Consider the following 54639-nt stretch of genomic DNA (forward strand, 5'->3'; position numbering starts at 1 on the left):
CTTCAGTCGGATGGTTCGCATCGCCAACGGCTGCGCGCTACAGACCGCTCGACATGAAAACGCCTTCGCCGGGGGCGGACCGGCCGAGGCGAAAGATTGAAACCGTTAGCGCGTCGGCTGGCGGGCGATCGGCGAGATGTCCGCGCGGGCGATGCGGAGATCGGCGAATTCCCGCTGCGAGAGACGGTTCAGTTCGTTGGCCGTGCGGCGATACTGGCGCCAAATGCGCAGGGAGCGAGCGAGGCGCATGAGGGCTTCTTTGCGGGTCCGCACTCTCGTTGTCGTAGCCGGGGCGTTCAAGGCTCTTTGATACCCGGCCCTACGCTTCGATAGCATCTGGCAACGCCGCACCGCCGCGATCGAGCCGATCCGGGCGCAGATCGAAAGCCGCGAGCAGACCCTCAACGAGCCTTTGAGGGCCCTGGGGAACCGGCGGGCCATAAAGGCGGCCTTCGACGAAATCGGCCCGTCGCGGCAGGCTCGCTCCCTACTCTATCTCGATCTCGACGGCTTCAAACAAGTGAACGACCGGCTGGGGAATGGAGCGGGCGACACGCTTCTGCAGACCGTCGGCCAGCGCTTGCGGGAGACAGTGGGGCCGGCAGGCACGATCTGCGGCCTCGGCGGAGACGAGGTTCTGGTTCTCGTGCGGCACGCCGACTTTGACGAGGTCAGAAACCTCGGCGCCTGGATCATCGTCGCGCCTTCGAAGCCCGTCGAGATCGACATGGGCAGTCTGGCGCATGTCGGCGTCAGCGTGGGCGCAGCGCTCGATCGCGACGGGACAGCCCTTCTGAGCGATCTGATGAGGCAATCGAACCGGGCGCTCTACGTGGTCAAGACCTACGGCAAAGGAGCGTCCTCGTCTGGCGTGGGAGCGATCCCGCACAAAGCAGCAACGTGGCCTGAGGTCGGATCGACCGTCGCCGGAAGATGGCGTCGATCAAGGTCCGGCGGCTCCGCTCGGGTGTCCGGGTCGAAGCCGTGGGTCGTGAGACTTGCCTTCTTGCCCGACATGCTCCCAACGTGTCTCAAGAATTTGAGGACGGACACGACATGGCAAGGCTGCGCAGCGGTTCACGGATGGCAGGCGGCCCGATGGGCTTTCTGGTGTCGATCGACACCAAGATCGCAGGCGACATCACCCTGCCGCCGGATCGGTATCTTGGAACGGTCGCCTGGAAGGAAACCGCGACCCGCACGGGCTTCGAGCGATCCAAGAAGCGCTACAAGATCGAACTCGCGGCCGAAGACGTGCTGCGCTGGGGCGGCGCTCCTGTAACCGGTGGGCCTTCCTGCCTCATCGACATAACCGCCGAGGTGGCAGCGGGCGAAATCCAGACGCTGTGACGGCCGGAGGACTTGGTAGGGGAGGCTGCTTGGAATCTGCGATTGTTCCCCAAACGAGCTTTTTCCCAAGCGACGTGTCTTCTGGCTGATCTCGATGCAGCCGGGCTCGGCCATGCCGCTTATGGCGCTCTCCAATGGCCGCTCATGGCCACCATGCCGAGCAGTTTCAGCGTGTTGCCGAAATAGTCCTCGTCCGCGAGATCCGTCTCGACCGTATCGGACCAGATCGCGTCGAGCCAGGCTTGATCGCCCGGCTCGAGCATGGCGGCGACGCCGAGCATCGGCACGAAGGCCATCGAATTCGTCCCGTGCCCGGAATAGGGCGAGCCGTCGAGCTTGTAGGTATCGGCAAAAGCGCTCGGCCTGCCTCTTGTGGCCGAACGCGCCCAGGCCGTCAGCGGCGCGAGGGCGGCCTTGGCGCGAGGCTCGGCGTAGAGCAGATAGTCCAGCGCGATGCGCCAGGGATAGCGGCCCGAGTTCCAGGCGTAGTCGCCGTCGTTGTCGCCCTCCAGAAAGCCGGACGGCGCTGGCTTGGGGCGGCTCGGCATGTCCACGATGAAGTCGGGCATCAGCCCCGTGCGCGGCGCGTAGCGCGAACCGACCGTTCGGATCGTGTCGTAGATCCGGTCGCGGATGCGCAGCCAGCGCCGCTCGCCGGTGGCGTCGGCGAAGGCCTTGAAGTGCGAAACCATGAAGTCCGAGGCACGCGTCGTGGCCGAATAGGCACCGTCCTCCCCCGTCTTGGCCCAGTCGCCGATCAGGAGCACGTCGCCCTTCACCTCGTGAGCCAGAATGGCGGCCAGGACCTTGCGCGCCTCCGCCCCATAGTCGAACGCCCCGCCGCGCCCCCATTTCTTCTCCGCCAGAAGCAGGGCATAGGCGATGTCGAGATCGCCATCGGTGGCCGAATTGCCGCCGCCCACTTTCGACGCGTCGGAGCAGTCGGCCACTTGGTTCCAGGCCATCAGGCCCGGGTCGGAGGTTGCGGGATGATCATGGAAATATCGCACCATGCCGTCGAAGACGACTCTCGCCTCTGGGTCCACGTCGGCCATCATGACGGTCAGGAGCATGCCGTAGCCATGCGCTTCCGAAACGGTGATCGTTCCTGCCTGCGTTCCGCCGCCGACGCGTTTGCCATCGGCGTCGACCTTGACGAGATAACGCCCCTCGCCGCAGGCCTGCACGACATAGAGGTTCTTCCACGCCCGGTAGAAGTCGCGAAGCGCCTCGTCCCGATCACTCGCCGAGGGGAAGATCGCCGCACCGCGATAGGGCGCGGCAGCGGCCGGAAGCGGGGCCGAGGCAACGAGGCCGACGGCCAGCGCCCAAGCGATCGTGATGGGAGTGCGGACCATTTCACCCTCTGCCTGCCTGCGCCGATCAGAGCACAATGGCCCGCCCTTCCATAGAGTGCGACCCGCCTTTACCTCTTGCGACAACTGAGGCTGCCTCGACGTATAGCCAGCAAATGGTCATTCTCCGAGGGCGGCGCGGCCGATAAACTGGCACCGGCACGCATACCGACTAGAGCACCCGATGTCCCTTCTGCGGCTCGATCATGTTCAACTGGCGATGCCAGCGGGCGGAGAGGATCGGGCCGCCGCCTTCTACGCTGATACGCTCGGCATCTCTCAGGTTCCGAAGCCTGCGCACTTGGCGGCAAGGGGCGGATGCTGGTTCGAGAAGGACGATCTCAAAATCCACCTGGGCGTCGAGACGCCGTTTCACCCCGCACGAAAAGCCCACCCGGCCTTTCTCGTTTCTGATCTGGCGGCGCTTTGCGCGCGACTCGAAGCGCGGGGCTACCGTGTGGTCGAAGACCAACCCTTGGAAGGCTATGAACGCCGTTACGTCGACGATCCGTTCGGAAATCGGATCGAACTGATGGAAGAGCACGCTGTGTAGGCGCAGCCGACCGTTCAATTCATTCGAGAGTCCGTGGGCACCGTTCGATGACGAACACCTCTCCCTTCGTTAACAATTGACATGAGGTATATACGTTCCATATATGTTTCGTATATCATCAAGGAGTGGACATGGGTCTCGTGAAAATCGATGACGACCTGCATGAGCAGGTCAGGCGCGCCAGCACCGTGATGTGCCGTTCCATCAATGCGCAGGCCGAGTTCTGGATGAAGATCGGGATGCTGGCGCAAGCCAATCCCACTTTGGCCTTCAACGACATCGTCAAGGCGCAGCTCAATGCGGCGGATGTGCGCCTCGCGCCCGCTGCGGCGGCCTGACGGTTTCATGGACAGCGGATCATCAGGCAAAGCGATCGTGAGCTTTCAGGACGAGATCGCGGCCTTCTTCGCCAGCTATGTCGATGCGTTCGCCCGCCGCGACGCCGATGCGTTGAGCGAGCTTTGGGAGCCGGTGGGACTGTTCCCGTCGCCGGGCGGCAACTTCGCGATGCCGAGGGAAGCGTTTCGTGATCATTGCGTGACGTTGATGGACTTCTATCGCCAACAGGGCGTCGTGCGGCCGGTGGGCGAACTCTTGTCCGCGAGCGAACTTTTCCCGAACGTCGCGCAGGCGCGCATGGCGTACCGGATGGAAGGCGAAGCCGGCGCGCTTATCGCCGAGTGGGAGCATGTCTACATCCTGCGCCGGAGCGACCGCTGGCGGATCTCGCTGACGATCGCCGACGGTGAAATGGCGGCATGGACCGCGCGAGGCGTGCAACTCTGAAATCGCGACCTCGGCGACGGGTGGGAGGCAGCCCGCATTATCGCGGCTCCGCTCGCTCGATCTTTCCCATCAGCGAACAGCCGAGCAAGATCGACTAACGAACGCCTGTTTCCGACGCGAAGAAGTCGAGCGCCACGCGCATTCCGGCGGGGATCGAGCCCATGTGGTCACCCGCAACCACGCGGTGTTCGGCGCGAAGACCGGCGGCGCGAGCCCGAGCGACCGCGAGGTCGATCGATCGGCTCGAGCGCGTTTCCCCGTCGCCATGCGACATCAGGACCGGGCAGCGGAAACCGGAGGCGAAGCACACGGCCGAGCGCATCTCCAACTCCCTTGGGTCGGACAGGTCGAACGGCGCCTCGTCGGCAAAACGCTGGAAGAAGACGCGTGTGTCGGGCGAGGGGGAGAGCGCCGCCGCGCCTCGAAAGTCGCCGCTGAGCGCGGCGAGAAGCGTCAGCGTGCCGCCGACGCTGTGGCCGCTGACGAAGACGCGCTCGGGGTCGACGCCCGGTCGGGCGCGCAGCGCCTCGGCTGCGGCGAGCACGTCGTCGGTCTCGTCGTAGAAGGCCGAGAAGTCGCCGGGCTGCCCGTTCTCGCCGCGCAGGGTCGGCATCAGGGCGTGGAAGCCCGCCGCAACATAGGGCGCGACCAGATCCTGCCAGTGGCCGTGCCAGATCGCGTTGCCGCCATGGAGCACGAGGACGGCGGGCTTCAGGGCGGCGGCGTCGCCCGGGGGGCTTGCCCAGGCGACGAGGTCGCGCCCCCCTGAGCGGTAGCGCAGCGCCTCCGCCCCCTCCGGCGCGGTCAAAGGATCGCCCTGGTCGGGCGCGGGTCCGCGCCGCAGAAGGTTGGTTCGGAAGGCCGCCCGCGCCGCACGGTAGTCGCTGCCGAGAAGCGGCGGCTCGGGCAGGGGCGCGGATTCCGGTGTCTGGGCCAGGATGGGGCGCGCGGCGAAGGGCGCGACGGCGAGCGCTGCAAGAACGGCGCGGCGGTGGAGAAGCATGGGCGGACTCCGCTGAACGGCTACATCTCCCACCGCGCGCTCGGCTCGCGGCGGTTTCGTGGCGGGACGCCGGAAGGCGGGACAAAACCGGCAGGGCATGGCTGGCGCGTTCCTGCTCGATCAAGGCGCCGCTAATGGTCAACCCATGCCGCCGACATCCCGTCAGCTTCGCGGCGTGCGAACCAAGCAGATCACCCCCTATTCTTTGCACGCTCCGATCCGCCCCCATCGCTTTTCCGCTGCCCGAAGGCGAGACGCGTGGCGCCGGCGCGTTGTATGTCTCTTCGACTGGCCGATTCCTCCGAAGGCGTTCCGACGAATGGCATCCTCCCCCTCTCCCGCCGATCTTCTCGCCTTCGCCGAAAGCTTGGCCGATGCCGCGCGCCCGATCGCGCTCGCCCATTTTCGAACGGCGCTCGATATCGTCTCCAAAGCCGACGAAACCCCGGTGACCGTCGCCGACCGGGCGATCGAAGCCGAGCTTCGCGCGCGGATCGAGGCGCGCTTTCCCGAGCACGGCATTTTCGGCGAGGAGATGGGCGTCAAGCGGGGAAGCGGCCCGACCTGGGTGATCGACCCGATCGACGGCACCAAGAGCTTCGTCACCGGCCTGCCCTTGTTCGGCACGCTGATCGCGATGTTGGAGGGGGGCCGCCCCGTGCTGGGGCTCATCGACATGCCGGCGCTGGGCGAGCGCTGGACCGGCAGCGCCGCCGGCGCTTTCCTGAACGGGCGACCGGCGCGGACCAGCGCCTGCCGCGCCGTGAAGGACGCCCGCTTCTTCACGACCTCGCCCGAGCCGTTCCGGGGCGCGGACGAGGCGATCTATCGGCGGTTCGTGGAGGGAACGGCGATCCGGCGTTTCGGCGGCGACTGCTACGCCTATGGTTTGCTGGCGTCCGGCCATTGCGACCTGATTGCCGAATGCGGGCTGCAGCCCTACGACTACATGGCGCTGGTACCGGTGATCGAGGCGGCGGGCGGGGTCGTGACCGACTGGTCGGGCGCGGCGCTGACGCTCGGCTCGGACGGGCGCGTTCTGGCGGCCGCGACGCCCGCGCTTCATGCCGAGGCGCTGTGTCTCGTCGCGGGTTGAGGTGAGGGAGACGGCGCGGGCATGGCCTATTCGACCACGATCGGGGGAACGCGCTTCGGCTTCGAGGACCTTCGCACGCTGATGGCGCGTGCGACGCCCGAGCGCTCCGGCGACCAGCTGGCCGGCATCGCCGCCTCCGGCCCGGTGGAGCGCATCGCGGCGCAGATGGCGCTGGCCGACCTGCCTCTGAAGACTTTCCTCGAACAGGAGCTCATCCCGTCCGAAACGGACGAGGTGTCGGATCTCATCGCCCGGCAGCACGATGCGGCGGCCTTCGCGCCGGTCTCGTCGCTGACGGTCGGCGCGTTTCGCGAATGGCTCCTGTCGCCGGCGGCCGATGCGGCGGCGCTGGAAACGCTGACCTATGGGCTGACGCCCGAAATGGTGGCGGCGGTGTCGAAGATCTGCCGGATGCAGGATCTCGTCGCGATCGCGGCCAAGCGGCCGGTAGTCACGCGCTTTCGCTCCACGATCGGCCTGCCCGGCCACCTGTCGACCCGCAACCAGCCCAACCACCCGACCGACGCGACGGACGGCATTCTCGTCTCGGCGCTGGACGGGTTGCTGATGGGATCGGGCGACGCGGTGATCGGCGTCAACCCGGCCACCGACACGCTTCCGGACTACGTCCGCATCGTGGAGCTCCTGGAGACGCTGCGCCTCAAGCTTGGCGTGCCGACGCAGCATTGCTGCCTCGGCCATGTCACCGTAGCGATCGAGGCCATGGCGCGCGGCGCGCCGGTGGATCTCGTGTTCCAGTCCGTCGCCGGCTCGCAGAAGGCCAACCAGGGCTTCGGCGTCGATCTGGCCCTGCTGCGCGAGGCCTATGATGTGGGACGCGCGCTCGGCCGCTGCCCGGCCGGCGGGCAGTTCATGTATTTCGAAACCGGCCAGGGCTCGGCCCTGTCGGCCGAGGCGCATTTCGGCGTCGATCAGCAGACCATGGAAACGCGGGCCTATGCCGTCGCGCGCGAATTCGACCCGCTTCTGGTCAACACCGTGGTCGGTTTCATCGGGCCGGAATATCTGTTCAACGGCAAGCAGATCATCCGCGCCGGGCTAGAGGATCATTTCTGCGGCAAGCTGCTCGGCCTGCCGATGGGCGTCGACGTCTGCTACACCAACCATGCCGATGCCGACGGCGAGGACATGGACATGCTGCTGACGATGCTTTGCGCGGCGGGCGTCAACTTCGTCATCACCGTGCCGGGCGCCGACGACATCATGCTGAACTACCAGTCGCTCAGCCACCACGACGCGGTCTATGCGCGCGAGACCTTGAAGCGCCCTCCGGCGCCCGAGTTCGAGCGCTGGCTGCGCGAGACCCGCATTCTGAATGCCGAGGGGCGCCTCGCCTCGGATGGCACCGGCGCCCTGCCCGCGCCCTTTCTCGACGCCTCCCGGCTTCTGGAAGGGCGAGCGGCATGAGCGGGCGGGACGGGGACGCCCCCAAGCCTTTGCCAACACAGGACACAAGGCCGCGCTCGCTGCGCGATCTGGCGGGGCTGACGCAGGCGCGCATCGCGCTCGGCGCGCATGGCTCGGGCGTTCCGACCGGAGCGGCCTTGCGCTTCAATCTCGACCACGCCCGGGCGCGCGAGGCGGTCTGGACGGCGATGGACGCCGGGGCACTGGCCGCCGCAATGGCGGCGCAGGGGCTCGCCTCGCTGGAAGTATGGTCCAACGCCGCTAATCGCGCCGACTATCTGCGACGCCCCGATCTCGGCCGCACGCTCTCGTCCGGGTCGGCCGATGCGCTGCGGGCCGCGCGGGGCGAGGCGCCGGGCTTCGATCTGGCAATCGTCGTGGCCGACGGGCTTTCGGCCACCGCCGTCGCGCTCAACGCCGCGCCGCTGGCCGGGGCGCTGGCTGAGCGCGCGGCGCGCCTCGGCTGGCGCTTGGCGCCGGTCGTCATCGCCCATCAGGGCCGCGTCGCCTTGGGCGATCCCGTGGGCGCGATGCTGGGCGCGCGCTGCGTCGCGCTTCTGGTGGGCGAGCGGCCGGGCCTTTCGGCGGCCGATAGTCTGGGCTGCTATCTCACCTTCGCGCCCGAACCGGGCCTGCCGGACTCGCGGCGCAACTGCCTGTCCAACATCCGCGAGGGCGGGCTGGGCATCGACGCGGCGGCCGACCAGATCATGGCGTTGCTCGCCCTGATGCGGGCGCAGACGACAAGCGGCGTCGCACTGCGCCGCACGGACGAGGCGGCCGCGATCGAGCGGCGCGGCGGCGAACTCGCCTGACAGCCCGGCAGGCTGCCATCTCGAAGAAGGGACGAGGAGGTGGCAATGGGTCATCTCTTTGAGCGCGCAATCGGCCGAAAGAGGTCAGGTCAACGGAGCCGACGGCGCGCGCCTTCGCCGGTCATCCCCATCGGGGCCACAGGCATCTTTCGTACGCGCGCTTCAGGCAAACGGCGGCACATCCGCTTCCGGCGATGAATCCTGAATGCGGAACGCACGTCAGTTCCCGCGTCCGTGCCATCAAGCCGGCGCATAACTTGACAAGTTTGATCCAGATTTCGTAGCCACGCCCGATCCCTCGCCTCCAATCCCGGGCCCGCTTCATGACCAGACTTTGCACCAGCCTGATCCTGTCCGCCTGTCTGGCGCTCGCGATGGGAGGATTCGGCGCGTCCGTCTGGGCGGCCCCCATCACCGTTCCGCACGCGCAGGGCGAGACGGTGCTGCCCGGTGTGCCGGCAAAGGTCATGGTGACGGACTGGGCGGCGTTCGACAATCTCGAGGCGCTGGGCGTCCCGGTCTCCGGCGTGCCGGCCGCCGCGACCCCGCCCTATCTCGCCAGGCGGATCGGCGCCGACGCCCAGCGCATCGGGTCGTTGCAGGAGCCCGACATGGAGGCCATTGCCGCCGCCGAGCCGGATCTCGTGATCGTCGCCTCGCGCTCGCGCACGGCCTTGCCCACCCTTTCCCAGATCGCGCCCACCCTCGACATGAGCGTCGACAATGCCGATCTCGCCGGCGGCGTGAAGGCGAGTTTGCAGACCTATGGCCGCGTCTTCGGCCGCGAGGCGCGGGCGGGCGAGCTGGTGGCGGCGCTGGACGAGAGGATCGCGCAGGCGCGCGCGGCCATGGCGGGCAAGGGAACCGGCCTCGTCCTCGTGGTGAATGGCGGGCGGCTCGGCGTCTACGGGCCGGGTTCGCGGGTCGCCTGGATCTACGATGCGCTGGGCGTTCCCTCCGTGCTCGGAGACGTCAGTGATCGCGACCATGGCGGCGACGCGGTGTCCTTCGAATATCTCCTGGAGCGCAATCCCGACTGGCTCTTCGTGGTGGATCGGGACGCCGGCATCGGCAACGAGGGAACCGCGCGCCAGGTGCTGGACAACGAGTTGATCCATGGCACGAAATTCTGGGGCAAGAACCAGATCGTCTTTCTCGACCCGGCCGCCGCCTATGTCACCATGCATGGCTATTCCGGGCTGATGCTGATGCTCGACCAGATCATCGCGCGTGCCCGCGACGCGTCCTGAACCCCTCGTGCCGCCGTCCGATCCGTCGCGGCGATGGCTTGGGGGCGCGCCGCGCCTTTGGCTCGCCTGCGCCCTTCTTCTGACGCTCGCGCTGGCGATCCTCAGCCTGTTCGTCGGCGTCGGCACGGTGACGCCGAGCCGTCTTTGGTCCGGCGGCGAGGGGGACCAGGCGCTGCAACTGCTTCTCGTCAGTCGCATTCCGCGCACGCTCGCCATTCTGCTGGCCGGGGCTTCGCTCGCCATCGCCGGGCTGGTGATGCAGACCATCGTGCGAAACCGCTTCGTGGAGCCGTCCACCGCAGGCACGACGGAATCCGCCTCGCTCGGCTTTCTCGCGGTCACGCTGCTGGCGCCGGGCTGGCCGGTCATGGCCAAGATGGGCGTCGGCGCCCTCTTCGCCTTTGCCGGCACGGCGCTGTTTCTTCGCATCCTGCGTTTCGTGCCGCTGCGCGACGCCATGCTGGTGCCACTCGTCGGCCTCATGCTGGGCGGGGTCATCGGCGCGGTGACGAGTTTCCTCGCCTATCGCTTCGGCCTCCTCCCTTCTCTTCTCGCCTGGACGATGGGGGATTTTTCCGGCGTCCTGCGCGGGCGCTACGAGCTGCTCTGGCTGGGCCTCGTCGCCGCGCTTCTGGCCTATGGCATGGCCGACCGCTTCACCGTCGCCGGAATGGGGCGGGATGTCGCGACAAGTCTCGGCCTGTCGCATGAAAGCGTGGTGACGCTCGGCCTCGCGCTGGTCTCCACCATCGCCGCCGTCACGCTGGTTTCGGTGGGCGCGATCCCGTTTCTTGGCCTCGTCGTGCCCAATCTCGTCAGCCTTCTCGTGGGCGACAACATGCGCGTCACCGTGCCCTGGGTGGCCGTGCTCGGCGCGCTTTTCGTCTTGGTCTGCGACATTCTCGGGCGCGTCCTTCGCTACCCCTACGAGATCCCGATCGGCACCATGGTCGGGCTGGTGGGCAGCGCGGTGTTTCTCGTCCTGATCCTGCGCGGGCGCCATGCGTGAGAAGGCGATGCGTGAAAGCGCGGTGATGAACCGGCCGCGCTGGGTGCTTCTCGTGCTCGTGCTCCTCGCGCTTGGTAGCGCCACCCTGTTCCTGACGCTCGGCGCGCGCGGCGGCTGGGGCTTCGTTCTCGCCTTTCGCGGCGGTCGCCTCCTGGCGCTGGCCACCGTCGCCTTTGCCGTCGCCGTGTCCACCATCCTGTTTCAGACGGTCACCGAGAACCGCATCCTCACCCCATCCGTCATGGGGTTCGACGCGCTTTTCGTGCTGGTGCAGACCGCGCTCGTCTTCGCGCTCGGCCAGGGCGCGCTGGTTTCGCTGGGTCCGATCCCGCGCTTCGCGGTGAACGTCGCGGTCATGACCGGCTTCTCACTGCTTCTGTTCCGATGGCTCTTCCTCAGAGAGACGCACAGCCTGCACCGGCTGGTGCTGGTCGGCATCGTTCTCGGCATCCTGTTCCGATCGCTGTCGAACTTCCTTCAGCGCATTCTCGATCCGAATGCCTTCCAAGTGCTGCAGGACACGCTGTTCGCCAGCTTCTCGCGCGCCGACGTCGGCCTTCTCGGCGTCTCGCTCGTGCTCATCGCGGCGGCTTCGCTCGTGCTCCTGCGCATCGGCCATCGCTTCGACGTGCTGACGCTCGGGCGCTCGCACGCGATCAGCCTGGGGCTCGACCATCACCGCACGGTGATGACCATCCTCCTTTGCGTGTCCGTTCTGGTGGCGGTCTCGACCGCCCTTGTCGGCCCCGTCACGTTCTTCGGGCTCTTGGTGGCGAGCCTCGCGCGGGCGTTGGTGGGCGACAGCCGGCATCGCTTCGTGCTGCCCGCCGCCGTGCTTCTGGCGATCGTGACGCTGGTCGGCGGCCAGACGATCCTGGAGCGCGTCTTCCGCTTCGACACCGCGCTTTCCATCATCGTGGAGTTTTTGGGCGGCCTCGTCTTTCTCGTTCTCGTGCTGCGGGGAGCCGCCCGATGATCCAAACGCTCGGCGTGACCAAGCGCTATGGCGAGACGCTGGTGGTGGACGACGTGACGCTCACCATCCCCAAGGGCGGCCTCACCTCCATCATCGGGCCGAACGGCGCGGGCAAGTCGACGCTTCTGTCGATGATCGCCCGGCTGGTCGGGCTCGACGCGGGCGAGATCCATGTCGGCGGGCTGGACGTCGCGACGACACCCGGCTCAGTCATGGCGCGCCATCTCGCCATCCTGCGGCAGGACAACCACCTGACCGCGCGGCTCACGGTGCGCGATCTCGTCGCCTTCGGGCGCTATCCCTATTCGCGCGGGCGTCCGACGCCGGAGGATCGGGCGCATGTCGATCGCGCGCTCGGCTATCTCAATCTCGGCGATCTCGCCCATCGCTTTCTGGACGAGTTGTCCGGCGGCCAGCGCCAGCGCGCCTTCGTCGCCATGGCGCTCTGCCAGGACACGGACTACGTCCTTCTGGACGAGCCCCTGAACAATCTCGACATGCGCCATGCCGCCGGCATGATGGGCCTTTGGCGGCGGGCCTGCGACGAGCTCGGAAAGACCGTGGTGATCGTGCTCCACGACATCAACTTCGCCTCCTGGCATTCCGACCACATCGTCGCGATGCGAGGCGGGCGCGTCTGCCGGCAGGGCAGGCCGGAGACGATCATCCAGGCGGCCGCCTTGCGCGAGATCTACGACATGGACATCGCCGTCCACGAGATCGCCGGGCGCCGGGTCTGCCTTTTCTACGAATAGAAGAGCGTACCGAACCGTGTTGCGGTTCTGCCGAGCACCCTCGCCGAGCCTCGGCGTGTCTTGCATAAGCTGTGGCGACAGACGACATCCGTCCCATTACTAAGGTCGACTTAAGTACATCGATAACCCGATTGTGATTTGCTGTGGCACATCTGCAAAACATGAGTATGATTCTCATGTTTTAGAGACGTTCTTCGTTGAGGCCGGGCACTTGGGATCGCTAGACCCGACGCGATCCTGTTTCGTGGGCATGCCAGCCCACCCGTCCCGGAGACCCCAGTATGCCACCGCGCTCGTTCGCCCCGTCCTCCCTCGTCCTCGTGAGCGTCTCGCTCCTCGCGCTCATGGCAGGTCCCGCTTCCGCTCAGGAAGCGCGGCGCGCGGCCGGCAACGGCGCGGCAAACACCGTGACGCTCGACACGGTCGTGGTGGAGAGCTCGGGCGCCTCGGGTCAGCCGCCCGCCACCGGCACGCTCGGCCAGCCGCCCGCGCCCTATGCCGGCGGGCAGGTGGCGACCGGCGCTCGGCTCGGCGCGCTCGGCAATCGCGACGTTCTCACAACGCCCTTCAGCGTCACCAGCTTCACCGAGAAGCTGATCCGCGACCAGCAGGCCCGCACCATCGCGGACGTCGTGTCGAACGACCCGTCCGTGCGCAACGACGCGCCGGCCTTCAGCGAGCGTGACAGCTTCTTCATTCGCGGCTTCTCGGTGGTCAATCTCGACACCGCCTATGACGGGCTCTTCTATCTCGCCAATCCGCGCCGCTCGTTCCTGGAAGGCATCGAGCGCGTCGAAGTCCTCAAAGGCCCGTCGGCGCTTCTGAACGGCGGCGTCGGCCGCGTCGGCGGCACGATCAACCTCGTGCCCAAGCGCGCCACGGATCAGCCCATCACAAGGCTGACCACGACCTATGTCGGCGACAGCCAGGTCTGGCCGCAGTTCGACCTCGGCCGCCGCTACGGGCCGAACGGCGAATGGGGTGTGCGCGTCAACGGCTCCTATCGCGCCGGCGACACGCCGCTGGACGGCAACGAGAACGAGGTCACCGTCGGCGCGCTGGGTGCGGACTATCGCGGCGAGCGCGTGCGCGCCTCGATCGATCTCAACCATTCCGACCAGAAGATCGACGCGCCGACCTCGCTCTTCAACGCCGCCGCGCCCGGCATCGTCATCCCGAGCGCGCCGGACGGGCGGATCAACACCGCGAACGGTTTCGAGTTCATCGATTCCACCTACAACATGGCGGCCGGACGGGTGGAGTTCGACCTGTTCGACGAAACGACGATCTACGCCGCCGGCGGCATCAGCCGCTATCGCGAGGACTTCCTCACCTCGTCCTACACGATCGGCGATTCGCGCATCCGCAACCCGCGCCCCGGCGATGCGCAGGTCGATTTCGGCTTCAACCCGCAGGAGATCGAGGGCCGCTCCGGCGAGATCGGCCTGCGCTCGCGGTTCGACACGGGCCCCGTCGGGCATCAGCTCAACGTCTCGGCCTCCAGCGCGCGCAACGAGAACCATCGCGGCGAGTTCAACCCGCGCAACCTGCGCTTCCCCACCTACACCACCAACATCTACGACCCGACGCCCTTCCGAGGCACCCGGCCGAACCTTACCGGCCTTCCCACCGCCAGCAATCTCATTCCCTTCGCCGATGTGCTCGCCAACAGCCTGTCGCTGTCCGACACCTTGTCCTTCGCCGAGGACCGCTTTCAGCTGACGCTGGGCGGGCGATACCAGGAAATCCGCTCGCGCGGCTTCAACACGCGGCCCGGCATTCCCAGCGCTCCGGTCGGCGCGCGGAATTATCTCTACGAGGATTCCCGCCTCAGCCCAGCGGTCGGCGCGCTGGTGCGCCTCACCGATCATTTCTCCGTCTACGGCAACTATATCGAGTCGTTGAACGAAGGTCCGACCGCGCCTTCCACGGCCCTCAACGCCAACGAGATCTTCGCGCCGATCGTCGCCAAGCAGAAGGAAGTCGGCGTCAAATACGATTTCGGCACGTTCGGGCTCACCACCTCGCTGTTCGAGATCGAGTTGCCCAGCGGTTTCACCAACCCCGCCTCGCGCCTCTTCTCGGTGGACGGGCTGCAGACCAATCGCGGCGTCGAGTTCACGATGTTCGGCGAGGTGAGCGACAATCTGCGCCTTCTCGGCGGTGTCACCTTCATCGAGGCGGAGCTGACGCGCACGGCCGGGGGCCGCTTCGACGGCAACACCGTGCCGGGCGTGCCCAAGACCGCGTTCAACCTCTACGGCGAATACGACCTGCCCTGGATCACGCCGGGGCTCACCGCCACGGGCCGCGTGGTCTACAGCAGCGGCACGCGCTACGACCAGGCCAACACGCAGCGCGTGGACGACTGGACGCGGGTCGATCTCGGCGCGCGCTACGCCTTCACCGGCCCTTACGACAAGCCGGTGGAGCTGAAGGCGCAGGTCGAGAACGTCTTCAACGAAAACTACTGGGCCTCCTCCGCCCGCGGCTTCCTCGCCGCCGGCGCGCCCCGCACCGTCCTCGTCTCGGCCTCCTTCGAGTTCTGAGCGCCGAAACGACGCCCTCGCAGGCGGGCGGCGGCGGAACCGAACGGGGAGACCATGCCCCCTCCCGCCGCCACCCGCCCAGCCGCCAGACCTTCAGCCAGACCTTCAGCCAAGGGGGCCTTGCCCATGTCGGACACCTCCGAGCACGTCGCCGAGATGGCGGCGTTCCGCAGCTTCGCCAATGGTTATCTCCGGGAAATCGACACCGGCATCGGCGTGCGGCACGCCCTGCCCGACGGCCCGCCCGCCGCTTGCGTGGAATGGGCCCTGCCGGAGCAGCGGGCGCTGCTGCGGGCCGAGCTTCGCTCGCCCTCGCTCTGCGGCGCGCATGGGTTCGGGCGGCTGTGGACGCGGCAGGTGCACGAGCCGCGCTGGCGCCTCACCGCGCCCATGGAGGCGATCCAGCTTCTTCTGCGCGAGGCTTATGCGCGGGTCGAAGGGCCGGAGAGCCAGGGCTCGCGAGGGCGCGAACTGGCGCTTCTCGGCCGCATTCTCGACAGCTATCGCGAAACCGCGCGGCAGGTGGCGCTGCGGCAGCGCGAGCCGCTGGACGAGACGGATTTCATCGGCGCGGAGCGCGCGCTCCTGTTCGGTCATTGGCTGCACCCGACGCCCAAGAGCCGGCACGGGCTGACCGACTGGCAGGCCCGCCGCTACGGGCCGGAGGAAGGCGGCACGTTCCAGCTCGCGGTTTTCGCTGCCGACCGCTCGCTGGTGCGCCAGGACTCGGCGGCCGGACGCACGGCGGAAGCCATCGCCCTCGATCTGCTGGGCGAGGACGCAGCCACGCTGCCGCTCCGCTCAGGCGAGGTGGCACTGCCCATGCATCCGCTGCAGGCTGAGGCGCTTCTTCTTCAGCTCCCTGTGGAGGCGGCGATGGCGTCTGGCGCCCTGCGCCTTCTCGGCCCCTTCGGCCCCCGCTTCGCGGCGACATCCTCCCTGCGCACGGTCTACGCGCCGGAAGCGGCCTGGATGGCGAAGTTCTCGCTGCCGGTCACGCTCACCAATTCGCTGCGGGTCAATCGTCTGGCCGAGCTCGAAGCCGGCGTCGCCATGGCGCGGCTTCGAGCCCGGCTTCCCTTCGCGGCAAGCGTTCCGCAGTTCCATGTCATCGCCGATCCCGCCTATCTCACGCTCGCCCTGCCGGGGTGCGAGGAGAGCGGGTTCGAGACCGTGTTCCGGGAGAACCCGTTTCGCGACGGGTCCGAGCGCGGCATCGCCGCCATCGCGGCGCTGACGGCCGAGCCGCTGCCGGACCAGCTGTCGCTCTTGGAGCGGCTGGTACGCGGGCTCTGCACGCCCGGCGGCGAGCGGCCCGCAACGGTCGCCCGGCGCTGGTTCGAGCTTTATCTCGACTGCTGCGTGGAGCCGGTGATCGCCCTCTACGACCGGCATGGCATCGCGCTCGAAGCGCACCAGCAGAACGCCCTTGTCGACGTCTCGTCGGGCTGGCCGAGCCGGGGCTTCTACCGCGACAATCAGGGCTTCTATCTCTCGGAAGCCGCGCGGCCCCGACTGGAAGCGCTGGTTCCCGAACTCAGCGGCATCGCCTCGCTCTTTTTCGACGATCAGGAAATCCGGCGACGGCTTTCCTATTACCTCGTGGTCAACCAGCTGTTTTCCGTCGTGGCGCGGCTCGGGCAGGACGGGCTGGCCGACGAGGCCGACCTGCTGGCAAGGCTCGCGGCGCGGGTGGAGCGCATCGAGCGCGAGGCGCGCGGGCCGGGGCGGGCCTTCGCGCGCGCGCTTCTCGACGCGCCAGCTCTCTTCACCAAGGCCAATATGCGCACCCGCCTTCAAGACCGGGACGAATTGGCGAGCGGCGACGGGTGCGGCCTCTACCGCCCCCTGCCCAACCCGCTGGCGAAGATCCGGGAACGAGCGCTCGATGCTCTCGCGTCCTGACGCCACCGCCCGCGAAGGGGCGGAGGAGCGCGTCGTCCGGCAGCTGGCGGAAGCCGCTCTCTACGAGGGGCTGGCCGAAGACGTGGCCTTGGACGACCGCGCACAGGCTATCACCTGGCGGTTCGGGCGAACGAAGCTCCGCGCCCGGGGCGGCATCGGCCCTTTCGGCCGCCCGCGCATCGAAGCGGGCACGGTGGAAATGGAGGACGGAAGCGGGGGCTGGCGCAAGCCGGAGGCGGCGGTTCTCGTCGGCGCCCTGCCCGCCGCGCCGGAGGCGCGCGAGCGGCTGGCGGCGGAGCTGGTGCAGACGGTGGCGCTCTGCGATTGGAACGCAAAGACGCTGCCGCACCGCGACCGGCGGACCTTACCCTTCGCGCTCCTCGACGCCGCGATCGACGAGGGCCACGCCTACCATCCCGCCTTCAAGGCGCGCACGGGCTTCACGCTTGCCGACCACCAGCGCTACGGGCCGGAGGCCGCCGAGCCCTTCCGCCTCCCCTGGCTGGCGATCCGCCGCGACTGTCTGGATCAGGTCCTGCCCGAGGCCGAGGACCGCTTCTACAGCGGGCTCCTGGGCGAGGATCTCGACCGGATCGCGCGCCTTCTCGGGCCGGCGGGGTTTCGCACGCACGCGCTGATGCCCGTCCATCCCTGGCAGCTACAGCATCTCAAAGCCGGCCCCCTCGCCCAGTGGCTGACCGATTGCCGCGCGCGGGAGTTGGGGGAGGCCGGGCGCCGCTACCGGCCCAGCCAGTCCTTGCGCACGCTCCACGACGCCGACGACCCGGCCGCGCCCAGCGTCAAGCTGGCGATGAGCGTGGTGAGCACGTCGAGCCTTCGCATTCTCGACCCGCATTTCGTTCTGACCGCCCCCGCCCTGTCGCGCTGGCTCTGCGAAATCGTGGCGAGCGATCCCATGTTCCGCACCCGCTACAGGCTGGATCTCCTGCCCGAGGACGCGGCGATGCTGGCCGATCGGGGCGGCCCGCTCGCGGGTCAGCTCGCCGCGATCTGGCGCGGGAGCCCCCGCCTCGAACCCGGCGAGGCCGCCGTGCCCTTCAACGCGCTCTGGGCGGATGAAGCGGACGGCTCGCTTTTCGTCGCCCCCTGGCTCGCGGCCCATGGCGGCGCCGAGCGCTGGCTGGCGCGCCTGGTGGAGGTCGCGGTGCTGCCAGTCTGGCACATGCTCCTCGCCCATAGCGTCGCGCTGGAAGCGCACGGGCAGAACATGATCCTCGTCCACCGGGACGGCTGGCCAACGCGGGTGATCCTGCGCGATTTCCACGAGAGCGCCGAATATGTGCGGGAGTTCGTGCGCGCGCCCGATCGCATACCCGATTTCGGGGCGATCGAGCCCGCCCATGCCGGCCCGGCCGACGATCGGTTCCACGCCATGCGCTCGCCCGCCGTCCTGGCCGAACTCGTCACCGACAGTCTCTTCGTCTTCAGCCTCACCGAGCTCACCCATCGCCTCGCGCGTCGGCATGGGCTGGACGAGGCCGCGTTCTGGCCGGCGCTGGCGCAACGGCTCCTGCGCCACGCCGCCGAGCACGGGCTGGAGGCCCGGCTCGAAGCGCTCGAGATCGGCGGGGCGGGCTTGCGCGTGGAATCGCTCCTCAGCCGCAAGCTCGGCGCGGGCGCGGACCAAAGCAGCCACCTCGTGCCCAATCTCTTTCGATCCATCCTAAACTCCGGAAAGACCGCCCGATGATCGAGATCGACGAGCGCGTGATCGCGCCCACCCAGATGCGGGACCATATCGCCGGTGTCGCGTCCCTGTTCGGGGCTGTGGCCGAACGCGGCGAGCGCGTCGCCGCGCGTTGCCAGGACCCGGCCGAAAGCCTCGCCTTCGTTCTGGCGGCGCGCGAGCATGGCGTGACGCTCCTGCCCATCCACCCCGCCCTGCCGGACGAGGGCGCCCGCCGGCTGGCCGAGCGCGCCGGTTGCCATCTCCTGTTTTGGGACGGTCCCGAGCCGATCCGCCTCGCGCCGACGCCGGCCCATCCCATCGGCGAAGCCTCGCTGCTGCAGATGAGTTCGGGCACGACCGGCGAGCCCAAATGCATCGCCCGCTCCTGGCGCGCGGTGGGCGAGGAGATCGAGAGCTATGTCTCGGCCTTCCCCGAGCCCGCCGACATGACGCCGGTCGTCGCCTGTCCAATCACGCATTCCTACGGCCTGATCTGCGGGGTCCTCGTGGGGCTGCGGCGCGGGCGCGTGCCCGTCATCCTCGACACCACCAATCCGCGCGCGCTGATCCGTCGCCTCACGGCCATCGACCGCCCGCTTCTCTACACCTCTCCCGCGCTTCTCCACACGGTGAGCCGCCTTCTGCCGGAGGGGGAGACGATCCATGCCGCGATGACCTCCGGCACGGTGCTGCCCGCGCCCTGGTTCGCGCAGATCCGCAGCCGCGTCACCCATCTGTTCCAGCAATATGGCTGCTCGGAAGCCGGCTGCATCGCCATCAATCCCGACCTGACGGCGGCCGACCACATGGGACGCGCGCTGCCCCATCACCGCGTTCGCGCCGGCGCCTCGGCCGAGGCCCCCGCGGAGATCGTGTTGGAGGGCGCGGGCGGGCCGGTGCGCACGGCCGATCTCGGGTATCTCCGGGAGGACGGAATGCTCGTCTTCGTTTCGCGCATGGACGACACGATCAACGTCTCCGGGCTCAACGTCTATCCCGGCGAGGTAGAGGATCGGGTGATGGCCATGCCCGGCATCACCGATGCCGTCGCGTTCGCCCGGCCCGACAGCTTCGCGGGCGAGCGGGTCGCGCTCCTGTTCACCGCCGAAACGCAGATCGACCCCCGCGCCTTGCAGGACTGGGCGCGGCGCTGGCTCGCGGGCCATCAGGTGCCCGGCGAGGCGATCCAGGTCGAGGCCCTGCCGAGGCAGGCGAACGGCAAGATCTCCCGCCGCGCGGTGGCCGAGGCCTATCGAAACGGCGCCTTCGACCGGGTGACGGCATGACCCGCGAGGCGATCGTCGAGGCCATCCGCGCCGTTCTCGCCGACGAGATGCGCCATCCCCATCTCGATCGGTTCGGGCCGGATGCGCGGCTGAACGAGGACCTCTACCTCGATTCCGTGCAGCTTCTGCAGATCATCCTCGCGCTGGAGACCCGTCTCGCCCTGACGATCTCGGACGAGACGGTGAGCCGACAGGACGTCTCGACCGTGGCGGATCTCGCCGCCCTTCTCCTGCCGCAGAGCGAGCCGGCCCGGGCCGCCGAGGGGGTCACGGAGCCCGGCGATGAGAGCCATGGGGAGGGCGTCCATGGCGAGATGCCCTACGATCTCAAGATCCATTGCTTCGTCAGCTGCGTCTGCGACGGGTTGAAGAAGCGCGGCATCGACCACCGGCCCTATTACGCCCTGATCTGGGACGCCGAGTTCACGATCACCGACGATTTCCGCCTCGCCTATCATTCGGACGCGACCGACCACGAAACCTTCCGCCACTGGTTCGAGCGGCTTTACGGCGTGCGGCTGGACACGTGGTACGACGCCTCGCTCTCCAAGGACGCCAATCTCGCAACGCTTCACGGCCTCCTCGAAGAGAGGCGTGAAAGCGAATGCGTCATGGTGATGCTGGACATGTTCCACCTGCCCGAGCGCGAGAACAAGTTCAACCAGAACCCCTTCCCGCATTATCTCATGCTGGAGCGAACCGAGGACCCCGAAGTCTGGCAGGTCCGCGATCCCGACTTCCGCTGGGAGGGCCGGATCGAGCGCGACAGGCTCGAAAACGCCATCCGGCAACCCAGCGTCGCAGGCGGCTATCGCTTCGACATGGCCGAGGCCCATGCGCCCGCCAGCGCCGATCTCGACGCCTTCTTCCAGGCCTGCCTTCACCTGGCGTCCAACCCACTGATCGACGCGGTGCGGGCCATCGTCTCGGCCCATGCCGAGGGACGGGACGGTCTGGAACTTTCCGGCCTCGGCGAGGCGCTGCGCGAACTCCCCGTCATCACCATTCGCAAATGGGCCTACGAGCACGGCTTCGCCTTCTTCTGGCGGGCGCTGAAATGGCCTCATGCCGAGTTCGAAAAGGTCTGCGACGAGATCGAGACGCTCGTGAACGGGCTGACGGCCCTTCACTATCAGGCTCTGAAAGTCGCCAGGACCGGCGACGCGGCGCTCGCCGCCGCGCTGGTGGATCGGCTCGATGGTCTCGACGCGGTGGAAACGGCGATCAACCAACGGCTGGGGGAAGCCTATGCGGCCTGGCGCGAGGGTGTCGTCTCATGAAGGTCTCGCTCTGCACGATCACCTTCCGCCATCATCTCGTCTCGATCAGCGACATCGCGGGTTTCGCGCGCCGCGCGGGCTTCGACGGGATCGAGCTTTGGGGCGCCCATGCCCGGAATCTGGGGCCGGGGGAGCATGCGGCCTGGCTGTCGGCGCAGGGCCTCGCCGTTCCCATGCTCAGCGATTATCTGCCTCTCGACGCCGAGGAGGACTGTTTCCGCCGCCGCATCCGCGAACTCGGCGAACTCGCCCAACTCTGGGGCGCCCCTCGGGTGCGCACCTTCGCGGGAAATCGGGGGAGCGCGGCAACAGGGGCCGAGGAGCGGCGCTTCCTGACCCGGCGCCTGCGCGAGGCGGCGGCGCGGTTCGGAGACCACGGGCTTCGCCTTCTCGTGGAGACCCATCCCGGCACGCTGGCCGACGGTCTCAGCTCGCTCCTCCAGCTTCTGGACGAGGCCGCCGACCCGGCACTGCGCGTCAACTTCGACACGCTGCATGTCTGGGAAGGCGGCACCGACCCGCTGACCGCCCACGATCAGCTGGCCGGGCATATCGACTATTACCACCTCAAGAACGTCCGCCGCCGGGCCGATCTCGCTGTCTTCGAGCCCGCCAATGTCTATGCGGCGGCGGGGCGGCGGGAGGGCATGACGCCGCTCTTCGAGGGAATCGTCGATTATCCCCAGTTCCTTCGGGCGCTGCCAAGGCATGCCGAGGCCTCGCTCGAATGGTTCGGCGGGAATTGCCACGCCGTTCTCTCGGCCGACCTCGCCGCGATCCGGCACTTGCCGGACGCATCGCGCCTGCGGGCCACGGGCTGAGGCGGCGCGGCCTTCAGAAGAGGTGGAACAGAACGAAGTAGAGGCTGCCGGCCAGAAGGATCGAGACCGGAAGCGTCAGGACCCAGGCGGCCGCGAGATTGCGCAAGGTCGCGACCTGCAGGCCAGATCGGTTGGCGACCATCGTGCCGGCGACGCCGGACGAGAGAACGTGCGTGGTGGAGACGGGCAGGCCGAAACCGTCGGCCGCGCCGATCATCGCCATGGCGACGAGCTCGGCCGAGGCGCCCTGGCCATAGGTCAGGTGCGACTTGCCGATCTTCTCGCCGACGGTCACGACGATGCGCTTCCAGCCGATCATGGTACCGAGGCCGAGCGCGAAGGCGACGGCCACCTTGACCCAGGTCGGAATGAAGCGGGTCGCGGCGTCGAGCGAGGCCTTGTAGGTCGAAAGGGTCTGGGCTTCCGCCTGGGCGATGCCGAGCGACGTTCCCTTGGACAGGCGCTTCACCGCCTCGGCGGCGAGATACATCGAGTTGCGAAGGTTCTTGGTGGCCGAGGCCGGCACGGCGGAGAGCGAACCGTAGCCGGCGACTTCCGCGTCGATGCCGCGCATGAGGCCGATCAGGGCCGGCACCGTTTCCGGCGAGAGCGTCTTGTCGGCGATATAGCGCGTTACGATCTCGGCCGGGGCCGCGGGCACCGCGGCCTGTCCGGCATGGGTTTCCAGCACTGCCGTTGCGGCCGTCGAGGCGACGTGGAAATCGGCGACATAGCGAGCGGGCACGGCGGTGTTGAGGGCATAGGCCGTCGGCACGGTTCCGATCAGGATCAGCATGATGAGGCCCATGCCTTTCTGGCCGTCGTTCGATCCGTGCAGGAAGCTGACGCCCGTGCAGGTGAAGATCAGGAGGCCGCGAATCCAGGCCGGCGGCGGGGTCGCGCCCTTGGGCTCCTGATAGAGCGCCTCGTTGCGAACCAGGATCTTCATGGCGAAGAACAAGAGGGCGGCGAGGCCGAACCCAAAGATCGGCGACAGAAGCAGGGAATAGCCGATCTTCGTCGCCTCGCCCCACTCTACGCCGGCGGTGCCGCTCTGTCCGTTCATCAAAGCGTTGGCGAGGCCGACGCCGATGATGGAGCCGATGAGCGTGTGGGAGCTCGACGACGGCAGCCCATACCACCAGGTCGCGAGGTTCCAGAGGATCGCGGCCAGAAGCAGCGCGAACACCATGGCGAAACCCGCCCCGGAGCCGACCTTGAGAATGAGCTCCACCGGCAGAAGCGAGACGATGGAGAAGGCGACGGCACCGCTCGACAGGAGAACGCCGAGGAAATTGAAGAAGCCCGACCAGACGACGGCGACGTTCGCCGGCAGGGAATGGGTGTAGATGACGGTCGCAACCGCATTCGCGGTGTCGTGAAACCCGTTCACGAACTCGAATCCGAGCGCGATGAGAAGGGCGAGGAACAGAAGCGCGAAGGGCAGATAGGTCGTGGTCTGCACGCCGGCCGCCGCGGCGTCGGAATAGATGCTGTAGCCGACATAGAGGATGGCGGCGAGAATGGCCGCCGCGAACCCCAGCTTCCCCGAGCTTCCGAGCCCTCGATCGAGATCCGGCCGACGCGCCTCGAGGCTGAGGTTCGGATTCAAGGTGCTCATCGCGGCGTCCCCCTACACAATTTGGTGAGGCTACGCCGCTTCCATGACGTTTACGCAACGCTAACCAAGCGGGAGCGGCTCCGCTCCTTTGGACACTGGCATTGATACCGCGTGCGGAACGCCGCGTGATGCTGGTGCGAACTTTCTATACTCGATCCATGCGGGGCAAGGTCGGGCCTGCCCCGATGGATTTGAAAGGCTTGACGAGCGTATCGGAAGCGTCAGCGGTGGCCGGCCTACGAAGGCCATACGAAGAGAGGGCCATAAGCAGGCCTGAAGGGAATGCGTCGCTTTCCCGGCATACGCTTGCGGGCTTCGGAGATAAGCCCTCGACCTTGGTCATGCCGGAAGAGGGATATGCTTCGCACCCAGTCGCAGATTCGCAAATGCACGGTGCTCCTGATGGGCAGTCAACTTTCGAAGATGGGCGCAGCTAGGTCGGCCCAACCCAGCGTAGCTCGTGGAGGCGGCGCGACCACACCGAAGCATCGGCCCTCTATACTTTCGTATAGCGCAGATGACCCAATGCCAGTTCGCCCAGGGCAGCGCCCGGTGCTATCGCAGGGCTGCGAACGCCGCCGGCCTTTCGGCGGCGGTTCTCCAAACCATCAGACTTCTCCGGCGAACACTCTCTCGACGCGGCAAACCCGAGGCCCACGGCCTCGGGCCTGATCGCGCCTGTTCGCCGCGCGGAGGCAAACCGGAGGTGGGCTCATGTCATTCCTTTTCGCCTATGCCCGAGGCGGCGGCCCCACGAGGGCGATCGCATCGCTCGGCAGGACCAGCCTCTGGGCGGACGGGATCGCCTTCCTCCTGATGGCGGGCATCGCCGTGATGGTCGTGCATGGGGCGAACGAGGCGCGCCAGCCGCTCGAGGCCTTGCAGCAGACGCCGATCGTACTCGATCCCGCGCGCTTGCCGGACTACGCCCTGCGCACGACGCTTCGCATGTTCGCCGCGCTCGCCGCCTCGCTCCTCTTCACCTTCACGGTCGCGACGCTCGCCGCCAAGAGCCGCAAGGCGGCGCTCATCGTCGTGCCCGCGCTCGATATTCTTCAGTCCGTGCCGGTGCTGGGCTTTCTAACCTTCACCGTCACCTTCTTCATGGGCCTGTTTCCCGGCCGGCAGCTCGGGGCCGAATGCGCTTCGATCTTTGCGATCTTCACCGGCCAGGCCTGGAACATAGCGTTCAGCTTCTACCAGTCGCTGCGCACCGTGCCGGACGATCTGGACGAGGTCTCGCGGCAGTTCGGCTTCTCGGCCTGGCGCAGGTTCGTCCGCCTAGATCTGCCCTTCGCCATGCCGAGCCTCGTCTGGAACATGATGATGTCGATGTCGGGCGGCTGGTTCTTCGTGGTCGCCTCGGAGGCGATCACGGTGGGCGACAAGACCGTGACCCTGCCCGGCATCGGCTCCTGGCTCGCCCTCGCCATCGAGGAGAAGAACTTCGGGGCGGTGGCGCTCGCCGTGGCCGCCATGGCGGTGGTGATCTTGCTCTACGACCAGCTTCTCTTCCGGCCGATCGTCGCCTGGGCCGACAAGTTTCGCTTCGAGCAGACCGCCTCTGCGAGCCGGCCCAAGTCCTGGGCCTACGATCTCGTGCGCCGGACGCGTCTCCTGAAGACGCTCGCCGCCGCCCTGGCCTGGCCCTTCCGCCTCGCCGAGACCGCTCGCCTGCCCGCCCTGCCCAGGGTGCCAATGCCGGCGATGGGCCGGACCTATGCGAAAGCCGTCGATCTCGCGTGGCTGGGGCTCGTCGTCCTCGGCTGCGCCTGGGGCCTGCGGCAGCTTGCGACCTTCATCGCCGAAAGCTTGACCTTCGCCGATGTCCGGGAGGCCTTCACCCTTGGCCTTGCGACCCTGGCGCGCGTCGCCGCGACGACCGCGATCGCCAGCGTCATCTGGGTGCCGATCGGGGTCTGGGTGGGGCTGCGGGCGCAGTGGGCCGAGCGCGTGCAGCCGGTCGCCCAGTTCCTCGCCGCCTTTCCCGCCAACGTCCTGTTTCCCTTCGCGGTCGTGGCCATCTCCGGCCTGCATCTCGACCCCAATATCTGGCTGTCCGTGCTCATGATGCTCGGCACCCAGTGGTACATCCTCTTCAACGTCATCGCCGGGGCGAGCGCGATCCCGACCGACATGAAGGAAGCCAGTTCCATCTTCGGCTTTCGAGGGTGGCAATGGTGGCGCCAGCTCGCGCTGCCCGCGATCTTTCCCTATTTCGTCACCGGCGCGCTCACCGCCTCCGGCGGCTCCTGGAACGCCAGCATCGTGGCGGAGACGGTCTCCTGGGGCGACACCAAGCTCGAGGCGGCGGGGCTCGGCTCCTATATCGCCAACGCGACGGCGGCCGGAGACTTCCCCCGCGTCGCGCTCGGTATCGCCATGATGAGCCTCTTCGTCATCCTCTTCAATCGCACCGTGTGGCGGCCGATGTACGGCTATGCCGAGCGGCACCTGCGTCTCAACTGACCGGAAAGCGGGAGCGCGACCATGAACGCAATCCAGACTCATCCCCTCGTCGATGTCCGGGGCGTGCGCCATGCCTATGGCAAGGCGAGCGGCGCCGAGAAGCTGGTGCTCGACGACGTGAACCTCACGCTGTTCGACAACGAGATCGTCGCGCTTCTCGGCCGCTCGGGCTCGGGCAAGTCCACCCTACTTCGCTCCATCGCTGGGCTCATCAAGCCGATGGTGGGCAGCGTGTCCTTTCCCGCCGCGCAGGCGAGAGGCGAGGAGACGAGCGTCAGCATGGTGTTCCAGAGCTTCGCGCTCTTTCCCTGGCTGACGGTCCTGCAGAATGTCGAGGCGGGGCTGGAGGCCAAGCGCGTGCCGCGCGAGGAGCGGCGCAAGCGGGCCCTCGCGGCCATCGACCTGATCGGCCTCGACGGGTTCGAAAGCGCCTATCCCAAGGAGCTCTCGGGCGGCATGCGCCAGCGCGTCGGCCTTGCCCGGGCGCTCGTGGTGGACCCTTCGATCCTCCTGATGGACGAGCCCTTCTCGGCGCTCGACGTGCTGACCGCCGAAACGCTGCGCACCGACCTTCTCGATCTCTGGAGCGAGGGCCGCATGCCGATCAAGTCCGTCCTGATGGTGACGCACAATATCGAGGAGGCGGTGCTGATGTGCGACCGCATCCTCGTCTTCTCTTCCAATCCGGGCCGCGTCATCGCCGAGATCAAGGTGGATCTGCCGCAACCGCGCAGCCGCCAGGACCCGAATTTCCGCGCCCTGGTCGAGGACATCTATGTCAGGATGACGACCCGCAGCGAGGCCGACCACCACCGGGAGGGGCTCTTCCCGGGAACGGACATCGGCATGGCGCTGCCGCGCGTTTCCACCAACTCGCTGGCCGGCCTGATGGAGACCATCGCCGCGCCTCCCTACGAGGGGCAGGCGGACCTGCCCAAGCTCGCGGCCGAGTTGCAATACGAGGCCGACGACCTCTTCCCTATCGCCGAAGTGCTGCAACTCCTGCGCTTCGCCGAACTCGGCAATGGCGACATCAAGCTTTTGACGGCGGGGCGGCGCTATGTCGAGGCGGAGGTCGACCAGCGCAAGCAGATCTTCGCGCAGCATCTCTTGAGCTACGTGCCGCTGGCCGCGCATGTGCGCCGCGTGCTGGACGACCGGCCGATCCACCGCGCGCCGGCCCGCCGGTTTCTGGACGAGCTGGAGGACACGCTGTCGGAGCCCGACGCCGCGCGGACCCTCAAATCCATCATCCAGTGGGGCCGCTACGCCGAGACCTTCGCCTATGACGAGGGCGCCGATCTCTTCAGCCTGGACAATCCGAGATGACGCGCCGCTTGCCGACACACGTCTGTGACGAAGCCCTGCGATAGCGCTCGTCCGCTGCGCAAAACCTCCCCGGACCCGATCGCGATGCTCGACCACCTGCCCGAAACGGCGCTGAACCTCTTTTCCGCCCTGGTTCTGGGCTGCGCCATCGGCTTCGAGCGGCAATGGCACCAGCGCATGGCGGGTCTTCGCACCAACACGCTGGTGGCGATCGGCGCGGCGATCTTCGTCACCTTCGCCGCCCTCATTCCCGGCGAGTCGAGCCCGACGCGCATGGCCGCGCAGGTCGTGTCGGGCATTGGCTTTCTCGGCGCGGGCATCATCTTCAAGGAGGGGTTGAACGTTCGCGGCCTGAACACGGCCGCGACGCTCTGGTGCTCGGCCGGGGTGGGAACCCTCTGCGGCGCGGGCTTCTATCCCCATGCCGCGATCTGCACGCTCTTCGTCATCGCGGTGAACCTCCTCTTGCGCCCGCTCGTGCGCGCCATCGAGCTGCGCCTGCCCTTGGCGCCGGACCTGAAAAGCATCTACACCGTCTCGATCGTCTGCCATGGCGAGCGCGAGGCGGATGTTCGGGCGCTCCTCCTGCGCGATGTCGGGACCAACCTCCACATTCAGGAAATCGAAAGCACCAACATCGAGGATTCCAACCGGGTGGAGGTCAACGCGACGATGCGCGCCGACCAGCGGCAGGACCGCTTGATCGAGCAGATCATCGGCAGGCTGAGCCTGGAGCCGCTTGTCACCTCCGCCCGCTGGCGGTTCGACAGAATCTGATGAAAACCGGACGACGAGCATGGGAATGGGGCGATGATGGCGAGCGCGGGGGAGCGGAAGCGCGAGGCGCGGCGGCGGCCGCGTTGGCGCCTCGTGGCCCTCGCGGTTCTGACGGGTTCCATCTTCGTCGCCGACACGGTCACGCATTTTGAGATCGCCGTCGCGGTCTTCTATACGGCGGTCATCCTTCTGGCGATCGAGCTTCTCTCCGTGCGCGGCGTCGTGGCGCTGGCCGTCTTCTGCGCGGTGCTGACGGTGGCGAGCCTGTTTCTGACGCGCTCGGGCGCCTTCGATGCCGGCCTCATGAACTGCGCGATCAGCGTTCTCGCCATCGCCGTCACCACCTATCTCTCGCTCAAGCTCGTGGCGGCCAAGGCCGCCGTCTTCGAGGCGCAGGCCAAGCTCGGGCAGATGGCCCGGCTGACGCGCCTCGGCGAACTCACCGCCTCCATCGCGCACGAGATCAACCAGCCGCTCGCGGCCATTTCCATGAGCGCCCAGGCGGGCTGCCGCTGGCTGAACCGCGAGCCGCCCGATCTGGCCAAGGCGCAGCAGGCGCTTGGGCGCATCGTCGAGGCGGCGAACCGGGCCGGCGACGTGATCATCCGCGTCCGGGGTCTGGCCAAGGGCGAGATGCCGCGCAAGCAGCGCCTCGATCTCAACGAGATGCTGCGGGAGGCGACCGTTCTGGCGCAAGGCGAGATCGAGCGAAACGCGATCGCCCTGTCGCTCGACCTCGCACAAGGGCTTCCCCCTCTCCTGGCCGACAAGGTTCAGCTGCAGCAGGTCATGGCCAATCTGCTTCTCAACGCCATCGAGGCGATGAGCGCCGTGCCGGAAGCTCGGCGCGAACTCGAGATCGCATCGTTTCGCGAGGGCGCGCGGGATATCGGCTTTTCCATCTCCGACACGGGCGTCGGCCTCGGCACCCACGCGCTCGACCATCTCTTCGATTCCTTCTGGACCTCGAAAGAGGGCGGCATGGGCATCGGCCTGACGATCAGCCGCTCCATCGTCGAGGCCCATGGCGGGCGGATCTGGGCGACGTCCAAGCCAAGGCTCGGCGCCGTCTTCCGCTGCACCCTGCCCTCCTGCGAAGGAGACGACACGTGACGGGCAAGAGCGCAGGCCATGAGGATTCGAAAGCGCCTGTCGTCTACGTCGTGGACGACGACCCCGGCATTCGCGAGGCGCTGGCGGACCTACTCGCCTCCGTCGACCTGAGCGCGCGGACCTTCGGCTCGACGGAGGATTTCCTTGGCAACGAAAAGCCGAACGGCCCGAGTTGCCTCGTCCTCGACGTTCGCATGCCCGGCCAGAGCGGGCTCGAATTTCATCGGCGGATGGGCGCGCACGGCTTGCGCATGCCCGTCATCTTCATTACCGGGCATGGCGATATCGAAATGTCGGTCCGCGCCATGAAGCACGGCGCGATCGAGTTCCTGACCAAACCCTTTCGCGACCAGGACCTTCTCGACGCGATCCAGGACGGGCTGAAGCGGGACCGGGCCCGGTTGCAGGTGGATGGCGAGTTCGCGGACCTTTGCCGCAACTGGCAATCGCTCTCGCCGGGCGAGCGGCAGGTGATGGCCCTCGTCGGGCAGGGTCTTCTCAACAAGCAGATCGCTGCCGACCTCGGCCTCAGCGAGATCACGGTGAAGGTTCGCCGCGGCCACGCGATGCGAAAGATGCAGGCGAGGTCCGTAGTCGATCTGATCCGCATGCTGGACCGGATCACGCAGCTCGGCTGTGACTAGCCGGTTGAAGCGAGAGAGTTCGGCGCGGCTGGCCCCCGTATGGAGCCAACCGCATTGCTGCGTCCTGCTTTAGCCGGCGCGCAGCTTCTTGCCCGGCCGAACCCCGTCGATCGCCGTGCGGATCACGTTCTTGCGCTTGCGCTTGTGCATTTCGGGCGTGAGCGTGCCGCGAAGCATCTGTTCGCTGAGCGCGGCGGTTTCCTCTTTGGTCAGATCGCGCCCGCGCATCTTGCCGGCCTCGATCTCCCAGGCGTTCATCACACCCTTGGTCATGGTCTCTTTCTCCGTTGCGAGACCTCAACCGCCAGCAACGAGCGACGTTCCGATCATTTGGCTGATGGATAGCGCGACATCGTTCGCTGCGACCGCGCGTCAGCGGTTCGAGATCGTCCGCGCGCCGATCCCATTCCTCGCAAAGCTTGTTGGCCGAGCAAGCGATGGAGGAACACTTCGCCGCCCGACGCTCTTGCTCCTCGAAGAAAACCGGGAGAGCATCATGTCGAATACGAAAACGCCCAAAGACGCCAAGACCACCGACGACAAAGAAGAGCAGGTCATCGCCGAGCAGTTCGAAGGTCTCGACAACGATCTGGTCAATGTCGGGAAGTTCACCGATCCCGAGGCGGACGCGGGCAGCCCGGAGGCCAAAAGGGACCATGCCGACGAACCCGAGGTCTCGAACGATCCAGCCATCGAGACATCGAATACGCTCAAGCGTCCTTAACCCCTTGTACATCCACCACGGGCCGCCCACATAAGAGATCGACGGCGCGTCCCATAAAAGGTCGATGCGCCGCCGAGGCCCAGCGGGTTGTCCGACCACGGATGTACTGGCGAGTTGATTTGCAGGGCCGATCTCGAAAGAGACGCTGGAGCCGTTGGGTGAAATCCCCAGCGGCTTTTTCGTGTCCGGAAGGTTCCGATGCGGATCGCCAAACGGTCGTGCTGTCGCCGATCCATGGATGGGCGGCATGCCGGAGCGGCGGCCTCAGGTCTTCGGTCCAAGTGGGCCTAAAGTCTTTCGCCGTTCGCGAACGACTCCGATCGGAGATGATCCCTCCGCCATTCCTTCGCATGATCCACGAGCGCACGCAGCTTGGCGGGAAGGTGCCGCCGGCTGGGGTAGAACAGGAAGAAGCCGGGCAGCGGCGGGCAGAAATCCTCCAGGACGATCCTGAGCGTTCCCTCGCGCAGGGATGGCGCGAAGGTTTCGGCCATGCCGATGGTGAGGCCCGCTCCGGCCCGCGCCATCTTCACCATCAAGGCCATGTCGTTGGTGGTCACTTCGGGGTCGACGGCGACAGCGAAGTCCTGCCCATCTTCACTGAATTCCCAGCGATACGGGGCCGTATCGGCGGACGACCGCCAGCCGACGCAGCGGTGGCGCGTCAGCTCGCGCGGGTGAACGGGCGCTCCGGCCTGCGCCAGATAGGCCGGAGCGGCGACGACGATCTGGCGCTGCTCCAGGCTGACGGGAACCGCGATCATGTCGCGCTCGATCACCTCGCCCAGCCGAACGCCCGCATCGAACCCGGCGGCGACGATGTCGAACTCGGCATCGGTCACGACGATGTCGAGCCGAACGCGGGGATGGGCGGCGACGAACGAAGCCAGCAGATCGCCGGACAGGAAGCTTTCCGCAATGGAGGACACCGCCAAGCGCAGGAGGCCGGAGGGCGTGTCTTCAGGCGTGGCGGTGGCCGCGATGGCCTCCTCGATCTCGGCAAGTGCGGGCGCGACCCGCTCCAGCAAGGTTTCACCCGCTTCGGTCAAGGCGACACTGCGCGTCGTGCGTCGGAGCACCGCCGTTCCCAGCGCATCCTCCACCTTGCGGACGGACTGGCTGACGGCCGACCGGGTGACGCCGAGCTGATCGGCCGCGGCACGGAAGCTGCGGACACGCGCGACGGCGGCTAGCACGCGCAGAGCGTTGAGATCGATCGACATTGTCCACCCTCGCTTACCAAGCCATGCACCATTGGCTCGATAGTCGAGAAAGCGCGCCCCGGCTACCTTCCACAAAACAAGCTGAGGTGAATGACCATGGACAAGATCGTACTCATCACAGGCGCCAGCAGCGGCATCGGCGAAGCCACCGCTCGCGTTCTGGCGGAGGCTGGAATGACGGTGGTGCTCGGTGCGCGGCGGACGGATCGGCTCGATCGGCTGCGCGCCGAAATCACGGAGGCGGGTGGCACGGCACGCGTGCATCGGCTCGACGTGACGGATCGCGAAGACGTCGCGGCCTTCGCGAAGGCCGCGCTCGCGGAGTTCGGCCGCATCGACGTTCTCGTCAACAATGCCGGCGTCATGCCGCTCTCGCCCCTGGCCTCGCTCAAGGTTCAAGAGTGGGAGCAAATGGTGGACGTCAACATCAAGGGCGTCCTCTGGGGCATCGCGGCGGTGCTGCCTGCGATGAACGCCCAGGGCTTCGGTCACATCGTCAACATCGCCTCGATCGGCGGCCTCCAGGTCTCCCCGACCGCCGCCGTCTATTGCGCGACGAAATTCGCGGTGCGCGCGATCTCGGACGGGCTGCGCCAGGAGAACGACCGCATCCGCGTGACCAGCGTCTGCCCCGGCGTGGTGGAATCCGAACTGGCCGACAGCATCTCCGACGAAGCCGCACGGGCTGCGATGGCGAGCTACCGCGCGGTGGCGCTGAAGCCGGAGGCGATCGGGCGCGCCATCCTCCACGCGATCGCGCAGCCGGCGGACGTGGATACAACCGAGATCGTCGTGCGCCCGGTCGCCAACCCGGCATGAGCGGCGACAAGGGCCATCCCTATGTCGGCCTATGGGTTACGGCCGACGGGCGCATCCGGCACGAACTCCTGCCAAACGGGCGCTACGACGAAGCGCGGAACGGGCGAGCGCATGCCTACCAAGGACGCTATGTCGTGACCGGCCGACACATCGACTATGTCGACGACACCGGCTTCACCGCCGACGGCGAGTTCGTCTCGCCCGACATTCTGCACTATGCGGGAATGATCCTGAGAAGGACTACGGATCAGGCCTGACGGCGAAGACCGGGCGGCCCGTGCGCACGCCTTCGCACGGGCCCGTTGATCCGAAAGGCTCACGAGGCGCGATCCCTCGACGCCAGCAAAGCCTCGATGCGCCGGGCCGTCTCCGGCGAAGCCGGGTTGTAGACGATCATTCCGAGATCCGGGCGGCCGTCCACGGCGAAGGCGGAGAACTCCAGTTCGATCAGGCCATGTTCGGGATGGCGGAGGCATTTCAGCCCGTCCGCATGGCCGGCGACATCGTTGGCGCGCCACAGGGCCTCGAATTCGGGACTGAGCTTGGACAACTCGTCCACCAGCTGCGCGATGTCGCCTTGCGCACCGGCGCGGGCGGCATCCGCCCGGAACGCGCCGACGACATAGCGGGCGACGCCGAGCCAGTCCGCCTGGGCCGCCTTGACACGGGAGTTCGTGAACATGAGGCGCAGGATGTTGCGCTGTTCGCGCGGCAGCGTGCCGTAATCCGTGAGCAGCGCCGCGGCGGCCGCGTTCCACGCCACCACATCCCAGGTCGCCGTCTTAATGATGGCCGGGCTGAACCGCATCCCGTCCAGCACGCGCTGAAGCCGGGGCGTCACGTCCTCCGGGCCTTGGTAGCGCGTCGCGGGAGGGCGCCCGAGGCCCAAAATGAAGAGGTGCTCGCGCTCAGGCTCGGTCAGCATCAGCCCGGCGGCGATCCGGTTCAGGACATCGGCGGAGGGCGCGCCGCCCCGCCCCTGTTCCAGCCAAGTGTACCAGGTCGGCGAGATGTTGGCGCGCTGCGCCACCTCCTCGCGCCGCAGGCCCGGCGTGCGCCGCCGCCCGGCGAAGCCGAACGTGGCGGGGTCCATCCGCGTGCGGCGGTTCTTGAGAAACGTTCCCAGCGCGTTGTCGGTCTCGCTCGGCATGGCGATCCTGTTGGCGATTATACCCTGATAAAGTCCCCTCTTTAACACGACAGGATTTAGGCCGAAATAAATCTCCGAACATGATCGGAGATTTCCCATGCGCGTTTTCCTGACTGGTGCGACCGGGTTCATCGGCTCGCGCATCCTTCCCGAACTTCTGGCGGCCGGGCATCAGGTGCTGGGCCTGACGCGGTCCGACGCCGGGGCGCGAGCCCTCTCGGCCCTGGGCGCCGAGCCCCATCGGGGCACGCTCGAAGATCTCGACAGCCTGCGCGCAGGGGCTGAGCGGGCCGATGCCGTGATCCACACCGCCTTCGACCACGAGTTCAGCAATTTCGTCGCGAACTGCGAGAAGGATCGGCGAGTCGTAACCGCCTTGGGTTCGGTTCTTCAGGGGTCCGACCGGCCGCTTCTCATCACGTCTGGCGTTGCGATCGGCGATCCGGGAACGGGTCAGCCGGCAATGGAATCGGTCTTCAACACCGATCACCCGATCCCCCGCATCGCGTCCGAGGAAGCCGGCAACGCCCTGCTGGACAAGGGCGTCGACGTTCGCGTCGTGCGGCTTCCGCAGGTTCACGACCCGGTCAAGCAGGGTCTCGTCTCGCCGCTCATCGAGAATGCGCGCGAGAAGGGCTTCGTCGGCTATGTCGGCGAGGGGAACAATCGCTGGTCGGCGGCTCATGTGCTCGATGTCGCCAAACTCTACGCCCTCGCGCTCGATCGCGGGCAGAAAGGCGCGCGGTATCATGCCGTCGCCGAGGAAGGCGTCGCCATGCGCGAGATTGCGGAGGCCGTGGCCCAAGGCCTCGGCCTTCCGACAAAGTCGCTCGCGACTGCGGACTCCCCGGCCTATTTCGGATGGCTGGCGATCTTCGCAGGGCTGGATATGCGCGCCTCCAGCGCGTGGACCCGGGACCAGCTCGGCTGGCAGCCGAGCGGCCCCGGTCTGATCGCCGACCTCCAGGCGATGCAGTACGCCCTGCCGACCGCGACGGCGTAAGGGTCAGGCTCCGGCGACGCCATGCTCGGGTCTGGCGTCGCCGGGCCGCCCCGGCCAAGCGAGGCGCGTCCGCGTCGCTGCTTCGGCGACGGCCGAGAAAGCGGCTACCGTTGGTCCGCGTTCCCGAGGCTGTCGAGCTGGCTGAGGTGATCCGAGCTCAATCTCAGCTCGGCTGCGGCGACGTTCTGATGAAGATGCCGGCGCTTCGACGTGCCGGGAATGACGAGGATGTTGGGGCTGCGCTGGAGCAGCCAGGCGAGCGCCACCGCTTGCGGCGTCCGGCCGAGGTCGCTCGCCACCTCGCTCAGGCGATCCGCCTGCAGCGGGGTGAAGCCGCCGAGCGGGAAATAGGGGACGTAGGCGATCCCGTCCGCGGCCAGCGCGTCGATCATCGCGTCGTCGGTGCGATGCACGAGGTTGTAGTGGTTCTGCACGCAGACGATCTCGGCGAGATCGCGGGCGGTCCGCAATTGCGCCTCGCTGACGGTGCTGATGCCGATATGGGCGAGAAGCCCCTCCTCCTGCATCCGCCGCATAATCTTCATCGGCGCGGCGACGTCGTCCTCCGGGCCGCCCATGCGAAGGTTCACGATGGACATCTGCGAGATGCCGAGCCGGTCGAGATTGTCCTCGACGGACTTGCGCAGGAAATCCTTGTTCCGCTCCAGAATCCACCCGCCCGCCTCGTCGCGCCAGGCGCCGATCTTGGTGACGAGAACGAGGTTCGCCGGATAAGGGTGGAGCGCTTCGCGGATCAGGCGGTTCGTGACATGGGGGCCGTAGAAGTCGCTGGTGTCGATATGGTCGATGCCGAGCGACAGGGCCTCGCGCAGGACAGCTTTCGCCTCCTCCGGGTCGCTCGGCTCGCCGAACACATGCGGGCCCGCGAGTTGCATCGCGCCGTAGCCCATCCGGTTGACGGAAAGCGTGGTGCCGGGAAAGGTGAAACGTCCGGCCGCAGAGGCCTTTGGGTTCGTGTCGGTCATGTCTGTCTCCTGCTTCATGGCGTGAAGATCGCCTTTTCCCGCGTTGTTGATAAGCCGGCCTCGGGCGAATAGCCTGTTCGGCATGGCGAACAATGACGCGCGACCCTCCCTCGACGATCTTCGGGTGCTCCTTGCGGTGACGGAGGCCGGAGGCTTTCGGCGGGCCGCTCGAAGCCTCGGCCTGTCGGTCTCCACCGTCAGCGAAACGATCACGCGGCTGGAAAGCAGCCTTGGCGTGCCCCTCATCAGCCGCACGACCCGAAGCGTCATGCCGACCGAGGCGGGGCGGCGCCTCACCGAGCGCGTCGCGCCACTGCTTTTCGAGGCGCGGGCCGCGCTGGACGAGGCGGCAAGCTCAGGCCCGGCGCTGCGCGGGCGGCTCAAGCTCAACGTGCCGGGCGCCGTCATGGTGGATATCCTGCCGCCGCTGATCGATCGCTACATGGCGGCCTATCCCGATGTCCGGATCGAGATCGTGGTGGAGGACCGGCTCGTGGACATTACCGCCGCCGATTGCGACGCCGGCATCCGCTATGGCGAGCATCTGGAGCAGGATATGATCGCCGTTCCGATCGGCCCTCGCCGACAGGAAGGGGCGCTCGCGGCCTCGCCCGCCTATCTCACGCGCCGTGGCCTCCCCGCCCATCCCAGCGACCTTCTCGACCACGACTGCATCCGCGTGCGGATCTCGGGCGCCGCGCTCGGCCCTTGGGAGTTCGAGCGCGAGGGAGTGGAACTCACCGTCGATCCGCCGGCGCGGCTGACCATGGGAACGGGTGGTGCGGCCGCCGCGATCGAGCTCGCGATCGCGGGCCACGGCATCCTCTACATGTTTCGCAACTGGCTCGATCCGCATCTTGCGAGCGGCGCTCTCGCGCCGATCCTGCCCGACTGGTGGCAGCCGTTCGACGGTCCGCGCCTCTACTTCTCGCGCCGCCTCGTGCCCGCGCCGCTGCGGGCCTTCATCGATCTGGCAGCCGACGAGCGTTCGCGGCAACCGTCCGCCTAGACGGGACTTGGGTTCCCAGCCGAACAGCGAGAAAGACCCGGCTGCGAAAGGACTCGCCGCCGGGTCTTTCGTCGTCATGACGAGAGATTTACGACGCGCCGGTCAGCCTTTCGGCGGCACGCCCGTGGGCATCTTGATGACCTTGCCGTCGGGCATGATGATGTCGCCGGGGCTCTGGCCGGCTTCGCAAGGGCCGATATAGCTGGCGTCGATCTCCATCTGGCGCCGGACGGGCTCCTTGGAGTCGGGCATTCCGACCAGCGTGGTGTCCACCTTCATATGGATCTTGCTGTCGAAGTCGCCGCTAATCGTGCTCTTTCCCGTCGCCGAGATCGGACCGATCTTGCATTCGGATTCGCTCTCATAGCCCGTCCCGGTCTTGACCAGGGTTTGCTTGGAGCAGTTCTGCCCTGCGCCGAAAGCGCCTTGGGCCAGTTGGTCCGTCTTTTCGTCGATGCATTGGCGGACCGTGACGTCGCCATCCGGCGATTTGGTCTGGGTCTCCCACAAGCCGGCCTTGCGGGGCGGCAGTGTCTCGGCCGCGACGGCCGAACCGAGTGTCGCCAACATCGTGGCGATGCAGGCAGTAGCAACACGAACTCGCATAAACGCTCCCTCGAATACCGTGGCACGAGCCACCGAGCGAGACAAAGCTAGGTTGTTCCCCCACACCGGCAAGCAAAACCGCCTCGATCGGGTCCGATCCGCAGCGGCGCAGAGCCGGTTCCGGGTCCCGTGTCGATCCCCTTGTCTCTGCCCGATCGCGTGGCTCGAATCCAAAAAAGGCGCGACGGTCTCTCGATCGTTTAGGGAACTAGAGACCTTCCGACCGAGTTATCACGAAAGCTTGAACAAGCCCGCGACGGTCCTGATCTGAAGGGAGACAGACGGGACATCGCGACCCTGCTGACGACGACGATTTCAACACCCCTCCCACGCTGCATTCGGAGATCATGATGCGTAAGACTGCAACGATCGCCCTGTTCGCCATCCTCACTCTCGCTGCCGGCCCGTCCTATGCCGCCGGCTGCCTCAAAGGCGCCGCGGTGGGAGCCGTGGGCGGCCATTTCGTCGGCAAGGGCCATTCCGTCGTGGGCGCGGCGGCCGGATGTGCCATCGGCCACCATCGCGCCAAGGTCGACGCCCGCAATCAGGCCAAGGAGCAAGCTCAGGCTCAGGCCCAAGCTCAGTCCCAGGCCGGTCAGCCGGCGCCGAAGAAGTAAGGCTTGGCTCAATTCGATATTGACGGAAGGGTCGGCGAGCGCCGGCCCTTTCCTTTTCTCACACCGATGGCGAACGGCTGAACCTCAGACGCGGGACGACGGAGACAGAAGCCGCAAGGGCAGCGTGGATGTCGGCGGCGTGTCCGGGTCGCATCGGGAACGAGCGCCGGCGCTTCGCAAGGTTTCCTCCAGCGCCCGCCGCTCGCGGTGAATGAACGCGAGCGCGGCGTCTCGCGATACGAAGAGCCCGCCGCAGCGATTGCATGGTCCTTCCACGAGCCAACATCCCCGTCCGTTCGGCCTCAGCGTGAAGGCCAGTGGGTCGAAGGCGCTCTCCCATTCGCGCAGGGCACTCATCGGGCGGCGACCTTCCGCTGAGCGGCACTGGGCGCCGCCTGCGCCTCGTCCAACATCTGGCGAACAGCCTCGACCTGCCGGCGCGCGGCCTGGCCGAGCGGATGCAGCGGGAGGCGAACCGTCGTCTCGCTTCCGACGGCATCCTGCAGAAGCTCTTTCAGCGCGGGCACGCCCTCCGCCTCCACGAGATCGGCAAGCGGCTTCAAACGCGCGGCGATATCTCGCGCTCGGGTGACATCCCCCTCCTCGATGGCCCGCCAGAGCGCGACCACCAGGCCCGGCGCGCAATTCGCGACGGCGCTGAACAGCCCGTCCGCCCCCAGCAGTCCGCAGGCGGCGGCCGTCGGCTCGTGAGCGGCCAGAAACGAGACGCCATGCCGTGCCCGGCTCATGCATTCGACATGCAGCGGGTTGGGCGAATGGTCGATGACGGAAGCCACCGTTCCGATGCCGGTCAGTTCCGCCATCTCCACCGACGACAGTCGGACCTTCGTCCTCGCCTCGTCGAACTCCAGAAGAAGCGGCAGGGACGTTGCGCTTGCGACGGCTTCAACATGGCGACGAATGCCGGGAAAGGTCGGCTTGTTGTAATAGGGCATGACAAGAACGAGCCCGTCCGCCCCGGCGCTGGTGGCGTCCATGGCGAGCGCGACGGACGCCGCCGTGCTGGGTGAACCGATGTCGGCCAGAATGGCCATCGGCCCCTTGGCGCCGCTCGCGGCCTCGATCAGCGCGATGCGCTCGGCGCGCGAAAGCGTGGACCCCTCGCCCGCCCATCCCGCGACCGAGAGCGCCGAGACGCCGCAGCGCGCTTGCCATCGCGCGAGGCAGGCGACGCGGAACGTGTCCACCCGCGACGCATGGCCGAGGCTCAAGTCGAAGCTGGAGGTGAAAGGCGTGATCAAGGACGTGACCACGCCGGTGAAAGCCGTACTCATCGAAGGAGATCGCTCCCGTTGTCTCGATGAGGGGAGAATTCGGCAGGACCGCATAAAGGGTCCATACGAGTTTTCGAAACGGGGACGCCGAAGACCAAATCTGTATCTGGCGAGAGAGGCGCGGCGCCTCGCCCGCGCCGCTTGCCTCGGGTTCAATGCAAGCCTCGGCCTCCGGAGCCGCAAGATACAAGCCCCTCTTTCCGACCCACCCCGTGCGGCTCGATGAAACGAGGCCGACATGTTCCCGAGAGGCAAAACCGCTCGCCGAACAACGGCAGCGATCCGGCTTACCCGCGCTCAGCGAGCAGACCCGAAGCCATCACGCGGAAGGCTTCGACAGCCCGTGGGAGAACGGACCGGGGCTCGTCGCTCGCCGCGACCCACAGGGCCGCATTCAGGGCCGCGCCGTTCAGGAGGCGCGCGACGGCTTCGACATCGACGGGTTTCAGCATCCCGTCCGCCATCAGTCTTTCGACCGCCTGTTTCGTCATTTCGAGGCAGGCGTTCTGGCTGGGCCAGTGGGACGGGTCTCCTAGAAAGGCCGGCCCGTCCAGAAGGACGATGCGCCGGATTTCGGGGTCGAGCGCCATCTCGATATAGGCCGCGCCTTCGGCGATCAGCCCGTCCCAGTCGCTTCCGGCGGACGCGGCGGCGTCTCGCGCCCGCGCCGCCATCTCGCCATCGACCTCGGCCACCACAGCGGCCAGCAGCCCCTTCTTGTCGCCGAATTTGTGATAGAGCGCGCCCCGCGTCAGCCCCGCCTCGGCGGTCAGATCGTCCATCGAGGCGGCGGCGAAGCCCTTTTCGGCAAAGGCGCGGCGACCCGCCGAAACCAGCTTGGCGCGATTTTCCTCCATCGTCTCGGCGCGGCGTCTGGGAACCATGGCGGGGTCCATCCTCGGCATAAGCATACGAGTCCGGTTGACATACGGGGCGTATGCGATAATTTCACATACGGGCCGTATATCATAGAAACCCGGCTGCACGAAGCCCCTTGGCCTTTCGAAGACGAAGGTCCAGCACCCCCCAACAAGGAACTCGTCATGACCAAACGCGACGCCGTCTTTCCCGCCGATCGCCACGCGCTCTACGAAGCCCACGGCTATTCCGCCGCGATCCGCTCGGCCGACCTTCTGTTCGCTTCCGGCCAAGTGGGCAGCCGTGCGGACGGGTCGCCGGAGCCCGACTTCAAGGAGCAGGTCCGGCTCGCCTTCGCCAATCTGAAAGCGACGCTGGCCGCCGGGGGCTGCACCTTCGACGACATCGTCGATGTTACGACGTTCCACACCGATCCCGAAAACCAGTTTCCGACGATCATGGAAGTGAAGACGGAGATCTTCTCCGAGGCACCCTATCCCAACTGGACGGCGATCGGCGTCAACTGGCTCGCCGGCTTCGACTTCGAGATCAAGGTCATCGCTCGCATTCCGGCAGGCGCGCACGCACCGTCTCGCTGAGCGTGCGAAAAGGAGCCGGACAATCCGTCGCGACCGCTCGACCCCGCTATGAGTTCGTCGCCTGCATGATGTAGGACCATCGGACGCGGCGCCGGCGCGCCGAGTGTCACTTAAAGCCCGGAGAGAATCGCATGAAGATCAGCGCTCGCAACCAGCTCAAGGGCAAGGTCGTCGAAATTACCAAGGGCGCGACCACCGCGCATGTGCGGATCGAAGTCGCGGGCGGCGCGATCATCACGTCGTCCATCACGAACGAGGCGGTGGATGCGCTCGGCCTCGAAGTGGGCAAGGACGCCTATGCCGTGGTGAAGGCGTCCGACGTGATGATCGCGGTCGACTGACCGAACCGAGACTTCACCGACACGACCCGGAATCAAGAGCTGCAGGCCGACGCATGCGTGAGCGACGCGTCGGCCTCAGTGGGCGGGGCTGCTCCGCGCCCTGTAGCTTCCCAGCAGGAAGAACACGGCGACGGCGAGGAATGCGAGAATCATCGCCGCGGTCGATAGAAGCGCCGTGTGGCTCTGACTGAAGGCGCGTTTCGCGGCGCCGATCAAGGCGGCAGCCTCCTCTCCGCCCATGCCATGGGCCACGAGAAACGCATCGCCGATCGAGCGGGACGCCTGCTCGGCGAGCGGCGGCGCGAGCTCGGGCGGCAGGTCGATCGAGGCGGCGAAGACCGCCGACATGAACACGCCGAAGATCGTGATGCCGAACCCGGTGCCGAGTTCGTAGGAGGTCGCCTCCAGCGAGCCCGCCGCGCCGCCCTTGGCCGCTTCCACCGATCCCATGATCGCGATCGAGGAGGCCGTCAGGCCGATGCTCAAGGTCAGGCCGAGCACGGCCAGCAGCGCGGGAACGGCGAGGCCGGGCTCGCCGAAATCGCTGAGGCCGAGGGCGCCGAGGCAGGCGGCGGCGATCAGCAGCGACACGCAGGCGACGCTCCGCAGGCCGAACCGGTTCGACAGCGTGCCCGCGACGGGACCTCCCAGCGCCGCCGCGACCATGATCGGGATCATGAAAAAGCCGGCCTGAAGCGGCGTCTTGCCCAGCACATATTGCAACTCCTGCGCCAGCGTCAGTTCGACCCCCGCCAGCGCGCCGGAGGCGACCACCGCCATGATGATGCCCGCCACGATGGCGGGATGCGAGAAGAGGGTCATGTCCAGCATCGGCGTCCTGGATCGAAGCTGCCAGCGCACGAAGATCGCAAGCAGAGCGGCGCCGGCGAGAACGATCAGCGCGATCAGCGGCAGCGGCTGCTTGGCGCCGAACCCGGCCTTGATGCCGTAGACCAGCAACATCATGCCGGCGATCAGGAGCAGCGCCTGCCCGATGGGCCATCGCCCGGGCATCGTCGCTTCGCCCTTGGGCAGAAGCAGGGCGCAGGCCGGCGCGACGACGAGCATGACGGGCACGTTCACCAGAAAGACGGAGCCCCACCAGAAATGGGCGAGAAGCCCGCCCCCGATCAGCGGCCCGACGGCCGCACCGGCCGCGCCGACCGTGCCCCAAAGGCCCAGCGCCATCGCGCGCTCGCCATCGTCCTCGAAGGTCTTGCGGATGATCCCGAGAACGCTGGGCATAACCATCGCGCCGCCCATCGCCAGAAGGCCGCGCGCCGCGATCAGCAGGCCGGCGCTGGTGGAGAAGGCGGCCAAGGCCGAAGCGAGCCCGAAGACGACGAGCCCAAGCAGCAGGATTTTTCGCGCACCCACCTTGTCGGCCAGCGTTCCCATCGGCACGACCAGCCCCGCCATCAGCAGCGGATAGATGTCGATGATCCAGAGCACCGCGTTGGCCGATGCGCGCAGATCCTGCGTCAGGGTCGGCACGGCGACATGGAGGATCGTCATGTCGAGGACAACCGGCAGAAAGGCCAGCATGACGGCGAGAAGGGTGAGCCAGCGTCTGGGATCGGGCTGTTGGGCAGTCATGGCGGATCTCTATCCCGGTTGCGCCGCGTTATATAAATACATACGTATGGATTTCAACGAGAATTCATCCGAGAGCGGAGAGCCGGACGCATGGGACGAAAGCCGACCATCACGCGCGAAACCCTGCTCGACGCGGCGGAGGCGATCGTGCGGGCCGAGGGGCCGCAGGGCCTGACGATCGACCAACTGGCGAAAGCCGCCGGCATCTCGAAAGGCGGGGTGCAATATTCCTTCGCCTCGAAGGATGCCCTGGTGAAAGCGCTGGTGGACCGCTGGACCGACCGGTTCGACCAGATGCTCGAGCCCGATCGCGCGGCGTCACCGGCGGAGTTCGTCAGTCGCTACATCGCAGCCTTGCGGTCCTCGCAGAACGCGATGGACGCCAAGATGGCCGGGCTCATGATCGCCTATATCCAGAACCCGGAGAACCTCAGCCAGACGCGGGCGTGGTATCGCTCGATCTTCGATCGGCTGGCGGGCGACGCGCCGGAGGCCGAGGCCGCGCGCGTCACCTTTCTTGCGGTCGAGGGCCTGTTCCTCATGCAGATCATCGGCTTGAGCGAAGACGGCATTCCCTCCTCCCTGCTCGATGATGTCGAGCGCGTTCTCTCCCGCCTTCTCGACCGCCCTCTCTGACCGGCCTCTATCGGATTGCAGCAGGGCGATCTCTCGGGCCCTTGCATATTAGAATCTCCTAAATTAGATATCCCTCAACAAAGGGAGTATCGCAATGGATGGACTACAGGCGTTCGAGGAGAAGGCGGCCGAGGTCGCCGCGATCCTGAAGGCCGTGGCCAACGAGCGACGGCTGATGCTGCTGTGCAAGCTTCTCGACATGGGCGAGGCGACGGCGGGCTCGCTTGCCGAGGCCATCGGCCTGTCGCAGTCGGCCCTCTCGCAGCATCTCACCGTGCTGCGCGAGCAGGGCATCGTAGCCTATCGCCGCGAAAGCCAGACGCTCTGGTACCGCATCGCCGACCCCCGCATCTCGGCGCTTTTCGCAACGCTCCAGGGCCTGTTCTGCCCGCCCGCCGACAAGGCGGGCGACCCGGAGTCCGAGGGGCGCCTCGGCGCGTAGGAGAAAGACGTTGGATCATTTCACCCCCCTCCCCGCCCTCTCTGGCGGCCTCCTGATCGGCCTGTCGGCCGCGCTTCTCCTTCTGGCGAACGGGCGCGTCGCCGGCATCAGCGGCATTCTCGACGGCGTGCTGAAGCCCGCCGGTTCCGAGTTCGAATGGCGCGCCGCCTTTCTCGTCGGCCTTGTTACAGCCGCCCCGTTGCTGATGTTCGCCGGCGTCGCACGGCCTCCCGTTTCGATCGACGTCACGCTGCCGGTCGTCGCGCTCGCCGGGCTCCTGGTCGGGTTCGGAACGCGGCTCGGGTCCGGCTGCACCAGCGGCCATGGCGTCTGCGGCGTCGCGCGCGGCTCGCGCCGCTCGCTCGTCGCAACGCTGACCTTTATGGCGAGCGCCATGGCCACCGTCTTCCTCGTCCGGCACGGAATGGGGGGCTGAGCGATGGCGCGCGTTCTTCTCGCTCTTCTGTCCGGCCTCGTCTTCGGCGCGGGTCTCGTCGTGTCGCAGATGGTCGTGCCGGCCAAGGTTCTCGGCTTTCTCGACATTTTCGGCGCCTGGGACCCGAGCCTCGCCTTCGTGATGATCGGCGCGATCCTCGTCGCCGCGCCGGCCTTCGCGCTGGCGCGGCGGATGGAGCGGCCTTGGCTCGGCGAGCGCTTCGAACTCCCCGCGCGGCGCGAGATCGATCGGCGCCTTCTGGCTGGCGCTGTCGTGTTCGGCATCGGCTGGGGTCTCGTCGGCCTCTGCCCCGGCCCGGCGCTCGCCGCGCTCGCGCTGGCCCCCGCCCCGGCGCTCGTCTTCGTCGCCGCGATGGTCGCGGGAATGCTCCTCCTTCGCCTGATGCCCGCCCCGCGCTCGGGGCCAAGCGCCATCGCGCCCAAGCGGAGGGCGGGCGCATGATCGCGCTGCCCTTCACGCTGGTATCCGGCGCCATGCTGGCATTGAGCGCCGCGTCCGGCGGCCTTGTCGGGCTGGTGCTCGGCCTGTTCGGCGGCGGCGGCTCGATCCTCGCCGTGCCGCTTCTGGTCTATGTCGTCGGAATCCCGTCGCCTCATGTCGCGATCGGCACGAGCGCCGTCGCCGTCGCCGCCAGCGCGCTCGGCAATCTCTGGCCGCATGCCCGCGCCAAGCGGGTCAAGTGGCGCTGCGCGGCGGTGTTCGCGCTCGCCGGGGTCGCCGGCTCTCTGGCGGGCGCGACGGCCGCCAAGGCCGTCGACGGCGAGCGGCTTCTGACGCTGTTCGGCCTGGTCATGATCGGCGTCGGCCTCGCCATGATGCGTCGGCGCGGCACGCAGGGCGATCCCGCCGTTCGGCTGACATGGGAAACCGCGCCCCGCCTTCTGCCGATGCTGATCCTCATCGGCTTCGCGGTCGGCCTCTTCTCCGGCTTCTTCGGCATCGGCGGCGGCTTCCTGATTGTGCCGGGGCTGGTTCTCGCCACGGGTATGCCGCTCGCCTTCGCCATCGGCACCTCGCTCGTCGGCGTCGCGGCCTTCGGGGCGGCGACGGCGGCAAGCTACGCCGCTTCCGGCCTCGTCGACTGGCCGCTCGCCCTTCTCTTCGTCGCCGGCGGTCTCGTCGGCGGCTGGGCCGGCGCCGCGCTCGGCGCGCATCTGTCGGGTCGCAAACAGGCGCTCGGCCTCGGTTTCGCGCTGCTCGTGGTCGCGGTCGGTCTCTTCATCGTCGCCAAGGGGCTTCCCGCCCTTCTCGGCTGACGCAGCCCATCCCCGAAAGCCCAGCCCATCCCAGAAAGGGAGACTTCGCATGGAATCGCCCAAACCCGCCCCGCTCGCGGGCAAGCCGATCGTTACGGGCTTCTTCGACGATCGGACCTTCAGCGTCCAGTATGTCGTGGCCGATCCACTGACGCGAGCCTGCGCCATCATCGACCCCGTGTTGGACTTCGAACCCAAGTCCGGCGCGACCGCCACCGGCTCGGCCGACGCGATCCTCGCCTTCATCGAGCGCGAGGGGCTGACGCTCGAATGGATCCTCGACACCCATCCCCATGCCGACCATTTCTCGGCGGCGGGCTATCTCCACGACCGGACGGGCGCGCCGACCGCGATCGGCGAGAAGGTGCGCGGCGTTCAGAGGCTATGGCAGGGCCTCTACCATATCGAGGGATGCTGCCCGGCCGACGGCTCGCAGTGGAGCCGGCTCTTTGCCGACGGCGAGCGCTTCAGCATCGGCGCGCTGGAGGTCGAAGTCCTGTTCACCCCCGGGCACACGCTGGCCTCGATCGCCTATCGGGTGGGGGACGCCGTGTTCGTTCACGACACGCTGTTCATGCCGGACGGGGGAACGGCGAGGACCGACTTTCCCGGCGGCAGCGCCGGCGCGCTGTGGGACAGCATCCAGCGCCTTCTCGCCCTGCCGGGCGATACGCGCGTCTTCACCGGCCACGATTACCAGCCGGGCGGGCGCGAGCCGCGCTGGGAATCCACGGTCGAAGAGCAGCGCCGCACCAACATCCATCTGGTGCGGGCGCCGACGCGCGAGGCCTTCGTGAGCTTGCGCGAAGCGCGCGACCGCGAGCTCGCCATGCCGAACCTCATCCTCCATTCGCTGCAGGTCAACATCCGGGGCGGCCGTCTGCCCGAGCCCGAAAGCGACGGGCGGCGCTATCTCAAGATCCCGCTCGACAGGCTGGAAGGCGCGGCCTGGTGAGTCCAGCGGGAGGGAGCCATCGGGTTCTCTCCCGCCCTTCCGCCGTGAGGATGGCCACCGGAAGCGCTTCAGCCAATCCGCGCGCCGACCTGTTCCGCCTGGGGCTCGACGTCGAAATCCGTCTCGTCCGCCCGCACCGCCAGCGTGGCCGCGTCCTGCGCCGTCAGCGCGCGGAGCGAGTAGCGCCTTGCCAGTCCGGCGCAGACCATGAGCTGGATCTGGTGGAACAGCATGATCGGCAGCACGATCATGCCGACCTGCGGCCCCGCGAACAGAACGCTCGCCATGGGCAGCCCGCTCGCGAGCGATTTCTTGGAGCCGCAGAAGATCAGCACGATCTCGTCCTCCACGGGAAACCGCAGGACATATCGGCTGACGAGCGTGGTGACGGCCAAGACGAGGCCGAGAAGCACGGCGCAGAGGAGGACGAGCACCGCCAGATCCGCAAGGGCGAGGCGGTGCCAGATGCCGCTCGCGACGCCGGCGGAGAAGGCGACGTAGATCACGAGAAGGATCGAGCCGCGATCGAGAAGGCCGAGCCCCTTCTTGTGCTTGAGCACGAAGGCGCCGATCAGCGGGCGGAGCAGCTGGCCGGCCACGAAGGGCGCGAGCAGTTGCAGAACGATGTCGAAGAGGATGTCGAACGAGAAGCCGCCCGATTGGGTGTGCAGGAGAAGCGCTACCAGCGCGGGCGTCACGAAGATGCCGAGGAGGTTGGACGCGGACGCCGCGCAGAGCGCGGCGGCGACGTTCCCTTGCGCGATCGATGTGAAGGCGATCGAGGACTGCACGGTGGACGGCAGGACGCAGAGAAACAGGATGCCGGCATAAAGCGGCTCTGACAGGACGCTGGGAACAAGCAGGCCGATGGCGAGCCCCAAGAGCGGAAACAGGGCATAGGTGCTGAGCAGCACCGCCGTATGCAGCCGCCAGTGCCGCAGGCCCGCGAAGGCAGCCTGCGGCGAGAGGCGGGCACCGTAGAGAAAGAACAGGAAGGCGATCGCGAGCTTTGCCGCAAGGCCGGCGGCCACCGCCCCTTGCCCCGACGCCGGCAGAAGCGAGGCCAGGGCCACGACGCCCAGCATGAGCGCGATATAGGGATCGATCGGCAATCGCTTCAGCAAGGCTTGTGTCCTTCGCGGCAGGGTCGGGGTTCGTCGGCGCAGGCGCGTCAGGCGGCGCTGGTGACGAGGCGCGTGTCGAGATAGTTTTCGATGGCCTCCGAGCCGCCTTCGGACCCGTAGCCGGAATCCTTAATGCCGCCGAACGGCAGTTCGGGCAGCCCCAGCCCATGATGGTTGATCGACAGCATGCCGCTTTCGACGTCACGGGACAGGCCGGAGATCGTCCTGGCCGAAGTGGTGTAGGCATAGGCCGCCAGTCCGTAGGGAAGGCGGTTGGCCTCGCGCACGGCCTCCTCGTAGGTGTCGAAGCGGTTCACCAATGCGAGCGGGCCGAAGGGCTCCTCGTTCATGGCGCGCGCGTCCAGCGGCACGTCGGCCAGCACGGTCGGCTGGAAGAAGTTGCCCCGGTTGCCGATCCGGCTTCCACCCGCTACCAGCCGCGCGCCGCGCGACACGGCGTCCGCCACCAGCGTCTCCATTGCCTCGACCCGCCGGCGGTTGGCGAGCGGCCCCATCGCGGTGCCCTCCGCCAGCCCGTCGCCGACCTGAATGGCCGATGCCGCTTGCGAGAACCCGCTGAGAAACGTCTCGAACGCGGCGTCCTGCACCAGGAAGCGCGTCGGCGCCACGCAGACCTGGCCCGCGTTGCGGAACTTCGATCCCGACAGCACCTTCACCGCCAGCGCCAGATCGGCGTCCTCGAAGACCAGGGCCGGGGCGTGGCCGCCGAGTTCCATGGTCGCCCGTTTCATATGAAGGCCCGCGAGCGAGGCGAGGTGCTTGCCGACCGCCGTCGACCCCGTGAACGAGATCTTGCGAACCACGGGATGGGCGATCAAGTAGCCGGAAATCGTGGCGGGATCGCCATAGACGAGATTGACGACGCCGGCGGGCACGCCGGCGTCGGCGAAGGCCCGGATCAGTTCGGCGCAGCTCGCCGGCGTTTCCTCCGGCCCTTTCAGGATCACGGAACAGCCGGCGGCCAGCGCGGCGGAGACCTTGCGCACGGCCTGGTTGAGAGGGAAGTTCCACGGCGTGAAGGCGGCGACCGGACCGACCGGATGCTTCACCACCATCTGCGTGACGTTGGGCGCGCGGGCGGGAACGACGCGGCCGTAGGTCCGGCGCGCCTCCTCGGCGAACCAATCGATCGTGTCGGCGGCGCCGAGCGTCTCGATCCGCGCCTCGCCAAGCGGCTTTCCCTGCTCCATCGTCATGAGGCGGGCGATGCTCTCGGCGCGCTCGCGCAGGATGTCGGCCGCGCGGCGCATGAGCTTGGAGCGGTCCAGCGGGCTGGTGAGGCGCCAGTCCCGGAAGGCGCGCTCGGCCGCCAGAAGTGCCTCGTCCAGATCGCCTTCGCGCGCGTGCGCCACGGTGCCGATCGTCTCGCCCGTGCTGGGGGAGACGACCGCCATCCGCTCGCCCGTGCCGTCGCGCCAACGCCCGTCCACGAACAGATGCGTATCGGAATATCCGCTCATTTTCGTCTCTCCTCGTGCTGCCGGCCCGGTCAGAAACCGAGGGCGCAGCCGTCCTTGCGATGGTCCGAGCCGCCCAGCAGCGCGCCGCTGTCCCAGTCGATCCAGATGCCCTGCGATCCGCCGATCGCCCATTTCGGCGGCTGAACGGAGAACCCGCGCCGCGTCAGCTCCTCGCCGATGCGCAGGCGCAACCGCTCCTCGATCTCCACCACCTTCGTTCCGGGCAGCGGGAAGAGGCGCGGCAGGTCCATGGCGCTTTGCAGGTCCATTCTGTGGTCGAACAGCTTGGACAGGATGTGCGCATGACCCATGGCCTGATAATGGCCCCCCATGACGCCGAAACTCATCACCGTGCGCCCGCTCCGCGTCACCATTCCGGGGATGATCGTGTGCATCGGGCGCTTGCGCGGGCCGATCCGGTTGGGATGGCCGGGCGCCATCGAGAAGCTCTGGCCGCGATTGTGCAGGAGCACCCCGGATTTGGGCGCCAAGATGCCGCTGCCATAGGGATGGAAGATCGAGTTGATGAAGCTGACGGCGTTGCGGTCCCGATCCACCACCGAGATATAGACCGTGTCGGAATGCTCCACCGCATCCAGAACGGGAAGCGGGTCGATCGCACGCGAGAGGTCGATCTCGGCCGCGAGCCGGTCCGCTAGTTCGTCCGACAGGAGATGGTCGACGGGAACGTCGCTGACGCTCCGGTCCGCCACGAAGGCGTCGCGCGCGGCATAGGCGAGCCGCGTCGCCTCGACCTCGACATGGATCGCGTCCACGTCGAGCGGGTGGGACCGGACGGGAAAGCGCTCCAGGATCTTCAGGATCATCAGCGCGACGATGCCCTGGCCGTTCGGCGGGCACTCGTGCACGGTCCACCCGCGATAGGTCACGCTGCACGGCTCGACATACTCTCCCGCCGCCTCGCCGAAATCCTCCAGCGTGTGCAGGCCGCCGAGAGCGGTGAGCCGGTCCACCATGTCCTCGGCCACGGCGCCGCGATAGAAGGCGTCCCTGCCGTTCTCGCCGATCGCCTCAAGCGTGGCGGCGAGTTCCCTCTGCCGCTGCAGCGTCCCGACGGCGGGCGTTTCGCCGTTCACGAGAAAGAGTTCGCGCGCCACGGGGTCGGCGGCCAGCATCTCGCGCTGGCCCTCGATGTCGTGGGCGACGCGCGGCGTGATCGCGTAGCCTTCCCGCGCCATGGCGATGGCGGGCGACAGGATCTCGCGCATCGGCATGCGCCCGTGATCGGAAACCAGCCGGGTCCAGGCATCCACCGCGCCCGGCACGGTGACGACGTGCGGCGAAGAGCGATCCAGCGTGGTGACGCCAAGCTCCGCCAGCCGCTCGGGCGTCAGAGCGGCGGGCGTGCGTCCCGAGCCGTTGAAGGCGAGGACACGGTCGCCCCCGCCGGGCGCCAGCAGCGCGAAACAGTCCCCCCCGACCCCGGTCGAGCCCGCTTCCACCACGCATTGAACGGCACAGGCGCCGACCGCCGCGTCCACCGCGTTGCCGCCGGCCTTCAAAATCTCGACGGCCGTCAGCGTCGCGGCGGGGTGCGACGTCGCCGCCATCCCGTTCCGGCCGACCGCAAGCGAACGGCCGGGCTCTTCGAAATTGCGCATGTTCACTCCATCATCCCCATGTCTTGCGGCCGCGACGCCGACCCGCCGCGCCGCCCGGCCCCTCGGCGTTTCAGGCCATGACCGACTGGCGAACCCATTCGGCCGTGTCGTCCAACGCCAGTTCGATGCGGTCGAAGAGATCGTCGATCTCGGCTTCGGTTATAATCAGCGGCGGGCAGAGATTGACCGTGTCGCCCAGCGCCCGCGTGATGACACCGTGCGCCTGCGCGCGTTTTCCCGCATGGACGGCCACGGCGAATTTGGGGTCGAACGGCTCCTTGGTCGCCTTGTCGCGCACGAGTTCCAGCGTGCCGATCAGGCCCATGCCCCGCGCGTTGCCGACCAGCGGATGGGCACCGAGCGCGCGCAAGCGCGCCTGAAAGCGCGGGGCGATGGCGCGGACATGGCCGACGATGTCGCGCTCCTCGTAGATCTTGAGGGTCTCCAGGGCGACCGCCGTCGCCACGGGGTGGCCGCCATAGGTGAAGCCGTGGCCGAACGTGCCGATCTTCTGGCTTTCCGAGACGATCGCGGCCTGGATCTTCTCGTTGATCATCAGAGCCGAGATCGGCTGGTAGGCAGCGGACAACTGCTTGGCCATGGAGATCATGTCCGGCTTCATGCCGAAGGCCTCGGACCCGAACAGGGTGCCGAGCCGCCCGAAGCCGCAGATCACCTCGTCGGCGATCAGCAGGATGTCGTAGCGGGCGAGAACCGCCTGGATCTTCTCGTAATAGGTCGGCGGGGGCACGATGCAGCCGCCCGACGCCATCAGCGGTTCTGCGAAGAAGGCCCCGACCGTCTCCGGCCCCTCCTTGAGGATCAGGGCTTCCAGCTCTTCGGCGCAGCGTGTGGCGAAAGCCTCCTCGCTCTCGTTCGGCAAGGCGTATCGGTAGTGGAGCGGGCAGGACGTGTGCAGGACGCGGTCGATCGGCAGGTCGAAGTCGCGATGGTTGTTGGGAAGGCCGGTCAGGCTCGCCGAGGCGATCGTCACGCCGTGATAGGCCCTGACGCGCGAGATGATCTTCTTCTTTTCGGGCTTGCCGATCGCGTTGTGATAATACCAGACCAGCTTCATGGCCGTGTCGTTCGCCTCGGAGCCCGAATTGGCGAAGAACACTTTCGACATGGGAACGGGGGAGAGGGCGAGCAGGCGCTCGGCCAGCTCGATCGCCGTCTCGTGCGACTTGCCGCCGAACGAATGGTAGAAGGGAAGCTGCTCCAGCTGCCGGATCGCGGCATCCACGAGCCGCCGTTCGCTGAAGCCGAGCGAGGCGCAGAACAGGCCGCTCAGCCCTTCGATATAGCGATTGCCGTCCGTATCGATGATGTGGATGCCATCGCCGCCAGCGACCACGAAGGGCCCCTCTTCCAGATGCTTGGCGGCATTGGTGTAGGGGTGAAGGACGTGGGCGACGTCGCGCGCTTCGAGGGAATTGGGGATCGCTGGCACGATGGCCTCCGGGAATTGAGCGGGCGGACGAGCCTTGGCCCGGCGCATGGTCGGTCTTGAGCTGTTGGGGAAAACGCTGGCCGCATGACGGCCCGGCGGCCCGGTCTCGCCGAGCCGCCGAACGGAGGATTCGGGCGTTACTTCGCCGTGGCCTTGAACCACTTGTCGGACAGCTTATCGATTGTGCCGTCGGCCTTGGCGGCGGTGATCGCCTTGTCGAACTCGGCTTTCAAAGCCGCGTCGTCCCTGCGCAGGCCGACCGCGATGCCCTGGCCGAAGACGTCGCCCTCGAAGGTCGGGCCGGCGATCTCGTAGCCGGCGAAATCGGGCTTGCCCAGCATCGCGTCGAGCGAGGTCTTCTGGGCCACGACGCCGTCGATGCGCCCGGCGGCGAGATCGAGATTGTGCTGCTCGACGGTCTTGTATTCCCGCACCTCGACGGCGCCCTTCAGATACTTCTCCAGGAAGGCGACGTTGGCGGTCGAGCTCTGGGCGCCGATGGACTTGCCCTCCAGCGCCGCGCGCAGCGGCTTCAGCTCGCTCTCGACCTTGGCGGGATCGGCCGCGAGATCGACGCTCGTCCCCGTGCCGGGAAGGCCGGCGAGTGCGCCGCCCTTCTCCACCATGAAGGCAGCCGCGGTCGGCGCATAGGGTTCGCTGAAGGAGATGGCCTGCTTGCGTTTGTCGGTGACGATCATGGACGCCATGATCGCGTCGAACTTGTGCGCGTTGAGCGAGGGAATGAGGCCGTCCCAGTCCTGCGCCACCACGGTGCAGGTGACCTCCATGCGCTTGCAGAGGTCGGCGGCCAGATCGACCTCAAAGCCCTGAAGCGTGCCGTCCGCCGCCGTGAAGTTCCAGGGCTCGTAGGCCCCTTCCGTGGCGATGGTGACGGTGGTCGGCTTGGTCTGCGCCGGAGCCGCCACGGTGGATGCGAGCAACGCCGTCATCGCGGCGAGAAGCGGAAATCTGCAAGAAAGCATCGGATCACCTTCGATGGACGCCGGCGGGTTGAGGCGCGCGGCTGGGGAGGAAACGGGGCCGCGTCGGCGCGAGGCTCGGCGGGCGGCGGTGGCGAGGCAAAGGCGTTCGAGCGGGCCTTTGGCGGAGAGCTTCATGGTGTTCGCGGCGGCATCGTTTGCTGGGTCGAACATCGGGCATCGCTCCAACCGGCGCCGGGGCGACAACCGGACTTGCCTTTGTTTTCTACAATCGGTCAATATGCCTATTGCGTGGGACATCCAATGTTGGGTACATAATCGTATCCAATTTGACGAGGCAAGAGAATTTGTCAGCACCCGCCTTGCTCCCCGATGGTGTCGATGCGACCGACAAGCCCCACCAGCTCGACAAGACGGGACGCGGAGCCTTGACCACTAACGATCCATCGGAGACCCAATCCGTCCGGCAGGCGACCTATCTCCAGCTCAAGGACCTGATCCTGAGCGGCCGGGTCCGCCCGGCCGAGCGGCTGGCGGAAAGTGCGCTGGCCAAGCGCTTCGGCGTCAGCCGCACGCCGCTTCGCGAGGCGCTGATGAAGCTGGAGCGCGAAGGGCTCGTGGTCGGGGAGCGCAACGTCGGCTACACCGTGGCCGATCTCGATGTCGGCGCGGTCTGCGACCTCCTGCGCGTTCGCGAGGCGCTCGACATCTGCGCCGCCGAGCTGGCCTGCGCCCGCGCCACGGACGAGGACCTGGCCGAGATTTCCGGCATCGTCGACGAGATGGCGGCGCTTCGCTCCAGCTCGGGAATGACGGCGTCCGATCAGGCCCGCAATCTCGAACTCGGCCTGTACATCCACAAGGTCATCGCCCGCGCCACGCGCAACGAGGCGCTTCTGCGCGTCAGCGAGCAGATCTACCAGCAGCTGCAGCTGGCGCTCTGGCTCGAAGTGCTCTGGATCGACCTTGCCGATTCCGATCTCGCCGAGCACCGCGCGATCGCCGATGCGCTGAAAGCGAGGAATCCCGAGGCCGCCGCCACGGCCGCGCGGGACCATGTGCAAAGCTCGCTGCGCAACATGATGAAGCTCGAGGAACTGATGAAGCACAGGCGCCCGCCCACGGGCGCCTGACCAAAGCTCGCCCCTCCAACCCGAGGTCCCCGCCATGCCGCCCGCCTTGACGGACTATTTCTCCCTCGTCGGTTTCGGCCCCGGTGGCTGGGGCGCCGCTCTGCTGACGGCGACGGCGATGACCCTGGCCGTCTCCGTCTGCGGCTTCGCCGCCGGTTCGGCGCTCGGCGCCCTCGTCGCCTGGGCCAAGCTGTCGCGGCGGCGCGCCTTACGGGTCTTGGGAGACGCCTACACGACCGTGCTTCGCGGGGTTCCCGATCTTCTCGTCATCTATCTCTTCTATTTCGGCGGCAGCGCCGTGCTCGGCTCCGTGGCGGGGATCTTCGGCGCGGGCGGCTTCATCGGCATGCCTGCCTTTCTGACCGGCATGCTGGCGATCGGCGTCGTGTCGGCGGCCTATCAGGCCGAGGTCTTTCGGGGCGCGTACCGGTCCGTCGCCAAGGGCGAGCTCGA

General features: G+C 67.4%; 54 protein-coding genes and 2 pseudogenes (1 of these 56 only partly in view). 39 read left to right on the forward strand and 17 right to left on the reverse strand.

Annotated features, from left to right (window positions below; genetic code table 11):
• Positions 1-105: 105 nt before the first annotated feature.
• A complete protein-coding gene (locus AUL32_RS24640; protein ID WP_082659814.1) occupies positions 106-249 on the reverse strand; it encodes a DUF1127 domain-containing protein in 144 nt (47 codons plus the stop codon).
• A 163-nt stretch (positions 250-412) separates the two neighbouring features.
• Between AUL32_RS24640 and AUL32_RS26465 the strand changes: the two are divergent.
• Positions 413-799 (forward strand): annotated as a pseudogene (locus AUL32_RS26465) (GGDEF domain-containing protein); the annotation flags it as partial.
• Between the two features lie 134 nt (positions 800-933).
• Entirely contained in the window at positions 934-1350 is a 417-nt protein-coding gene (locus AUL32_RS26300) for a hypothetical protein (protein WP_280137590.1), read from the forward strand.
• Between the two features lie 119 nt (positions 1351-1469).
• Here AUL32_RS26300 and AUL32_RS18430 read toward each other — a convergent pair whose 3' ends face one another.
• Positions 1470-2708, reverse strand: a complete 1239-nt coding sequence (locus AUL32_RS18430) for a glycosyl hydrolase family 8 (RefSeq protein WP_062118224.1) — start codon at positions 2706-2708, stop codon at positions 1470-1472.
• Positions 2709-2889: 181 nt separating this feature from the next.
• Between AUL32_RS18430 and AUL32_RS24650 the strand changes: the two genes are divergently transcribed.
• The 3 genes from AUL32_RS24650 (at position 2890) to AUL32_RS18445 (ending at position 4044) form a co-directional block, all read left to right on the forward strand.
• On the forward strand, positions 2890-3258 hold the full coding sequence (locus AUL32_RS24650) for a VOC family protein (RefSeq protein ID WP_082659818.1): 369 nt from the start codon (positions 2890-2892) through the stop codon (positions 3256-3258).
• A gap of 131 nt (positions 3259-3389) precedes the next feature.
• Entirely contained in the window at positions 3390-3596 is a 207-nt protein-coding gene (locus AUL32_RS18440) for a ParD-like family protein (protein WP_062118230.1), read from the forward strand.
• Positions 3597-3603: 7 nt separating this feature from the next.
• Entirely contained in the window at positions 3604-4044 is a 441-nt protein-coding gene (locus tag AUL32_RS18445) for a hypothetical protein (protein ID WP_244497965.1), read from the forward strand.
• A gap of 94 nt (positions 4045-4138) precedes the next feature.
• On the opposite strand, the gene AUL32_RS18450 is transcribed toward AUL32_RS18445, so the two are convergent.
• Complete coding sequence (locus AUL32_RS18450) at positions 4139-5047, reverse strand: alpha/beta hydrolase family protein (RefSeq protein ID WP_062118233.1); 909 nt, start codon at positions 5045-5047, stop codon at positions 4139-4141.
• 319 nt (positions 5048-5366) lie between these two features.
• Between AUL32_RS18450 and AUL32_RS18455 the strand changes: the two genes are divergently transcribed.
• The 13 genes from AUL32_RS18455 to AUL32_RS18515 all read left to right on the forward strand — a co-directional run bounded on the left by AUL32_RS18455 (position 5367) and on the right by AUL32_RS18515 (position 21907).
• Positions 5367-6143, forward strand: a complete 777-nt coding sequence (locus AUL32_RS18455; protein ID WP_062118236.1) for an inositol monophosphatase family protein — start codon at positions 5367-5369, stop codon at positions 6141-6143.
• Positions 6144-6164: 21 nt separating this feature from the next.
• On the forward strand, positions 6165-7571 hold the full coding sequence (locus AUL32_RS18460) for an ethanolamine ammonia-lyase subunit EutB (RefSeq protein ID WP_062118239.1): 1407 nt from the start codon (positions 6165-6167) through the stop codon (positions 7569-7571).
• Entirely contained in the window at positions 7568-8386 is an 819-nt protein-coding gene (gene eutC, locus AUL32_RS18465; protein ID WP_082659820.1) for an ethanolamine ammonia-lyase subunit EutC, read from the forward strand. The genes AUL32_RS18460 and eutC overlap by 4 nt, the downstream gene beginning before the upstream one ends.
• 323 nt (positions 8387-8709) lie before the next feature.
• Positions 8710-9636: a siderophore ABC transporter substrate-binding protein gene (locus AUL32_RS18470; protein WP_062118242.1), complete on the forward strand. Its 927-nt coding sequence runs from the start codon at positions 8710-8712 to the stop codon at positions 9634-9636.
• Positions 9637-9643: 7 nt separating this feature from the next.
• Positions 9644-10645 carry an ABC transporter permease gene (locus tag AUL32_RS18475; protein WP_062118245.1) on the forward strand — a complete coding sequence of 334 codons (1002 nt, stop codon included), beginning with the start codon at positions 9644-9646 and terminating at the stop codon, positions 10643-10645.
• 7 nt (positions 10646-10652) lie between these two features.
• On the forward strand, positions 10653-11621 hold the full coding sequence (locus tag AUL32_RS18480) for an iron chelate uptake ABC transporter family permease subunit (protein WP_062118247.1): 969 nt from the start codon (positions 10653-10655) through the stop codon (positions 11619-11621).
• Positions 11618-12376 (forward strand): iron ABC transporter ATP-binding protein, encoded by a 759-nt coding sequence (locus tag AUL32_RS18485; protein WP_062118250.1) that lies wholly within the window; start codon positions 11618-11620, stop codon positions 12374-12376. The genes AUL32_RS18480 and AUL32_RS18485 overlap by 4 nt, the downstream gene beginning before the upstream one ends.
• Positions 12377-12657: 281 nt before the next feature.
• A complete protein-coding gene (locus AUL32_RS18490) occupies positions 12658-14925 on the forward strand; it encodes a TonB-dependent receptor (protein WP_082659822.1) in 2268 nt (755 codons plus the stop codon).
• Positions 14926-15051: 126 nt separating this feature from the next.
• Entirely contained in the window at positions 15052-16830 is a 1779-nt protein-coding gene (locus tag AUL32_RS18495) for an IucA/IucC family protein (protein ID WP_062118253.1), read from the forward strand.
• The gene (locus AUL32_RS26060; RefSeq protein ID WP_062118256.1) at positions 16814-18541 is read left to right on the forward strand and encodes an IucA/IucC family protein; all 1728 of its coding nucleotides are present in this window, start codon (positions 16814-16816) and stop codon (positions 18539-18541) included. Before AUL32_RS18495 ends, AUL32_RS26060 begins: the two co-directional genes overlap by 17 nt.
• The gene (locus AUL32_RS26065; protein ID WP_062118259.1) at positions 18538-19806 is read left to right on the forward strand and encodes an AMP-binding protein; all 1269 of its coding nucleotides are present in this window, start codon (positions 18538-18540) and stop codon (positions 19804-19806) included. Before AUL32_RS26060 ends, AUL32_RS26065 begins: the two co-directional genes overlap by 4 nt.
• Positions 19803-21086 (forward strand): DUF6005 family protein, encoded by a 1284-nt coding sequence (locus AUL32_RS18510; RefSeq protein ID WP_062118261.1) that lies wholly within the window; start codon positions 19803-19805, stop codon positions 21084-21086. The genes AUL32_RS26065 and AUL32_RS18510 overlap by 4 nt, the downstream gene beginning before the upstream one ends.
• Positions 21083-21907 carry a sugar phosphate isomerase/epimerase family protein gene (locus tag AUL32_RS18515; RefSeq protein WP_062118264.1) on the forward strand — a complete coding sequence of 275 codons (825 nt, stop codon included), beginning with the start codon at positions 21083-21085 and terminating at the stop codon, positions 21905-21907. The genes AUL32_RS18510 and AUL32_RS18515 overlap by 4 nt, the downstream gene beginning before the upstream one ends.
• A 13-nt stretch (positions 21908-21920) precedes the next feature.
• Here the strand turns inward: AUL32_RS18515 and AUL32_RS18520 are convergent, their stop codons facing one another.
• A complete protein-coding gene (locus AUL32_RS18520; protein WP_062118267.1) occupies positions 21921-23528 on the reverse strand; it encodes an inorganic phosphate transporter in 1608 nt (535 codons plus the stop codon).
• 714 nt (positions 23529-24242) lie between these two features.
• Here AUL32_RS18520 and AUL32_RS18525 point away from each other — a divergent pair.
• From AUL32_RS18525 to AUL32_RS18545, 5 genes are all read left to right on the forward strand, one after another.
• The gene (locus AUL32_RS18525) at positions 24243-25997 is read left to right on the forward strand and encodes an ABC transporter permease (protein ID WP_062118271.1); all 1755 of its coding nucleotides are present in this window, start codon (positions 24243-24245) and stop codon (positions 25995-25997) included.
• Positions 25998-26018: 21 nt separating this feature from the next.
• Positions 26019-27326: an ABC transporter ATP-binding protein gene (locus AUL32_RS18530; protein WP_062118274.1), complete on the forward strand. Its 1308-nt coding sequence runs from the start codon at positions 26019-26021 to the stop codon at positions 27324-27326.
• An 84-nt stretch (positions 27327-27410) separates the two neighbouring features.
• The gene (locus AUL32_RS18535; RefSeq protein ID WP_062118277.1) at positions 27411-28103 is read left to right on the forward strand and encodes an MgtC/SapB family protein; all 693 of its coding nucleotides are present in this window, start codon (positions 27411-27413) and stop codon (positions 28101-28103) included.
• Between the two features lie 33 nt (positions 28104-28136).
• Positions 28137-29216, forward strand: coding sequence for a sensor histidine kinase (locus AUL32_RS18540; protein ID WP_244497967.1), 1080 nt, complete (start codon positions 28137-28139; stop codon positions 29214-29216).
• The gene (locus AUL32_RS18545; protein ID WP_062118280.1) at positions 29213-29860 is read left to right on the forward strand and encodes a response regulator transcription factor; all 648 of its coding nucleotides are present in this window, start codon (positions 29213-29215) and stop codon (positions 29858-29860) included. Before AUL32_RS18540 ends, AUL32_RS18545 begins: the two co-directional genes overlap by 4 nt.
• A 69-nt stretch (positions 29861-29929) precedes the next feature.
• On the opposite strand, the gene AUL32_RS18550 is transcribed toward AUL32_RS18545, so the two are convergent.
• Positions 29930-30133 carry a hypothetical protein gene (locus AUL32_RS18550; protein ID WP_061978578.1) on the reverse strand — a complete coding sequence of 68 codons (204 nt, stop codon included), beginning with the start codon at positions 30131-30133 and terminating at the stop codon, positions 29930-29932.
• Between the two features lie 64 nt (positions 30134-30197).
• On the opposite strand from AUL32_RS18550, the gene AUL32_RS18555 reads away from it, so the two are divergent.
• Positions 30198-30584, forward strand: coding sequence for a hypothetical protein (locus AUL32_RS18555; RefSeq protein WP_156421523.1), 387 nt, complete (start codon positions 30198-30200; stop codon positions 30582-30584).
• Positions 30585-30871: 287 nt separating this feature from the next.
• Here the strand turns inward: AUL32_RS18555 and AUL32_RS18560 are convergent, their stop codons facing one another.
• Positions 30872-31807, reverse strand: a complete 936-nt coding sequence (locus tag AUL32_RS18560; RefSeq protein ID WP_062118286.1) for a LysR family transcriptional regulator — start codon at positions 31805-31807, stop codon at positions 30872-30874.
• A gap of 90 nt (positions 31808-31897) precedes the next feature.
• Between AUL32_RS18560 and AUL32_RS18565 the strand changes: the two genes are divergently transcribed.
• Together AUL32_RS18565 and AUL32_RS18570 are read left to right on the forward strand one after the other, a co-directional pair.
• The gene (locus AUL32_RS18565; RefSeq protein ID WP_062118289.1) at positions 31898-32626 is read left to right on the forward strand and encodes an SDR family oxidoreductase; all 729 of its coding nucleotides are present in this window, start codon (positions 31898-31900) and stop codon (positions 32624-32626) included.
• A gap of 11 nt (positions 32627-32637) precedes the next feature.
• Positions 32638-32883: pseudogene (locus AUL32_RS18570) on the forward strand (Atu4866 domain-containing protein); the annotation flags it as partial.
• A 59-nt stretch (positions 32884-32942) separates the two neighbouring features.
• On the opposite strand, the gene AUL32_RS18575 reads toward AUL32_RS18570, so the two are convergent.
• Entirely contained in the window at positions 32943-33776 is an 834-nt protein-coding gene (locus AUL32_RS18575; protein ID WP_062118294.1) for a helix-turn-helix transcriptional regulator, read from the reverse strand.
• Between the two features lie 97 nt (positions 33777-33873).
• Here AUL32_RS18575 and AUL32_RS18580 point away from each other — a divergent pair, with 97 nt between their 5' ends.
• On the forward strand, positions 33874-34779 hold the full coding sequence (locus tag AUL32_RS18580; RefSeq protein WP_062118296.1) for an SDR family oxidoreductase: 906 nt from the start codon (positions 33874-33876) through the stop codon (positions 34777-34779).
• Positions 34780-34883: 104 nt separating this feature from the next.
• Here the strand turns inward: AUL32_RS18580 and AUL32_RS18585 are convergent, their stop codons facing one another.
• Complete coding sequence (locus AUL32_RS18585) at positions 34884-35765, reverse strand: oxidoreductase (RefSeq protein ID WP_062118390.1); 882 nt, start codon at positions 35763-35765, stop codon at positions 34884-34886.
• An 82-nt stretch (positions 35766-35847) separates the two neighbouring features.
• Here AUL32_RS18585 and AUL32_RS18590 point away from each other — a divergent pair, with 82 nt between their 5' ends.
• Complete coding sequence (locus AUL32_RS18590; RefSeq protein WP_062118298.1) at positions 35848-36774, forward strand: LysR family transcriptional regulator; 927 nt, start codon at positions 35848-35850, stop codon at positions 36772-36774.
• Positions 36775-36876: 102 nt separating this feature from the next.
• Here AUL32_RS18590 and AUL32_RS18595 read toward each other — a convergent pair whose 3' ends face one another.
• Positions 36877-37425 carry a DUF3617 domain-containing protein gene (locus AUL32_RS18595; RefSeq protein ID WP_244497969.1) on the reverse strand — a complete coding sequence of 183 codons (549 nt, stop codon included), beginning with the start codon at positions 37423-37425 and terminating at the stop codon, positions 36877-36879.
• Between the two features lie 305 nt (positions 37426-37730).
• On the opposite strand from AUL32_RS18595, the gene AUL32_RS18600 reads away from it, so the two are divergent.
• Positions 37731-37997, forward strand: a complete 267-nt coding sequence (locus tag AUL32_RS18600; RefSeq protein ID WP_062118391.1) for a hypothetical protein — start codon at positions 37731-37733, stop codon at positions 37995-37997.
• 353 nt (positions 37998-38350) lie between these two features.
• Here AUL32_RS18600 and AUL32_RS18605 read toward each other — a convergent pair whose 3' ends face one another.
• Positions 38351-39292, reverse strand: a complete 942-nt coding sequence (locus AUL32_RS18605; RefSeq protein WP_062118302.1) for a dihydrodipicolinate synthase family protein — start codon at positions 39290-39292, stop codon at positions 38351-38353.
• A gap of 287 nt (positions 39293-39579) precedes the next feature.
• Entirely contained in the window at positions 39580-40176 is a 597-nt protein-coding gene (locus AUL32_RS18610; protein ID WP_062118303.1) for a TetR/AcrR family transcriptional regulator, read from the reverse strand.
• A 159-nt stretch (positions 40177-40335) separates the two neighbouring features.
• Between AUL32_RS18610 and AUL32_RS18615 the strand changes: the two genes are divergently transcribed.
• Positions 40336-40749 carry a RidA family protein gene (locus AUL32_RS18615; protein ID WP_062118305.1) on the forward strand — a complete coding sequence of 138 codons (414 nt, stop codon included), beginning with the start codon at positions 40336-40338 and terminating at the stop codon, positions 40747-40749.
• 131 nt (positions 40750-40880) lie between these two features.
• Entirely contained in the window at positions 40881-41090 is a 210-nt protein-coding gene (locus AUL32_RS18620) for a TOBE domain-containing protein (protein ID WP_061978592.1), read from the forward strand.
• Positions 41091-41165: 75 nt separating this feature from the next.
• Here the strand turns inward: AUL32_RS18620 and AUL32_RS18625 are convergent, their stop codons facing one another.
• Positions 41166-42686, reverse strand: coding sequence for an MFS transporter (locus AUL32_RS18625; RefSeq protein WP_062118306.1), 1521 nt, complete (start codon positions 42684-42686; stop codon positions 41166-41168).
• 90 nt (positions 42687-42776) lie between these two features.
• Here AUL32_RS18625 and AUL32_RS18630 point away from each other — a divergent pair, with 90 nt between their 5' ends.
• From AUL32_RS18630 to AUL32_RS18655, 6 genes are all read left to right on the forward strand, one after another.
• Positions 42777-43322, forward strand: coding sequence for a TetR/AcrR family transcriptional regulator (locus AUL32_RS18630; RefSeq protein ID WP_062118309.1), 546 nt, complete (start codon positions 42777-42779; stop codon positions 43320-43322).
• A 94-nt stretch (positions 43323-43416) separates the two neighbouring features.
• Positions 43417-43764 carry an ArsR/SmtB family transcription factor gene (locus AUL32_RS18635; RefSeq protein WP_062118312.1) on the forward strand — a complete coding sequence of 116 codons (348 nt, stop codon included), beginning with the start codon at positions 43417-43419 and terminating at the stop codon, positions 43762-43764.
• 10 nt (positions 43765-43774) lie between these two features.
• Positions 43775-44200 (forward strand): YeeE/YedE family protein, encoded by a 426-nt coding sequence (locus tag AUL32_RS18640; protein WP_062118316.1) that lies wholly within the window; start codon positions 43775-43777, stop codon positions 44198-44200.
• Positions 44201-44203: 3 nt separating this feature from the next.
• Positions 44204-44662 (forward strand): YeeE/YedE family protein, encoded by a 459-nt coding sequence (locus AUL32_RS18645; RefSeq protein WP_062118319.1) that lies wholly within the window; start codon positions 44204-44206, stop codon positions 44660-44662.
• Positions 44659-45477, forward strand: coding sequence for a sulfite exporter TauE/SafE family protein (locus AUL32_RS18650; RefSeq protein ID WP_062118322.1), 819 nt, complete (start codon positions 44659-44661; stop codon positions 45475-45477). Before AUL32_RS18645 ends, AUL32_RS18650 begins: the two co-directional genes overlap by 4 nt.
• A gap of 49 nt (positions 45478-45526) precedes the next feature.
• On the forward strand, positions 45527-46432 hold the full coding sequence (locus tag AUL32_RS18655) for an MBL fold metallo-hydrolase (protein WP_062118325.1): 906 nt from the start codon (positions 45527-45529) through the stop codon (positions 46430-46432).
• Between the two features lie 68 nt (positions 46433-46500).
• Here the strand turns inward: AUL32_RS18655 and AUL32_RS18660 are convergent, their stop codons facing one another.
• The 5 genes from AUL32_RS18660 to AUL32_RS18680 all read right to left on the reverse strand — a co-directional run bounded on the left by AUL32_RS18660 (position 46501) and on the right by AUL32_RS18680 (position 53062).
• Complete coding sequence (locus AUL32_RS18660) at positions 46501-47553, reverse strand: bile acid:sodium symporter family protein (RefSeq protein ID WP_202814416.1); 1053 nt, start codon at positions 47551-47553, stop codon at positions 46501-46503.
• Between the two features lie 50 nt (positions 47554-47603).
• Entirely contained in the window at positions 47604-49037 is a 1434-nt protein-coding gene (locus AUL32_RS18665; protein WP_062118328.1) for an NAD-dependent succinate-semialdehyde dehydrogenase, read from the reverse strand.
• Between the two features lie 29 nt (positions 49038-49066).
• Complete coding sequence (locus AUL32_RS18670) at positions 49067-50659, reverse strand: gamma-glutamyltransferase family protein (RefSeq protein ID WP_062118330.1); 1593 nt, start codon at positions 50657-50659, stop codon at positions 49067-49069.
• Between the two features lie 70 nt (positions 50660-50729).
• Positions 50730-52112 carry an aspartate aminotransferase family protein gene (locus tag AUL32_RS18675; RefSeq protein ID WP_156421524.1) on the reverse strand — a complete coding sequence of 461 codons (1383 nt, stop codon included), beginning with the start codon at positions 52110-52112 and terminating at the stop codon, positions 50730-50732.
• 137 nt (positions 52113-52249) lie between these two features.
• Positions 52250-53062, reverse strand: coding sequence for a lysine/arginine/ornithine ABC transporter substrate-binding protein (locus AUL32_RS18680; protein WP_374700967.1), 813 nt, complete (start codon positions 53060-53062; stop codon positions 52250-52252).
• Between the two features lie 419 nt (positions 53063-53481).
• Here AUL32_RS18680 and AUL32_RS18685 point away from each other — a divergent pair, with 419 nt between their 5' ends.
• Both AUL32_RS18685 and AUL32_RS18690 read left to right on the forward strand, forming a co-directional pair.
• Positions 53482-54186: a GntR family transcriptional regulator gene (locus AUL32_RS18685; RefSeq protein ID WP_062118395.1), complete on the forward strand. Its 705-nt coding sequence runs from the start codon at positions 53482-53484 to the stop codon at positions 54184-54186.
• A gap of 34 nt (positions 54187-54220) precedes the next feature.
• A protein-coding gene (locus AUL32_RS18690; RefSeq protein ID WP_061978602.1) for an ABC transporter permease crosses the window boundary here: on the forward strand, positions 54221-54639 show its 5' portion. Its footprint extends 310 nt past the window's final position; the window shows 419 of its 729 coding nt (coding positions 1-419); its start codon is at positions 54221-54223; the stop codon falls past the right edge of the window.

This window comes from Aureimonas sp. AU40, assembly GCF_001463785.1.
Lineage (GTDB): Bacteria > Pseudomonadota > Alphaproteobacteria > Rhizobiales > Rhizobiaceae > Aureimonas.

What these genes read in the sequence shown, in the direction of transcription:
- AUL32_RS24640 (WP_082659814.1), bottom strand. Translation starts at nt 249, where the DNA reads ATGCGCCTCGCTCGCTCCCTGCGCATTTGGCGCCAGTATCGCCGCACG.
- AUL32_RS26300 (WP_280137590.1), top strand. Translation starts at nt 934, where the DNA reads ATGGCGTCGATCAAGGTCCGGCGGCTCCGCTCGGGTGTCCGGGTCGAA.
- AUL32_RS18430 (WP_062118224.1), bottom strand. Translation starts at nt 2,708, where the DNA reads ATGGTCCGCACTCCCATCACGATCGCTTGGGCGCTGGCCGTCGGCCTC.
- AUL32_RS24650 (WP_082659818.1), top strand. Translation starts at nt 2,890, where the DNA reads ATGTCCCTTCTGCGGCTCGATCATGTTCAACTGGCGATGCCAGCGGGC.
- AUL32_RS18440 (WP_062118230.1), top strand. Translation starts at nt 3,390, where the DNA reads ATGGGTCTCGTGAAAATCGATGACGACCTGCATGAGCAGGTCAGGCGC.
- AUL32_RS18445 (WP_244497965.1), top strand. Translation starts at nt 3,604, where the DNA reads ATGGACAGCGGATCATCAGGCAAAGCGATCGTGAGCTTTCAGGACGAG.
- AUL32_RS18450 (WP_062118233.1), bottom strand. Translation starts at nt 5,047, where the DNA reads ATGCTTCTCCACCGCCGCGCCGTTCTTGCAGCGCTCGCCGTCGCGCCC.
- AUL32_RS18455 (WP_062118236.1), top strand. Translation starts at nt 5,367, where the DNA reads ATGGCATCCTCCCCCTCTCCCGCCGATCTTCTCGCCTTCGCCGAAAGC.
- AUL32_RS18460 (WP_062118239.1), top strand. Translation starts at nt 6,165, where the DNA reads ATGGCCTATTCGACCACGATCGGGGGAACGCGCTTCGGCTTCGAGGAC.
- eutC (WP_082659820.1), top strand. Translation starts at nt 7,568, where the DNA reads ATGAGCGGGCGGGACGGGGACGCCCCCAAGCCTTTGCCAACACAGGAC.
- AUL32_RS18470 (WP_062118242.1), top strand. Translation starts at nt 8,710, where the DNA reads ATGACCAGACTTTGCACCAGCCTGATCCTGTCCGCCTGTCTGGCGCTC.
- AUL32_RS18480 (WP_062118247.1), top strand. Translation starts at nt 10,653, where the DNA reads ATGCGTGAAAGCGCGGTGATGAACCGGCCGCGCTGGGTGCTTCTCGTG.
- AUL32_RS18485 (WP_062118250.1), top strand. Translation starts at nt 11,618, where the DNA reads ATGATCCAAACGCTCGGCGTGACCAAGCGCTATGGCGAGACGCTGGTG.
- AUL32_RS18490 (WP_082659822.1), top strand. Translation starts at nt 12,658, where the DNA reads ATGCCACCGCGCTCGTTCGCCCCGTCCTCCCTCGTCCTCGTGAGCGTC.
- AUL32_RS18495 (WP_062118253.1), top strand. Translation starts at nt 15,052, where the DNA reads ATGTCGGACACCTCCGAGCACGTCGCCGAGATGGCGGCGTTCCGCAGC.
- AUL32_RS26060 (WP_062118256.1), top strand. Translation starts at nt 16,814, where the DNA reads ATGCTCTCGCGTCCTGACGCCACCGCCCGCGAAGGGGCGGAGGAGCGC.
- AUL32_RS26065 (WP_062118259.1), top strand. Translation starts at nt 18,538, where the DNA reads ATGATCGAGATCGACGAGCGCGTGATCGCGCCCACCCAGATGCGGGAC.
- AUL32_RS18510 (WP_062118261.1), top strand. Translation starts at nt 19,803, where the DNA reads ATGACCCGCGAGGCGATCGTCGAGGCCATCCGCGCCGTTCTCGCCGAC.
- AUL32_RS18515 (WP_062118264.1), top strand. Translation starts at nt 21,083, where the DNA reads ATGAAGGTCTCGCTCTGCACGATCACCTTCCGCCATCATCTCGTCTCG.
- AUL32_RS18520 (WP_062118267.1), bottom strand. Translation starts at nt 23,528, where the DNA reads ATGAGCACCTTGAATCCGAACCTCAGCCTCGAGGCGCGTCGGCCGGAT.
- AUL32_RS18525 (WP_062118271.1), top strand. Translation starts at nt 24,243, where the DNA reads ATGTCATTCCTTTTCGCCTATGCCCGAGGCGGCGGCCCCACGAGGGCG.
- AUL32_RS18530 (WP_062118274.1), top strand. Translation starts at nt 26,019, where the DNA reads ATGAACGCAATCCAGACTCATCCCCTCGTCGATGTCCGGGGCGTGCGC.
- AUL32_RS18535 (WP_062118277.1), top strand. Translation starts at nt 27,411, where the DNA reads ATGCTCGACCACCTGCCCGAAACGGCGCTGAACCTCTTTTCCGCCCTG.
- AUL32_RS18540 (WP_244497967.1), top strand. Translation starts at nt 28,137, where the DNA reads ATGATGGCGAGCGCGGGGGAGCGGAAGCGCGAGGCGCGGCGGCGGCCG.
- AUL32_RS18550 (WP_061978578.1), bottom strand. Translation starts at nt 30,133, where the DNA reads ATGACCAAGGGTGTGATGAACGCCTGGGAGATCGAGGCCGGCAAGATG.
- AUL32_RS18555 (WP_156421523.1), top strand. Translation starts at nt 30,198, where the DNA reads ATGGATAGCGCGACATCGTTCGCTGCGACCGCGCGTCAGCGGTTCGAG.
- AUL32_RS18560 (WP_062118286.1), bottom strand. Translation starts at nt 31,807, where the DNA reads ATGTCGATCGATCTCAACGCTCTGCGCGTGCTAGCCGCCGTCGCGCGT.
- AUL32_RS18565 (WP_062118289.1), top strand. Translation starts at nt 31,898, where the DNA reads ATGACCATGGACAAGATCGTACTCATCACAGGCGCCAGCAGCGGCATC.
- AUL32_RS18575 (WP_062118294.1), bottom strand. Translation starts at nt 33,776, where the DNA reads ATGCCGAGCGAGACCGACAACGCGCTGGGAACGTTTCTCAAGAACCGC.
- AUL32_RS18580 (WP_062118296.1), top strand. Translation starts at nt 33,874, where the DNA reads ATGCGCGTTTTCCTGACTGGTGCGACCGGGTTCATCGGCTCGCGCATC.
- AUL32_RS18585 (WP_062118390.1), bottom strand. Translation starts at nt 35,765, where the DNA reads ATGACCGACACGAACCCAAAGGCCTCTGCGGCCGGACGTTTCACCTTT.
- AUL32_RS18590 (WP_062118298.1), top strand. Translation starts at nt 35,848, where the DNA reads ATGGCGAACAATGACGCGCGACCCTCCCTCGACGATCTTCGGGTGCTC.
- AUL32_RS18600 (WP_062118391.1), top strand. Translation starts at nt 37,731, where the DNA reads ATGCGTAAGACTGCAACGATCGCCCTGTTCGCCATCCTCACTCTCGCT.
- AUL32_RS18605 (WP_062118302.1), bottom strand. Translation starts at nt 39,292, where the DNA reads ATGAGTACGGCTTTCACCGGCGTGGTCACGTCCTTGATCACGCCTTTC.
- AUL32_RS18610 (WP_062118303.1), bottom strand. Translation starts at nt 40,176, where the DNA reads ATGGTTCCCAGACGCCGCGCCGAGACGATGGAGGAAAATCGCGCCAAG.
- AUL32_RS18615 (WP_062118305.1), top strand. Translation starts at nt 40,336, where the DNA reads ATGACCAAACGCGACGCCGTCTTTCCCGCCGATCGCCACGCGCTCTAC.
- AUL32_RS18620 (WP_061978592.1), top strand. Translation starts at nt 40,881, where the DNA reads ATGAAGATCAGCGCTCGCAACCAGCTCAAGGGCAAGGTCGTCGAAATT.
- AUL32_RS18625 (WP_062118306.1), bottom strand. Translation starts at nt 42,686, where the DNA reads ATGACTGCCCAACAGCCCGATCCCAGACGCTGGCTCACCCTTCTCGCC.
- AUL32_RS18630 (WP_062118309.1), top strand. Translation starts at nt 42,777, where the DNA reads ATGGGACGAAAGCCGACCATCACGCGCGAAACCCTGCTCGACGCGGCG.
- AUL32_RS18635 (WP_062118312.1), top strand. Translation starts at nt 43,417, where the DNA reads ATGGATGGACTACAGGCGTTCGAGGAGAAGGCGGCCGAGGTCGCCGCG.
- AUL32_RS18645 (WP_062118319.1), top strand. Translation starts at nt 44,204, where the DNA reads ATGGCGCGCGTTCTTCTCGCTCTTCTGTCCGGCCTCGTCTTCGGCGCG.
- AUL32_RS18650 (WP_062118322.1), top strand. Translation starts at nt 44,659, where the DNA reads ATGATCGCGCTGCCCTTCACGCTGGTATCCGGCGCCATGCTGGCATTG.
- AUL32_RS18655 (WP_062118325.1), top strand. Translation starts at nt 45,527, where the DNA reads ATGGAATCGCCCAAACCCGCCCCGCTCGCGGGCAAGCCGATCGTTACG.
- AUL32_RS18665 (WP_062118328.1), bottom strand. Translation starts at nt 49,037, where the DNA reads ATGAGCGGATATTCCGATACGCATCTGTTCGTGGACGGGCGTTGGCGC.
- AUL32_RS18670 (WP_062118330.1), bottom strand. Translation starts at nt 50,659, where the DNA reads ATGCGCAATTTCGAAGAGCCCGGCCGTTCGCTTGCGGTCGGCCGGAAC.
- AUL32_RS18680 (WP_374700967.1), bottom strand. Translation starts at nt 53,062, where the DNA reads ATGACGGCGTTGCTCGCATCCACCGTGGCGGCTCCGGCGCAGACCAAG.